A 57,553-nucleotide genomic window follows, 5' to 3' on the forward strand; every position below is an offset into this window, starting at 1 on the left:
GGGAACCAGTGCCGGAGCAATCAATACTATGCTTATTGCTGCGTGTAAAACCAAAGAGGAGGCTAAAAGTGAAGTGATTAAGGATATTCTCTTCAACTGGAATTTTTCAGATTTCATGGACGGAAAAGCCTACGTTAAAACAACCATCCATGCCATCCTGAACAATAAGGATTTTTTTAAGATTAATGCCATTATTGCAGCGGTCATTATGATTATTCTTGTGATTATTCCTTTTGCAGCACAGCCTGAAACCACACTAAATGCCAAACTTCTTTTCCTTATCCCGTTGATTCCGGTCATCATTGCTTTTTTCTGTATTAAAAAATTTTATAATGACTTCCGGAAGCAAAACAGCGGATTCAATCCGGGAAATACATTTTTAAATACAATGGAAAATGTTCTGGACGGTTTCGGAATTAAAACAGTGGCTAACCTTAATGAGAAATTTATTCAGAAAGAACAGGGCCTCAATCTTAATTACCGTTACGGAAATGGTCAGGAATATTATATGACCGCTCTGAAAAGTATAGAAGCTATCAAGGAAAAGAATCTTGAACATATTGACCGGACACGTTACAGGATATTCTATGAAAGTGCCGTCAACAATGATTATTATAAGAACAATCCCTTTTATCAGCTCCGCTCGGAATATGTTGTCATCGCTACTGATATTAATGCCAAAATAAAAGTAGAACTTCCCACAATGGCTAATCTATACTGGTCGGAAGAAGAGCTGAAGCATATAAGCCCAGCCGAATTTGTCCGGGCCTCTATGTCTGTTCCTTTCTTTTTTGAGCCTTTCCAGAAAAGAATCAATAAGGATGATGATTCTGTGAAATATGCCTGGAAATTCTGGATGAGTACAAAACCGGAAGACATCTACCCGGCCGGATTATTTATTGATGGGGGAAGTATTTCTAATTTTCCCATTGACATTTTCCACGCCAGCGATATATTCTATCCCAGAATGCCCCTTTTCGGGGTACAGCTTACAAGTGATTCCGCAATTCTTTCCGAGAAAGGAAAAACCAGTGAGGAAATTCTCAAAACCCCTTTTTCTTACGCTGGAAACATCATCAGTACTTTAAAAGGGTTTAATGATAAATCGTTTCTTACTAAACACAGCTTTTACCATCTTTACAGCATTCAATCCGTTAATTGCGGCACAAGCAGCTGGCTGAATTTCTTCATGAAAAGAGAGGAAAAAGAAGATCTTTTCAACAGGGGCTTCCAGGCTGCCCTGGATTTTCTCAATCAGTTTGACTGGGAAAAATATAAATATGAAAGAATGATGCTTTCGATGAAGGAGAAAAAGATTCTGAAGGAAGAGGATACGAAAACGGTGGGGTAAAGATTTTTGCGTACTTTAGTTACTTATTGAATTAAAATGATTAGGCTAAAACAACAAACCCCGTATCTTTCATTACAAAAGCTTGAAAATTATGAACTAGAAGACTTTACAATTATTACTGGATTAAATGGTTCTGGTAAGACTCATTTATTGAAGGCAATAAATGAAGGTGCAGTTACAACTGAAAGTATTGATCAATCAGGCATCATATATTATAATTACAATGATTTCAATCTCTTTCATGGTGATATAACAAAAAATATTGATTTACAAATTAAAAATGATCTTTATACTATAAAAAGTTCGTCTTTATCTCATAAGCTAGCCAACCAAAGGATCGCAGTTCTAAATGAATATGATGTAAACAAAGATATCACCTTATCAAACATAAAAAACTTAGAAAGCTTAGTATCCCTGCCAATAGATATCTTTAGATGGAGCGAGGAAGAAATAGACATTTTTGAAAAAAAACAAAAAGATAAAAATTTCATATTTAATATTGCTATTCCAGTATCTGATTTTAGTGAGAGGCAATGTACTGTACTATATCTCGTAGAAAACCTAAAAACAGTCAATATCAGAAAATGGTTATCAGATGTATCTACTTTTGTATTTAAAAAACAAATTTTAAACCTTATTAGAAATTACAATTATAGCATTGAAATATTAGATTGGGATAATTCTCAAGTAGAAAAATATAAACTAATTAAAATGGAAGACCCTAACTTCCAACTTGATCCATTATTTCATAATACTGGATTAAATCAAAATTTTGTAAATTTTGTAAATACTGTCCAATATCTATCCTCAAACTTTATAGACGAATTAAAGACGATAAAAGTTACTTTTTATGAAATTTATAATGATTTAATTAATTATTTTAGAAAAAATGCTTCCGATGATTATTTGCGACTGTCAATTTCGGTCAATGGCGAGGGAAATATTTTAAAACCACTCAATGTTGATTCGGGTTTTTTGAATTTACACGAAATTGCAGATGCTGAAAAAAATTATCAGGTAGCAAAAGAACAAAATCAATACAATGAATTTCAATCGGTTATACATAATAAAAATATAAATTTTTATTCCAACGAAGAATTTTTAAAAATATTTGGGGATTCACCAATAAAATTACTTAATGAAGTTTTAAATGAGTATGATTGTAATGGTTATGAATTTATACAAAGCCAAATTAACTTTCAAGTAGGCTCAGATATAAGTCATCAAGCACTCACAATTTCGCTTTTTAATAAAAAAGAAAACTACACTACGACTTTAGAAGCGTTGTCATCAGGAGAAAAAACTATCATTGCTTTATCATTTTATATCTATAAATTACAAAAGAAGAATGTTATTACAAATCTCCTATTATTAGATGAAATTGATTCAGCATTACATCCTTTAATGTCTAAAAGATTGTTAGATGTTTTATATAATATTTTTTACAAAAAAATGGGTATTAAAATTATAATATCTACACATTCCCCTTCAACAGTAGCACTTGCGCCCGATGAAAGTATTTTCGTCATGGATAAATATTCTACTCCTAAAATCATAAAGTCCTCCAAAGATAAAGCATTAAAAGAATTAACAATTGGTGTTCCATCTTTTAGTGTTAATTATGAAAACAGAAGACAGGTTTTTGTAGAAAGTGAGTATGATGCTAGTTATTATGAAAATTTGTATAATATTTATAATGATAAATTGAATCCTGAAATTTCTTTAAATTTCATATCATCCGGCAAAACTAAAATTAATGGTAACGGTATTGGTATGGCAAGTTGTGATCAGGTAGTTAGTATAGTTAATATTCTCAGAAAAGCTGGTAATAATTTTAGTTGGGGAATTATTGATTGGGATTTAAAAAACAAATCTTCGGACTATATAAAAGTTCTAGGTGATTCTCAAAGATATAGTATTGAAAATTATTTATTTGATCCTTTGCTATTGGCAATTTTACTTTGGAAAGAAAATATTTTAAAAGCTCAACATTTTGGATTTGAAAAAAATGAAATTTATTTTAATATCCTGAATTTTAATCAATCGCAACTCCAACAAATTGTTGATAAAATAATTTCCGACTTACAGGTAAATTTTAAAGATGACAGCCCATCTGAGGTGGCTACTTATACTTTATGCAATGGGATAATTTTACAAATACCAATTTGGTATTGTAAAACTCAAGGACATTCATTGGAGGATATTATAATTAAAACCTACTCTCAATTAGAAGCTATAAGAAAGAAAGATGAATCAGCTTTAAAAAAAGCTATCATTAATAAAGTCATCTTAAATTTCAAAGATTTATCCTCTATAGACTTATTAGATATTTTTAAAAGAATCCAAGAAGATTAAATAAAAACTAAAATGAAATACACCTGCGAATGCTGCGGAAAAGAAATGGAAGACTGGCCCGCAATAGCTTACAATTCTCCTTCCATTTACCATCAATTAACAGATGAAGAATTAGAAAATGCTGAACTTTCTTCAGATTCATGTATTATAAAATATCCTGATGAAACCAACTATTTTATCCGTGCTGTGCTGGTTCAGGAAGTTCCTGATAGCTGTCAGGATCTTGAATATGGAGTTTGGGTTTCATTGAGTGAAAAAAGCTTCAATGAATATGTAGAAAATTATGACAATAAGGAATTTGAATCTGAATTTTTCGGCTGGCTATCCAATTATCTTCCCGATTATGATTTTGAAGAAAGCATACCGACTACTGTTGTCGTAAACAATAGTATAGGACGACCTTTTATATTTCCTCACCAAAGTTACGAGCATCCTTTTATTCACGATTTTTATAATGGAATTTCGCAGGAACAGGCTGAAAGAAGGATGGATGTTATTTGGGGTAGGGATAAAAGCTAAATGATCACAAACCATCCAAAAACTCCAGATATATCGGCACACTCCTCTCAACCCATTCCTGCGAAGGATTATTTTCTATTCCGTAATAGACGAATGGCTCTTTGTATTCAGCTTTAACATAGTCAAAAGTCAGTTCATACGGTCGGAAAAGCTCGTTCATGGTGTATTTATATTTCCCGGATGCGCTGTAGTCTTCTTCGTCAATTCCAGCTGTAACCGCCACGGTCATCTTCTTCCCCCCTAATTTATACCCACTTTTACTTCCGTAGGCCCAGCCGTAAAGAAGAACCTCATCCAACCATTTTTTCAAAAGAGGCGGACTGCTGAACCAGTAAAATGGAAACTGGAAAACGATCCTGTCATAAGATTCTATTAGCTGCTGTTCTTTAGCAACATCAATCTTTTCATCCGGATAGGCTTCATACAATGAATGAACAGTATATTTTTCAGGATATTTTTTCAGTTCTCCAATCCATTTTTTATTGATCACTGATTTTTCTATATCAGGATGAATGACTATAATTAATGTTTTCATTTTTCGTCTAAATTTCTTCAGCAAAAATAATATACGTAACTTACATTTTCAACAGTAGTGCCCAATTGTATGGTACTATAAAAAATGTAAGTAATGACTAAAATAAAGGAAACATCCACCAATTTTGCCAATAAGAAAGCTCTTTCCGATGAATGCCCCGAGATCTATGCCTCCAATACAATTGGCGGGCAGTGGGCACTTGCCATCTGCTGTTACCTCATCAACGGAAAGCTGAGATTCGGAGAGCTCAGAAAAAAGCTTAACAATATCACAGAACGTATGCTTACTTTACAGCTTCGCAGGCTTGAAGAAGACAGAATAATAACCAGAACAGTCTATGCTGAAGTTCCTCCACGTGTGGAATATGAACTCACCGAAATCGGTTATAAATTAAAGCCTATTATTCTGGAATTCGAAAAATGGGGCAAGGAGCATAAGGAAATTATGCGTGATAAATGTTCTGAATCTGAAAACATATAAAATCGTTGAATTTAAATTTTGGCTAAAGACAATTGATTTGTTTATTCATTGAACGGGCTAAAGCCCGTTCCTATTCATGAAATAGCCATTTTTCTGTAATTAACCAATATAAAAATATCGTAATGATGGTTACATTAGATTTTTTAAAAGAGATTTTATCTGCTCATGCTTTGAGAAATAATCCCAGTGCCAATTATTTCTATGAATTTGATATCGTTGCATTTGATCATGCAATTGATGCTACGGATTTCATGAGGACTAAGTTTGCTTTAAAAGATAATAAAGAGCTGGCTGTAAATGAAATAACTGAATCCTAATTCAAAAAAGCAATACATAAATGGTTTTTTGAATGTGAAAGCTCAAAGAATCTCAATATAATTCATTCTGAAAGATCAGAAAACGTAGAAAACTTTTTTAGCTCTTTGAAATCAGTTATAAAGGGAGAAAAGATTTACCATTTTCAAAATGTCAATAAGGGGCTTTATGAATATCAGCTCGGAATCTACTTCGACTATTTTTACATGGAAGGTCAGGAAAATAATTTCCTCATTTATTTCAGCATGCAGGACTAATAATTCTTAACTTTAGCAGCCTTAAATCACCAACAAAATAAACTATGAAAAACTTAACTTTTTTAGTCAGCTTATCTGCTGTAATCCTTTTGGGAATTTCAGTGAAAGGACAAAAAATTTCCGATGGTCAAACCATAGAAGTCAATGGAATGAGTGTCACCTTTACTATTTTAAACAAAGAAAGCGTTGAAGCGGGCGGAAAGCCATATGACCGTTATAAGGTTTCAGCATCTGTAAAAAACACCTCAGATAAAGCGTACAATATCCGTTTGGCTTCCTATCCACAGATTGTTACCAACAATGGTCTTGTAGAACTGGACTGCATCAATGCAACCGGTGCCAAACTGACTTCTAAAAAGATCGGGCTTAAAATGAAAGCCCAAATGATCAACGTGACTTATTCAGCGTATGACAAATCCGGAAAGATGACCTCCAGTACTATCCCGGTTACAGGAAGCTATTATTTTGATCCGGGAGATACCATCAGTGATAATGCTATTTTTATTGTTCCGCAGGGCGAAAAGCCGGATGTCTCAGTAAGAAATTTGAGATAATCTCCATAAAACATTTAGATTCTCAACTCCAAAAGCTCTATTCTATCCAAAGCGGCTTATGTCCCAGCACATGCTGATAAACAGGACAGTTCTCGGCATGGGCACCCTTCAGATATCCGGTACTCATTAAAAACTCATTCACAATTTCTCCACCCGTAAACTTGAATGTTTTCTTGAACAGTTTCATCCATTCCTGAAGGGTTTTCGGATGATGATATGCCAGCCACTTTTCAAAAGATCCGAATTCTTTTTGTAATTCTACAATGGTTCTGGCATTTTCAATGGCAGCATTCACTTTCAGCCGGTTCCGGATAATTCCGGGATCGTCCAGCAGTCTTTCACGGTCTTCTTCCGTATAAGCGGCGATAGTTTGAATATCAAAATTGTTGTAGGCCTTCCTAAAGCTTTCCTCTTTCTTTAAAACGGTTTCCCAGCTCAGTCCTGCCTGGTTGATTTCCAGGATCAGTCTTCCGAAAAGTTCATTGTCATCATGAATCGGAAATCCGTAATAATTATCGTGGTAATTTTTATGCAGCTCTTTTCTGCTTTCAGGCTGCATTCCTTCTATGGCTAAACAATAACTCATTTAAATATTTTCTGTTGGGTTATGAACAATTCAGGCTGTAAAGATAAGACAGGTTTGTGACAACTGTTAGTCAGCAGCATTTTAAATTTTAAATATGTTTGATCTATATTTTTTTCTGAACTGAAGAGATTTCAGAGATGAAGACGATTGCGGGAAGAATCATTTCAAGATTATTACAACTGTTCGCATTACCTATTTGTGGGCCAGCAGCATGAATTTCTGTAATTCATAAGCTTACATCTAAAATAAAGTGTAGTTTTGTAAAAATGCCAATACCAGGAACCCATATGAAAAATCACAAAGCACTCATCATGATGCTTATACTGGTATTTTCATTATCACCGTGTTCCGTAAAAAGAGATTTTCTCGGTATTTTTGATATCCAGCATATCAGCGGTTTAAATAAAGTAAAGGTAACAGCCGGTGCTGTATCTGTATGTGACTTTTCTGCTGATACTTCATCTGCACGGACGATCCTTTCAAAGGCTGATGCAAAACCTAAAAGCAAAGGTTTTCTTTTCAGTTTAAATGCAGCTCACAGTTTCGGAGAAGGAAAAATAGCTTTCAACTCATATTCCGGGCATACTTCCGGAAACAGTCCTCCAAAATATATTCTATTTAAAAGACTGAAATTAGATCTGGCGTAGATTTTAACCGGATCAATTTTTAATAAACAGTTTTTTTAATACAATAAATTCAATGAAACATATTTCAGACAGCCGGTCTTACGACATGGCCGGACTCTACACATTATCACTCCGTCTTGTTATCGGATGGACCTATTTTTCAGCCTTCTGGCGCAGACTCGTTCTCGAAAACAAACTCATCCCGGATGAAGCCGGATATATCGGGGAAAAATTCAATCATTTCCTTCCTAACGCTTTAGGAATAAAGCCTCTTATAGAATATCTGGTTACCCATCCGGATATTTTACATACTTCCATGGTTACTTTTACCATCGTAGAAGCTGTTGTAGGACTTTTTATTATTTTGGGATTATTTACAAGATTCATGAGTATCGGTATTTTTGGTCTTGCGATGGGAATTTTGTTAGGCTCCGGCTGGATCGGCACCACCTGCCTGGATGAATGGCAGATCGGTGTTTTGGGAATTGCAGGCGGATTTGTTTTATTCCTTACCGGAAGCGGCTCTTTCTCCCTGGATCATTACTTCATCAAGAACAATAAGAACTTCACCCACAAAAAATGGTTTCTCTGGCTGGGATCCGGTGTTCTTCCTTTATCGAAACCTAAAACACTTGTGCTCGCTGGTTCAGCATTCATTTTTGGGCTTACACTGTATACCAACCAGTATTTTCACGGTGGAGTCTGGGGAACGCTGCACAATAAATCTGTAAAACCAAAGATTGAGATTTCAAATGTTTCTTTAGTCAATACAGATCTAACCTTTGAAGTGTACAGAACAGAAGGTGTGGATGTTTATGGCTCTTTTCTGATCGGCATTCATATTCTGGATAAAAACGGGAAGATTATGAAAGCTTTAAACCATACAGAACTGTCAAAATTTCCAAAAGAAAATATCAGGAATCATTATGTAGCTAAAGTAAAACCCGGAAAACACAGCCTGGTTATTCCGCTGGGCTCAAAGGCTGATCTTACATTGAATCTTAATGATATCTTAGTAGCAAAAGAAGAAGTCCATACGGTAAAGCTGATCGACATTAGTGGTATAGAGTGGACAGCAGAAATTAATAACTTTTAACCATTAAGAGCTTTTAAGTTTTTAAAAATATTAGGTGAAATACTTCTACTCTGCTCAGCATGACAATGTTAAAAAAGATCATTAAAAACAATTCGTATTAGAAATATCATGCATAGCGGAGTCGAAGCATCTTTAGCAAAAACATTTGCATTATTCCACAAAAAAACCTCCGGAAATTCCGGAGGTTTTATATTGAATTCGATTTAGTGCATGGCTTCACTTAAATCTATTTTTTCTTTGCTTTTCCTTTCTTTAATGAAGAGAATAAACGGTATACATACGAGGAATATGACTCCTAAATAAAGGAAAACATCCATATACGAAAGTACGGTAGCCTGTTTGGTAACCGACATATCCAGCATTTTATAAGCAGCGTTCATTGCTGCATCGGGAGTCATTCCTTTTGCCACAAAGCTGGCTTTTAATGCGTTCAGTCGCTGCTGTACATCAAAACTGTTTTCATCCAGATGGGAGATCAGATTGAGCCTGTACTTCTGGCCAGCATTGGCAATAAACGTGGTGATCGCTGCAATCCCGAATGAGCCTCCGAGTTGCCTCATCATCCCTGTAAATGCTGCACCCTGACCAATTTCCTGACCTTTCAGCGTACTCAATGACAGCGAAGTGATCGGGATAAACAGAAGTCCCAAACCGGCTCCCCTTACGATCAGCATCCAGAAAAAGGCATCTTTACTTGTATCCGGCGTAAGGATCTTATAACCCCAGAAGCTATAGACAAAGAAGATGAACAGTCCTAAAGACACCAAAATCTGCTGTTTTGCCCCTTTTGAAAGAAGTCTTCCGATAATTGGCATCATAAAGGCTGTTGTCAGGGCCGCCGGAATCATTAACGCTCCCGACTGTAAGGCCGTCCATCCCAAAATACTTTGTGTGTACAGCGGTACAATGAATGTGGAACCATACAATCCAAATCCTAAAACGAAAGACATGACCGTTCCGATCCTTAAGTTCCCGTTTTTCAGAACTCTGAGCTCCACAATGGGATATTTGAAGGTAAGTTCCCGCCATAGGAAAAGAATGAACCCCAGAATGGCCGATATGGTAAATGTTACAATCATTCCGCTTTCAAACCAATCTTCTTCATGTCCTCTCTCCAGAATAAACTGTAAAGATCCTACAGTAACAGCCAATAAGGCAATTCCGATCCAGTCTACATCTGAAACCTTACGTTTTTCAGCATATTTAGGGCTTTTCACAAACTGTAAGGTCATCAGCGTTGCTGCAATCCCAATCGGAATATTGATATAGAAAATATACGGCCAGCTGAAGTTATCTACGATATATCCTCCCAGTGGCGGACCTAAGGTTGGGCCAATAATTACTCCCAAACCATAAATAGCCTGTGCCATACTTCTTTTCTCAATAGGATACGATTCTGTAATGATCGTCTGTGAAGTCACCAGGAGTGCTCCCCCGCCGATTCCCTGCATCAGCCTGAAAAATACCAGTTCCCAGATATTGGTGGCATTTCCGCATAAAAACGAAAATATGGTGAATATAATGATGGAAGCAGCAAAGTAATTTCTACGTCCGAACTGCTGTGACAGCCAGCTCGTCATCGGTACCACAATTACGTTACCGATTGCATAAGCTGTAATCACCCAGCCTACTTCAGAAAGTGTGGCTCCAAGATTCCCCTTCATCTCATTCAGGGCAACATTCACAATCGTGGAGTCCACAATTTCAAGCAGAGCACAAAGGATTGCTGTGATCGTGATGATCACTCTCCGGGCTCCATATTCTACTAATGATTCTTGCATAGTTTTTACGGTGTAAAAAGGTGAATTGTCAATGGTTAATCAACTTCATTATCAATTTTCAGCTTCATATTATCTTCAATAATTGACTTGCTCCAGCAAAATTGACAATTCACTTATTTCACAGTTTTAATATTATTTAAGCGATACTTCTGCTTTCACGTTCATTCCTGTTCTCAGTTTTTTTGCAATATTCTTATCAAGATTTACAAAATCTATCTTTATAGGAAGCCTCTGAACCACTTTCACGAAGTTGCCGCTGGCATTATCCGGAGGAAGGATTGAAAAAGTAGCTCCTGTTGCAGGAGAGAATGAGCTTACAACTCCGTCAAATTCCTGGTCAGGGAAAGCATCAATCTCAATTTTAACTTTCTGCCCTTCTACCATTTTATCTACCTGTGTTTCTTTAAAGTTGGCCACCACCCATTTCTGGTCGTTTTTAACCAAAGCAAAAAGTTGGGATCCGGCTTGCAGATACTGGCCAGCCTGAGTGGAAACTTTACCGACATACCCATCTTCCGGAGCCAGGATGACGGTGTATGATAAGTTTAATTTAGCATTTTCTACATCCACTTCTCTTTGTTTCGCTATTGAACCGGCAACGCTGATCTGCTGAGAACTTGCTGCAGTCTGAGAAGACGCAATGGTAGTCTGCTGTGCAATCTGGTTTCTCTGATCAACCAAAACCTGAAGCTGTCTGTCAGCAGACTGCTTGGCTGCTAAAGCCTGTTCGTACTGCTGTTCTGTAATAGAATGGTCTTTTACAAGGTTGGCATATCTTTTCAGATCCTGTGATGTTTTCCAAACGTTTACTTTTGCAGCTTCTATCTGTGCATTGGCTGTTGTTACCGCTGCCTGGGAAGAGCTTATATTTTTTGAAGTAGCCGTAGTGGTAGCTTCTGCATTTGAAATATTGCTTCTGGCTGTTAACAGGGCAGCCTGAGCCTGCTCAAGAGCCATTTTCTGATCCCTGTTGTCAAGGATCACTAAAGTATCTCCTTTTTTTACAAATTCGTTATCTTTTACTTTTACCTCCGCTACATATCCGGAAATTTTAGAAATTACCGGCGCCATATTGGATGTGATCTGTGCATCATCAGTCTCTTCGTGATACTGTCCGTAAGTAAAAGCTCTGTATCCATAAATCCCTCCACCAATTACTACAGCGGCTAAGATGATAGGAAAAACGAAACTTTTTTTCTTTTTAGGTTCAAGTTCAACGGTTGGTTTATTATTATTTTCCATTTTGGTTTCAGTCTGATTATTTAATTGTTAAAGTTCCTGTTGTCTGTAATAGTTTTCTGTACGCTAAAGCGGCATCTGCTTTTGCATTGATCACGCCTACGTTAGCTGATATCTGGGCAGCATCTGCATCCAGCAGTTCTGTCATGGTTGCAAGACCGTTGTCGTATTTATTTTTGGTAATCCTGTAGTTTTCATTGGCCTGTTCAGCAGCTTTTTCATATACTGCGATTCTCTTTTTAGAGTAATCCGTATTCTGGTATTCTCTGTTGACGTCAAGCTTAATATTATCATTCAGCAATTCATCGTTTGCTGCCAGCTGCTTTTCTCTTGCCTGAGACTGTCTCAATGAAGAGTTTTCTTTCCAGATATTGGATAAATTGTAAGAAACTCCAACTCCAACGTTTACAGCATTGTAGATGGTAAGGAATTTTGGAATATCTGCCGCCACATAACCTCCGGTAAATGCTATGGAAGGAAGATTTTCAGCTTTTGCAGACTTTGTACCCAGTTCTGCCGCTTTTCTTTGCTGAGCCAAAGCCTGTAAGTCTTTACGGTTTTCTTTAGCTTCGTTTACATAGTAATCAACTGTTTTTACTTCCGAACCTTCATCGATATAATTCGGGTCCACTTCAATTTCTGTCGTTTCAGGAATCCCCAATAGCAGGTCCATATTGATATTGGCAATATTGTAGTTGTTTTTAGCTTCCAACAGCTGCAACTCGATATTTGAAGTCTGAAGGTTTGCTTTTAAACGGTCATTTCTAGCAATCACTCCATTGTTTTCAAGCTTAAGAAAGGTTTCATCCCTTTTTTGAGAAGCCGTAAGGTTTTCTTCTAAAACTTTGATGGATTGATTCGCCTTAAATAAATTATTGTAAGCCTGGGCAACATTATAAGCAATCGCTATTTTATCATTTTCTGTGCTTAACTTTGATGCTTCCACCAAATATTTGGCAGACTGGATACCATATTTGATTCTTCCGCCACTGTAAACCGGAACACTAAGGTTAACCGATCCATAAGCAACCTGATGTACTTCCGGACCCCCTGCTCCCGCTCCCGAAACACTGGAAAGCTTTAAATCAACAGTGGGTTTAGTAGGAAGGTACATATAGCTGCCCGAAACTTTAAGTTCCGGAAGCTGTCTGTTTTTGGCTTCTAAAAGATCTGCCGTAGCTTCTTCAATCTTGGCGGCATCGATCCTAAGATTTTTACTGTTCTGGATTCCCAGCTGTACAGCTTCATCGAGTGTGAGCTGTTTTTTCTCCTGGGCATTTATGGCTGCAACTCCCATAAAGAGGGATAATGCCAATACCGAGTTATTTATTCTCTTCATAACCTAAAAGGTCTTTTAGTAAATATTTTATATGTTTATTAAGTTCTGTGTAGTATTTTTCGTCAAAAACTTCATCGTCTTCAGTATCATTCAGGAATTCTTTGTACATCTCTTTGGCATTGGATGCATAAAATAAAGTCCCGCTTACGGTGGCATGAAGTAGATAGATAGGAGGATTTTTAGTAAAAATTCCTTTTTTCAGACCACTTTCAAGGACCTGCGAATACATAGAGATAAAGCCCATCTTGGTCTGCTTCAGAAATTCCACGATCTGCGGATTTTCGGTGTGAAGCTGCTCACGCTGCATAATTCTGTAAAAACATTTGTGATGTCTTACTCTTCCGGAAAACTGGTCTACGATTTTTTCTATTTTCTGCCATTCATTAATGTCGGTTCTTTCAAGGATATCTTTGGCAAAGAACTGACCTTCATTCATTCTGTATTCCACTAATTTCTCGTACAGTTTTTCCTTAGATCCGAAATAATAAGAGATCATAGAGATATTTACATTCGCCGCCTTGGAAATCTCCCTGGTGGAAGTCCCTTCGAAGCCTTTTTCAGCAAAAAGCTTCTCCGCAGCAAATAATATATTTTCTTCTTTTGAAACCATAGCAATTCTATTTTCAGGGCGCAAATTTACATAAGATTTCAAACAAATCAAACGATTGATTGATTTTTTAATGTATATTTAATTTTTGCCAATGTAAACAGCTGAAAATTAATTGTATTGAAAGAAAAAAATTTTGAAAAAAAATTAAGAGCCTCAAGAATTCCGTACAATATTAAAGTCCGGAACAGATCCGGACTTTATAGTATGATAAAAATTCAGCTGTAAATTTTGGCTGAACTATGAGTTTTTGTGAATGTAACGTGACAGTTTAATCCCAAGGTCTGTCCAGACAATTTTAGGATTTCCGTTTCGGGTCAGATGAAGATCTGCAGTACTGATTTCTTCCAGAATACTTTCAATATTGGCACCGCTGATGAATTTTGAAAAGCCGTCCCAGTTGAATCCATCTGCATTGATCTTTTTGTATACCAGATTCTCTGACTGGTAGTTCTGGAGCAGGGCAAGCCTGAAGATCTCAGAGCAGTAGTTCAGGAAATTCTTCTGTTTTTCCCTGTTCCAGCCGGCAATTTCTCTGGCCCAGAGGATAATACTTTTAAGGAACTGCGGTTTCTTCTTTACCATAAACGCATCACGCACCCATTGGATAAAAAGTTTTTCGAATTCGTCGCTTTTATGTCCGGAATTTAAAATTTTCAGGGCCTCATTGAGATCTCCCTGTGCTTCGTGAACAATCTCTCTTACTTTTTCTTCTGAAATCTGAAAGTTCTTCTTAAAATAGTTTTCAAGATCTTCGTCACTGATCCTTGGAACTTCTACAATCTGTGTTCTTGAAAGAATAGTCGGAAGAATATCATTGGCCGTTTCAGCAGTAAGAAGAATGAGTGTTTTTGCCGGTGGTTCTTCCAGAAATTTCAGGAATTTATTCGCAGCAGCAATATTCATTTTATCAGCTCTCCAGACAATCAGGATTTTGGTTCCGCCTTCAAAGCTTTTTAAAGCAAACTTCTGGTTCTGGTCATCAATTTCATCTGCAGAAATAAAAAGCTGCTTATTTTCAGACTCAAGAAAGGCTGTCCAGTCGTCATAGCTCGCATACGGAGAAGCCATGATCATTTCCCTGAAATCTTCAAATTTATTCTTGCTTAAAGAATTTTTGTTATCGGTAAAAACAGGGAAACTAAAATGCAGATCCAGATGGTTCAGGTGTTCAACTTTTGAAGCAGAATGTTCATTTTCCTGCCTGAAAATTTCTTTGGCATAGGCCAAAACCATAGGAAATGTACCATATCCTTCTTTTCCTAAAAAAAGCTGGGCGTGGCTTACTCTGTTTTCAGCAATGCTTTCACGAAGAAGTTTTTTCAGATTTTCCTGTCCGGCGATGTTCTCCCAATTCATGGCTCAAAGATAAAGAATTTTTAGAACGGATGATTTCTGAAATGTGAATTTTGCTTCGCAGGTAAATGGTGAATTTTAGTAAGATAATTTATAAATAGGTATAAAAATCACGAGCAAAGCGTATTCACAATGAACAATTCACTATAATTATGGCTATTCATCCCCCTTAACAAACTTTAACCACATATAATTTTTACAATTCATTAATATTTAAGATATTTGCGCATTGTTTTAAAAATAAAGAATGAAAAAAATCTTTGCCGTATCATTCATATCAGTTGGATACTTCCTAAATGCACAGAGTATAAGTAACTCTCCGTATGCAACTTATGGAATTGGAGATGTAAAATATGATAATACGATTGAAACTGCCTCTATGGGTGGTATATCTACTGCTTATATCAGTGATTTCACGAGCAGCTTCAATTTCGCAAACCCTGCGAATAACTCTAATTTCGAGCTTACAAGCATTAGGCTGGAGGCTACCAACGAAAACAATTACTTCAAAACAAATTATAACGATACGAAGTCTACCAAACATTCTACGTATCTTTCTAATATTGCATTGGCATTTCCATTGTCTCCAAAGGTAAAGATGGGACTATCTTATCAGCCTTACAGCTCGAAGAGCTATGAAATTTTAAATACTACTAAAATCTACGAAACTGTAGATAATGTTCAAACATTAAGCGGATATTACACCAACCGTTTTAAAGGAAGCGGAACTTTGAATACAGCGCAGGCTGCGATTTCATATAAAATCGACCAGAATTTCGCAGTAGGTTTGAGAGCCAATCTTTATTTCGGAAATCTTTATGATTTGAATGAGCTTAGGTCTTTTGATAAAGACGGAGTTTCTAATGCTGAATATATCAACGGTTATGAAACCAAAAACAGCATCAAAAACTTTAACTTCACTCTTGGTGGTAGCTACCAAACCATCAATACGCGTACTGACAAAAAGCTCACCATCGGGGCTACGGCTACATTTGGTAACACCAGCAATATGACTACTGAGTATATCAACAGTACTTATGTATATTCTGATGCAGCACAAACTGTTAAAGCTTTAGAAACCGTTATAGATAAGAAAAGCACAAGCTCTAAAAACCTTCTTCCATTACAGGCGTCTTTAGGAGTTGGATACGGAAGTGAGAACCACTGGTTCTTTTCGGGACAGCTTGACTATAAAAAGGGGGAAGATATTTCTTATTTCGGAAAAACTTTTGACTTCCAGGACAGTTACAGAGTTTCTGCCGGAGGATGGTATCTGCCGAATTATAATAACTTCAGAAACTATTTCTCAAGAGTAACCTACCGATATGGAGCTTTCTATGAAAGAGGAAACCTTAAGATAAATGGTACCAGCATCAATAAGTTTGGAATCTCTGCCGGAGTATTGCTTCCATTCAAAACAAGCAGCATTACAAGGATGAGCGGTCTTGAACTGGGTGTGGAACTTGGAAAGAGAGGAACTCTTGATAACAACCTGATCAACCAGAATTTCATTAACTTAAAAGTCGGCTTCAACTTTGCTGACAGATGGTTCAGAAAGACTCTGTACAACTAAAATGAATTTTTCAAAAAAAATATCATATAAAAATATAGCATGCCTTTTTAGTTGTGCTATATTTTTTATATTAACATCCTGTGAGGAAGATCTTACCAAAGCCAATGGAAACAAAAGTAAGAACTTTCCGTCAGAGATTATTAATAATGCCAATATTATACAAAGGGACTCGGGGTTTATATCTTTAAAAGCCAAGGCTCCGATTATTGAAAAATATCAACTGATCGACAGTCCATATATAGTGGCTAAAAGAGGAATCAACATTGAATTTTTCGATAAGAAAAAACCTAAAGTACCCGGTAAGATCACCGCTAAATATGCCCGCATTTTTGAATATAAAAGATTTTACGAAGCCAAAGGTGATGTAAGGATTACTACCAATGAAGGGCAGCGGTTTGCAATGCAGAGTATTTACTGGGATCAGAAGAAGAAAAGGATTTACACCAAAGATACGGTATATGTTACCATGGAAGACGGTTCTACGCTGGTTGGTGCCAATGGTATGACAGCCAAAGATGATTTCTCCGAATATACGTTCTTCAATAATTCAGGGGATTTCAGTACCAAAAGACTCGAAGAAAAACAAACACCTCAATAATATGAAGGTTCAGGCTATTGGGCTCATGTCCGGAACCAGTCTGGATGGTCTGGATATCTGTTTTGCCTCTTTTGAAAAAAAGAAGGACTGGAATTTTCAGATCTTAAAGGCCGAAACCCTTCCCTATTCTAAAAACTGGGAAGACAAACTCAGAAACTCTATTCATTTATCTTCGGAAGAATTACTGGAACTTCATTCGGAATATGGTTTTTATCTCGGCCAAAAGGTCAGAGAATTTATTGGCTGTAATCATCTTGAAAACATCGACCTGATCGCCTCTCACGGCCATACGGTTTTTCACCAGCCTAAAAAGAAATTTACTCTTCAGATCGGAGACGGCAGAGCCATCAAAATAAAAACAGGACTTCCGGTTATCTACGATTTCAGAAGCCAGGATGTATTGATGGGAGGAAACGGAGCACCCTTAGTTCCTATCGGCGACGAACTGCTTTTTTCCGACTATGATGCATGCCTGAACCTGGGCGGGTTTTCCAATATATCTTTAAAACAGAATGGCAAAAGAATAGCTTTTGATATTGCTCCTGTCAATATTGTCCTGAACAGGCTTGCCAATAAATTCAATAAAAATTTTGACGAAAATGGAGATTTAGCCCGGAAAGGCAACATTGACCAGGATCTTCTGAACAAGCTTAACGCCCTGGACTTTTATCACCAGTCACATCCTAAATCTTTAGGAATCGAATGGTGCAACGAAGCTATTTTCCCACTCCTTGAGAATATCGATGTAACGGATGCTATGGCTACCTTTACTGAACATGTCGCACAGCAGATCTCAAACGTGATTAGCTTAAACCGTTTAGAGAATGTTCTCTGTACCGGCGGGGGCAGCTATAATACGTGTCTTATCGATAAGATCAGAGAAAAAACAGAATTTGCCGTCATCATTCCGGAAAGGCAGATCATTGACCATAAAGAAGCGCTTATTTTTGCCTTTATGGGAGTTTTAAGGATGAAGAATGAGATCAATGTTCTTTCTTCTGCAACAGGCAGTACCGGAGATCACAGCTCAGGGGTATTGGCATAAAAAAACCTCCATTGCTGAAGGTTTTCATATTATTTGTAAACTTCGATCTTATCTGTCAGTGTGTTGATAAAATTCTGAAGCGGTTTTTCTACCATCATTTTGATAAAAGGATTAAATTTCCCTTCAAAAAGCATCTGAACTTCAGTTTGATTTTCGTTGATAGGGTTTAAAGCCGCCGTCAAGGTAAAATCCAAACTTGAGCTTGCAGACTTCAAAACTGCTTTCTGCTCGTTCACTTCATCTATTTTCAAAGCAATTTCAGGCATTCCCTGAAGACCGAATTTGAACCCGTTATCTCTGGTTTCAAATTTCTGAAGACCGTCCGGCATAAAATCTTTATAGTTTTCAGGCGATTTCAATATTTCAGACAAGTCTTTAGATGATTTATTGACAATAATCTTTCGTCCTTCTAAATTCATTTTTTATTTTTGTATTTAAATTCTTAATTCTTACAAATATATGTATAAAGTTTTTGTGAACGAAAAAAAATTATTAGTGTCTAAGCATCCCGAGCCTCTTGAAAAAGAACTTAGGTACGAAAGTTTCACAACTTTAGAGATTGCATTGGATCTTTTGGAAAATACATCTGTGAAAGAACTTAATGTTTTCGGTGAGAATATTGAAGAAATCTGGAGCGAATTCCAAAAGCTTTTCAGAATCATAGAAGCTGCGGGAGGCCTTGTCAGCAACCCTGATGGAAAGCTGCTTTTTATTAAAAGGTTAGGCAAATGGGATCTTCCCAAGGGCAAAATGGAAAAAGGCGAATCCCGTGAAGAATCGGCTGTAAGAGAGATTGAAGAGGAAACAGGGCTGAAAAATGTGGAGCTGGTAAAATTCATCAATACAACCTACCATATCTATATCGAAAGAAATGGTGAAAAAATCCTTAAATGCACCCATTGGTTTGAAATGAACTTCAATGGTGAAGACACTTCAAAACCGCAGATAGAAGAAGGAATTACAGAAGTTGCCTGGAAAAGCACCACCCAGATCGAAGATGAAGTTTTCCCAAGCACTTTTCAAAATATTAAATTAATCGTAAAAGAATTCTGGGATTCAAAGCTTAAATAAATTCAATAGACTTTTCAAGCGCAATTCCTCTTGAACCTTTTAACAGGATATTTTCTGCATGGATTTTATTCTGCTTAAGATATGCTATCAACTCTGCCGTATTTTCAAAAGACAGTGATGAAGAATTGGCGGCTTTAAAGTACTTTCCTACCGTAATGATTTGGTCAAAAGCCAATTCATGGGCAAGTTTTAAGATATCCTGGTGTTCTTTTACACTCTCCTCTCCCAATTCAAGCATATCACCAATAATGATGGCCTTACTGCCTTCAAAAGTTACAAAATTATGCAGTGAGGCAGTCATAGAGCTTGGATTGGCATTGTAAGTATCCAGGACTAATATTGTGTTTTCTTTTTTCACGACCTGCGAACGCATATTGGTCGGAGTATAGTTTTCAACCGCATGTTTTATTTCTTCAAAGCTGATCCCGAAATGAAGGCCGAGGCTGGCTGCTGCACATAAATTGGTGAAGTTGTATTCTCCGGTCAGCTTCGAAACTGCTTTTGAGTTTTTATATTCTACTCCTACAAAATGTTCTTCGGAAAACAATCCGAACTGGTAATCGGAAGTATCTTTTCCAAAGGTAATTTTAGGTGTATAGCTTCCCGCTTTTTCTGCCTGTATCGGGTCATTTTCATTGACAATAATAGTCTTATGGTGTGTTTTCAAATAATCATACAGCTCAGATTTTCCTTTGATCACACCATCAAATCCACCGAAGCCTTCCAGGTGAGCTTTCCCGAAGTTGGTGATATATCCGAAATCAGGCTGTGAAATAGTGCATAAAAGCTCAATCTCTTTCTGATGATTGGCTCCCATTTCTACCACTGCCATTTCATGCTCAGATTTAATGGAAAGAATGGTTAACGGAACTCCAATATGATTATTTAAATTTCCGGAAGTATACTGGACATTGAATTTTTCTGAAAGGACTGCATGAATAATCTCTTTGGTCGTTGTTTTCCCATTGCTCCCCGTAAGCCCGATAACAGGGATTTTAAGCTGATTTCTGTGGTAAACAGCAAGCTGCTGAAGAAATTCCAGTGTAGAAGGAACATAGAAGATATTTCTATCTTTATTTTCAAATTCCTGGTCCTCTACAATTACTGCCAGAGCTCCGTCATCAGCAGCCTTTTCTGCCAGGGTTGCAGCATTGAAATTTTCACCGGAAAAGGCAAAGAAGATATCATTTCTGCCAACTTTTCTGCTGTCGATCGTCACTTTATCTGACTGTAAAAATAAAGGATAAAACTGTTCTATATTCATACTTCAAAAATAAAAAAACCTTCCGGAAATCCGGAAGGTTTTTTATAAGTATTTTTTGATAAATATTATCTTCTAGTTCTGCCTTTTTCACTAGCTCTGGCATCCTGTGCAACACGGAATCCAATCCATCCGTAAGCTTTGCCTTCGTTTTTGTATCTTCTTTGTCCCGGATCCAGCCAATATGCTGTATCCTGCCAAGAACCACCTTTTACAACTCTTACGTCATTAGATACTGCAGACGTTCTGTCTCTGGTATCTTTCTGAAGTTTTACTCTTCCACCTGCATCTACAACAAATCTTCTCTGAGGAGCATTGTACATATCAAATGAAGAAGCTGAATCTGAAGCTCTGTAATATTCTAAAGAAGACTGTCTGTCACCATCTCTGTAGTTTCTGTGATCAGCAATAGTTTCTCTTTCAAACTGTCCAGGAAGACCTCTGTAGACTAATCTACCGTCTGCTAAGGTATCATACTTGATCGTACCTTCGTCAATCATTTTGTAAGTTCCGTCACCGTTTCTTACAATAGCCTGAGGCATGTTTCCTCTATAGTAGTTGAAATCATTGAAATCTTCATCAATAATTGGTCTGTAAACGTCAGCCGTCCATTCAGAAACGTTTCCGTACATACCGTAGATTCCAAGATCGTTAGAAGGATATTGTCTTACGTCTGCTGTTTGTGCAGCTCCGTCGTTTTTCCATCCTGCAATACCTGAATAGTCACCTCTTCCCATTTTGAAGTTTTCAAGGAACATTCCTTTATCTCTTCCTTTGGTACCTCTTAATCTTTCGATCTCAGGTTTTTTACCTAGGTATTGGTTGTATTCTCTGTTTTTAGCCATACCAAGAGCAGCATATTCCCATTCAACTTCGGTAGGAAGTCTGAACTTCTGAACCATTGAAGCATTGGGAGCTCTGTTTGCAGAAAGAAGTCTCTGGTTGGTTGTTTTCATACCAGATTTCTGCTGCATTCTTTTCTCGTTGATATATCCCTGCATTTCCGGATCATTCGCTTTGAATTTATCCATGTTGAATGCAGTTCCGCCCTGGTTATTGGATTCGTTGATGTACAAATCTTTAGCAATAACTCCGGCTTGCATTAAAGCTTTTTCATTCGCTCTGTCTGTAAGCCATTCACAGTATCTGTTCGCCTGAGTCCATGAAACGCCTACTACCGGGTAGTAATCGAATTCCGGAGAACGAAGATACGTTTCATTATAATCGTTTCTAGCTAGTTTGTTGTCCCATAAAAGAGTATCTGGCAAAGCGCCGTTATAGATCTCCTTGAAGCTAGGGTCACTTGGTGGAAATACATACTTCAACCATGTAAGGTATTCGCGGTATTCGTAGTTAGTAATTTCTGTTTCTCCGATGAAGAATGAACTTACCTGCATTCTGCGCGGTGTGTTATTCCAATCATGCATAACATCATCTTTCACTAATCCCATTGTAAAAGTTCCACCTTCTACATATACCATTCCTGGCCACCCCTTCTGTTTTTGTTGCTTTCCTGCAAAAAACCAACCTTGTTTTTCGTTTGGTTTCCAACCCGTCTTGCTGACAAATTTTTTAGTACCGCCTCCTTTGCTGGTTCCGGATCCGCCACAGCTGGTTAATGCAAGTGTAGAACTTAATGCTATTAATGAAAACAACTTTAGTTTTTTCATAGTCGATATAAATATTTTCAAAGTACAAAGAAAAAATAAATTATTCAATAAATCAAGTAAACATTTGATTTTTTTGAAAAACGTTAACAAATTAATTTTATTGTATCACAATTTAATTCTAAAATTTTCATTTTATTTGTAATTCAGAAATTTCAATAATAAACATGAAACAAAAAATCACCTTTTTATTACTATTCTCTTTTGTATCAACACTTTGGGCCCAGAGAAAAGCCATAGAATGGGAAGGCTCTAAAATCCAAGATTTTGGTGACACAAAATTAAATCTTCCAAATTTCAAAAATGAAGGTTTTTCGTTCAGCCAAAATAATGTTTTTATCATAACCAAACAAAAAATAGGAGAAAAGCAGCTGAAAGTTTCAGACCTGGCCTGGGAAAATATTTCCACTAAGGATTTGTATGATCTTGATAAGGGCAGACTGCCGGATTACGACATTGCAGATGTTAGTTATTATACTTTAGAAGGAGAAAGATATGCAAGCATAAGTGTGTCTCTGTTTAAGAATGTAAAGGGACGTATCCAGAGACTTTCTTCATTTAATATTTCTGAAACAGCTGCTCCCAACAATTTCAGATCCGGAAATGTAAGCAAAGTGGGAAGTACAGCGAACCCTCTTTCGAGCGGTGGCTTTTATAAGATTAAAGTAGACAAGTCCGGGATATTTAAAATTACAACACAGTTTTTAAAAGATAACGGCATTAATCCTGCTTCTGTAAATCCGAAAAACTTCAGAATTTATGGAAACGGCGGGGTTATGCTTCCCGAATACAATTTGGACACAAAATACACCGCACTTCAGGAAAATGCGATTCAGGTAGTGGGTGAAGAAGACGGTGTATGGAATGACGGGGATTATGCTTTATTCTATGCTCAGGGACCAAACGGATATAATCTCTATGATACATCCAACGGAGATGGTTTCAAGAGAGTGGATACAAGAATGGACAGGAGCAATAATCTCAAAAATATATATGAAGATTTTTCTTATTATTTTATTAATTTCGATAAAGGCGCAGGCAAAAGAGTTCAGCCGGTGGATGTCAATCTCCCGGCCGGTAATCTGATAACAAGATATGATAACTACCAGGTCATCAACAATGACCAGAAGAATCTCTTAAAAGTAGGACGGATCTGGGTAGAAGAAGCACCGTTTACAACAGACAAAGCCGTTACTTTTACCACCAATTCACCAATACAGGCTGGTGATGTTATCAGATACAGAACACAGGTGGTAGGTTATAGATCCCAGCAGAATACTGTTGAATTTAAAATCAACAACCAAAATCCAATAGTTCAGGCGGTTCCGGCTAATACCAATAATTATGTATTTGATTTTTATCAATTAAGATATGACGGAACGATATCCAATCTGAACGGAAACCAGATTACCCTTAATTATGCCCCCAATATTTCTGTAAATCCTAACGGAGCTTTCCATTTTGATTATGCAGAAGTACAGTATAAGGAAAACCTTACCTTCAACGGCTCCCAGATGAACTTCAGGGATTTCTCTCTTACCAGCGGAACCAATACACAATATGGCTTCGGTATTTCCAATGCTACCAATCTTGAGCAGGTATGGGATGTAACTGATATTTCCAATGCCAACAGAAGAGTAAATAAAGCGGGTGCAGGCAGTTTTAACTTCGGTTATTTTACTTCTGATCCCAATTTCAACAATGAATTTGTGGCTTTCCGCGCTGATGCAGCTTATAACCCACAGTTTGTAGAAAGAGTTGCCAATCAGAATCTTTCCGGACTGCAGAATGTAGATTACCTGATCATTACAGTTCCTGAAATGATGGGACAGGCACAGAGACTGGCCAGCTACCATCAGACTAAAAATAATTATACAGTAGAAATCGTGGATGCTGCCAAGATCTATAATGAATTCGGAAGCGGAAGCAGGGATCTTACTGCAATAAGGGATTTTGTAACAAAACTTAATAACAGCGGAAGACTTAAATTTGTATTCATTTTGGGAGATGCTTCATATGACTATAAAAACAGAATCTCCGGCAATTCCAATATCGTTTCTGCATATCATGGTGAAAATTCAGCTGACTTTGTCGGTTCTTTTGTAACCGATGACTATATTGTAATGACCCAGCCACAGACTGCATCTTCTATTGAAAACAACCTGCCTGATATTCCTGTAGGCAGAATTCCCGCAGCCAATGTAACTGAAGCAGGAAATATGGTCAGTAAAACCCTTGCCTATTACAACGCTCTTCCCGGCCAGTCTTCTCCTTTCGGAGAATGGCGTATGAAGCTTGATTTTGTAGTAGATGATGATAAAGACGGCGGAAGTCCGTTCCATGAAGTAATGAATAATACGTTGTCCAGTATTTTTGAAGTCCCTGGTCAGCAGGATCTGAAAGAATATAATGTAAGAAAACTATATCTGGATGCTTTCCCTGCCCAAAGTACTGCGGCCGGACAAAGATTTCCTCAGGTGACTCAGGCTATTTCAAATGATATCGGGAACAGTCTTTATCTGTTCTATTTCGGACATGGAGGTATCAACGGATGGGCACAGGAAAGGGTACTTACAAGTACGGAAATTCAGAACTCCAATAACTTTTCCAATGTTTACAGCAGATTTCCGTTTGTCTCTACCATTACCTGTGAATTTACATTATGGGATGAGCCGGCTACTTCTTCTGCAGGGGAACAGTTTATTAAACTTAAACAGGGAGGTGCTGCCGCCATGATCACATCAAGCCGTGCCATTGGAGTAGATTACGGACGTAACTTTACAGATCTTTATACCAAGAATATTTTCAAACTGATCGGCGACGATTTTGAAACTTTAGGATATGCCCATTTAAATGCTAAAAAACAAAAAGGAGCCAATATTGACCATCTGAAAGTAAATTTACTTGGAGATCCGGCGATGAAACTGAGCAGACCTCAAAGGCAGCTTGTTATAGACAATATAGAATCTCCGGTTCCGGGATTGATCAGAGGTCTGGATTTCATTAAAGTGAAAGGTCATATCAACAATCCTAACGGAACGGTAAACACCACTTTCAACGGAAGGGTTTCTATCAATATTTTTGATAAAAGACTGAACAAAAAAACTTTGAATAATGACGGAGTATTATCGCCTGTCATGGATTACACAGAAGAAGGAAGTGCTATTGTTAAGGCTTCAGGAACCGCAGTAAACGGAGTATTCACTGTAGAATTCTATGTTCCGAAGGATATCAACTATGCCGTAGGACAAGGAAGAATACTGGGCTATGCGGACAATAAAGCAATGGATGTATTCAATAACCAGGCAGTACAGGTGGGAGATATCAACCCGAACGGGATCAACGATAACGAGCCTCCAAAAGTAAAACTGTATATGAATAATACAAATTTTGCAGACGGTGGAATCACCAACCAGAATCCTATGCTTTTGGCTTGTGTTACAGATGACACGGGGATCAACTCCACAGGTTCTGGTGTAGGTCACGATATTACTGTTTATCTTGACGGGCAGATCATCAATACGGTTGTCCTGAATGATTTCTTTGCTTCAGGCGAAGGAAACGGATGTCTTAATCCAAGTCTTGCCGACTATCAGAAAGGAAATGTAACCTACCCTTTCAGGAATTTAGCAATTGGGCAACACCAGTTAACATTTAAAGTTTGGGACATAAACAATAATTCAACAACGTCTACGTTAAACTTTGAAGTTAAGGATGAAACCGATCAGCATCTGATCATTAACAGACCGCTGAACTGGCCGAATCCGTTTACCAATAAAACATACATCCAGTTTGAACATAACTGCGATGATATTTTAGATGTAAATGTTCAGATCTATACGATAACAGGAAAATTAGTGAGAACATTATCTCAGCCTGTCGTTGCAGAACCGTTCCTACAGGGCTTTAGAACCCCTCGCCAGGCAATAGAATGGGACGGAAGAGATGATTTTGGGTCAACTGTTGCAAAAGGTACGTATATTTTTAAGATATTTGCAAAAAGTCAAAATCAAGAAAAATGCAAAGGAAGTGCTACAGCTGTAGAAAAAATGGTACTTTTGAAATAAATTAAATAATACATAGATAATAATTGTTATAAAAAACTGATAATATATAAAAGACAACATATGAATTTAACTACTAAACTGCTTTTGGGATTTGGTTTAAGTGCTGGTTTTTTAGGCTATTCGCAAGATTTAAGTAAAATAAATCCAGTATTGACCGGAGCTCCCTTTCTGAGAATTGCACCAGATGCAAGAGCTGGAGGTATGGGAGATCAAGGGGTGGTAACTTCACCGGATGCATTTTCACAATTCTGGAATGCGGCAAAATATCCTTTTAGCAGAACAAGTTCTTCCGTAGGTCTTAACTATACACCTTATATGGGAAAACTTACCAATGATGTATTTTTACTATATGGTGCATTCCATAAATTTTTAGGACAGGAAGAAAGATCCACTATTTCTGCAAGTATCTATTATTTCAACATGGGTGAGGTAGATCTTACTCAGCTGGTAGGTTCAGAAGTCACTTCTATGGGGACATCAAAACCTAATGAGTTTTCCATTGACGTTGCTTACGGTCTGAAACTTTCTGATTCTTACTCAATGGCTGTTACCGGTAGATTCATCCGTTCAGATTTAGCCGGAGGTTTCAACACAGATACGACCCTTAAAGCTGCCAACTCTTTTGCAGTTGACGTTTCAGGATACTATACTTCGCCAAGATTTTCAAGTTTCGGAGGATATGACGGTAAAGTGAACGCAGGTTTCGCAGTTCAGAACTTAGGTCCGAAATTAGACTATACAGGAAATGAAGAATCCAGATCTTACCTGCCTACTATGGCAAGACTTGGACTTGGATATGATATGTATTTGGATGATATGAACAAGATCGGCATTAGTGTAGAAGGTTCAAAAATATTGGTTCCGGGCTCTGAATATGTAGGAATAGATCCAAACACAAGACAGCCAAGATATGAAATTCCTAACGTAGGCGTAATGGCAGGGATCGGAAAATCTTTCAAAAATAAAAACTCTATCATGATGAGTGGTGCTTTGGAATATTCTTATGACAATGCCTTTTCAGTAAGAACAGGTTACTTCCACGAAAGCGAAGAGCAGGGAGCAAGACAGTTCGCTACAGCAGGTATCGGATTGAAATACCGTTCTTTCGGGCTTGATCTTTCTTATCTGATCAATATGTCAAAAATCAATACGGCTTTAGATAACACCCTCCGTTTCGGTCTTACCTGGAATATTGGTGATGAAACATCTAATGTAGATTATTAAAATATTTAATACCTCAAATACAAAAGCCTCATTTTTTAATGGGGCTTTTTGTTTGCACTGAGTCAGCGACTGGACAATGGTGAATTTGCTTCGCAAGTGACTAGTGAATTTGTTGAGGAATAAAAAGAAAGTTCACTGCAAAGAAAATTGACAGCACAGCTTATTCACCATTCATAATTTTACGGCGAACAGTACAATCTTTCATACCAGATTCGCCATAAGCACAACGATCCAAATTGCCAATTGACAAATTATTAAAGAAATATAATATATAAGTTTGCAAAAGTCTCATTTTTATAAGGCGTTTCTTGTTTTCAATAATTAATTTTGTAGTATGAACTATTCAGCAGAACTCAAAAAATTTGTTACCAGCCAATATGTATATTCTGCGATCAGAATTACGCTGGCAACCGTTCTGCCCTGTTTAGTCCTTGCCCACTTCGGAATTTTAAAAGAATACTTTCTTTTTCCCCTCGGAACCAGCTTTGTAGCACTTTGTGATCAGCCCGGGCCTTTTATAAGAAGGAGAAATGCACTAACGTTTGCTATTTTTTGTTTTGTGTTCGTTGCATTTATCGCCAGCATGATTATGAATTTTAAAGTTCTGGTCATTCTGGAAATCATTGTGTTCGGAATGTTTTTCTCTCTTATCGGAGTCTATGGACAAAGGCTTGCCGCCGTGGGTTCGTTATCTCTTGTTGTAATGGCAATCTTTATTGACGGACATCTTACCGGGGGTAATATTTTTAAGAGCCTGCTGATCTTTGCGTCCGGCTGTATCTGGTTTTTGTTGATTTTCCTTATAGTCACCACTATCCAGCCTTATAAACTGGCGGGGCAGATGATCGGGGAAAATTACCTGCAGCTCGCAGAATTTTTAAAGATCAAAGCTAATTATTACCAGAAAAATCCTGATTTTGATAAGCTTACCACTCAGGTCATTGCCAAACAGATCGGGATCAAAAACCTTCAGGAAGAAACAAGGGAAACCGTTTTCAAAACGAGAACCATCGTTAATGAATCAACCACCACCAGCCGGTTACTGATGCTGATGTTTTTGAATTCCATGGACCTTCATGAAAAACTGATGACCTCTGAAAGCGATTATCAGAAACTGCAGCAGAGCTTTGAAGACAGTATGATCCTGGTCAATATCCACGACTACCTCAACCTGCTTGCCGAAGAAATTACCAATATAGGAATCTCGCTACAGATCGGAACAAGGGCAAGATCCATATTCGATCTGGAGCATGAGCTGAAAAACCTTAACGTTCATTATTTTGATTTACGTAATAAACAGATGACGCCTGATAATCTGGAAAATTTCATGATCCTCCGCCAGATTCTGATGCGCATCAACGAGATTACAAAAGAGATCAACGAGATCTATAAAGTATTTTCCCAGGATGTAAAACTGGCTAAAAGTCTTTCCACCGGTTTAGATTTAAAAAAATTCATGCCTAATGAAGAAAAGCTCAACTTCAAAGTTTTAAAGAATAATATTTCGCTTTCATCCTCTCATTTCAGACATGCGATAAGAATTACCACGGCCCTGCTTGTAGGTTATCTTTTCTCTATGTTCGATTTTCTGGGTCTGGGTCATACCTATTGGATCCTGATCACGATTACAGCGATATTGAAGCCCGCCTACTCCATTACAAAAAAGAGAAATCTTCTCCGTTTATACGGAACCATTGCAGGTGCAGTTATTGCCTATACGATTCTACATTTTATACACTTCAATGGTCTTTTATTTACTATTCTGCTTTTAAGCATGATCATGTGTTTCAGTTTTCTGAAAGGCCGTTATTTTTGGGCTGTCCTTTTTATGACCATTTATGTTTTTCTGAGCTTTAACTTTTTAAATCCAGGAAATGTAAATGTGATCTTTAAAGACAGGATTCTGGATACCATTATTGCAGGAGTCATTGCTTTTGCCGTATCATATATTGTTCTTCCTGTATGGGAACATACTCAGAACCTTGATCTGATGAAAAAATCTGCAGCAGATAACCTGATCTATTTTAAAAGTGTTATTTCCAAATTCTTGCAGGGAAATTTTGATATAGAAGATTATAAAGTAAAGCGGAAAAATGCTATTATTTCTCTGGCTAACCTTTCCGACAACTTCCAGAGAATGATCTCTGAACCGAAGAACCAGCAGAAAAAACTGGAAGTCGTCCACCAGTTTGTTGCAACATCACATTTGATCACAGCTTATACCGCTTCCCTTTCCCAATACTCTAAAAACAATGAAAAGTATCCTGAAATAGATGCCGAAAGCTGGAGCAGAAAGATTGAAGCCGAAATGCAGCAAACTTCCGTTTTATTACATGGAAACGAGATCAATGAAGTGTTAAAAATGGAAAGCCGTCTGGAACCGGAAGATTCTTCCATTGAAGATATGCTTTCGAAAAGAAAAACAGAAATCGAGGAAAATGATCTGGTTGACAGAAGGGATCCCGATAAAATATCACATTTAACGGAGCTTAAAAACATCCACGATATCCTGGAACTGATCTACGATGTAGCTAAAGAACAGAGAAAAGTGATTGAAAAATACAGAAGCGAAGCAGATGCTACTCCTCCACAATCGTAAAGCAGTAGTCATCAAAAAATTCCACCCTCGCCTTGAACTCATCTGAAAACTGTTCGTCATAAACCCTGCAGCTTATTTTATGAAGATGCTTGAGCTCAAACGGCTTTACTTCGTAATTCTTCTTGAGAGACCAGTATTTGGAATGATGAATCTTGTACATGCTTTCCTTTACACTCCATATAATAGTATAGAAAGCCGGGGCATTATTTTCAGGGATGAACCCTCTTTCATTTTCATAGGTGAATTTATCGATGACCCTTAGGATCTTTGGATTGAATTTTTCAATATCAATGCCTATTTTATTTTTGGAAACCGCTATAGCTGCAAAGGGAAATGAATGGGTGATGGAAACTTCCGCATCTTTAGGTGAAAGGAAAGGCTCTCTTTCTTTATATAGTATTTTGGAATGAGGTTTTAAACCTTTCAGAAGTTTACGGACCATGAGCACCTCCAGAAGTTTTTTCGGATGGTAATCTTTTACCTTTTCTGCATTTTCAGGTTCCAGAAGCTCATTGATGTCAAGTTCTTCGCTTTCATCATATTTCCATACAAGAATCGTGGCATTGTCATCTGAAAAGTCTCGGTAAAGGGGCATCGTTTTTTTATTCGATAAAAGTAGTAAAAAGATGTGGAAGTGGAAAGAGAATAGATGATGGGAGCCGGAAGATGGAAGTTACTTTACTCTTCATAGACGCCATTGACTTTAGGTTTTGATGACAATGAATCTTTTAAACAAAAAAATGTCCTTTATTTAACCATGATAAACTTCCATCTCCCCGCTCCCATCTTTCTAATATTTATTTCGACTGATGGTTCACATCATTTCTGTGCTCAAGAATCTCAAGATTCTCATCAACAAAATAAGCACTTCCAAATCCGTTTACATAAGAACCTTTTACAGGCTGCAGAGCAATAAGAATGAAATCTCCCATATCAGAAATAACATCAACCACTTTTCCGTGAGTTTCTTTAAGCTTAGAAACAACAGTGTTCCAGGTTTCAGAATCTCTTTCTACCTGCGATGCTGTGGCCTCGATGGTGAGACGTTCGCGGGCGTAGATCTGTTTGGTTGCAGATTCGTCTTCAATAAACATCACAGAAGTTTTTCTGCCGTCTGCAAGATTCTTGGTATGTTTTGCCATAAAAGATACCAGAATATATAATGTATTACCTATCTGTACAAAAGGTGCATAGCTGGAATTAGGAATTCCTTCAGCATCTACCGTAGCCAAAATCATACTTTTGGTACGTTCTATCAGTTCCTTTACTTTTGGAGTAACCGGCTTTGCCTTTCTATTGGCCTCTTCCTTGGCATTTGTATGATTCATAGTATAAAATTTATCTGAACAAAAGTAGTTATTTATATTAAGACTAAATAATATTAAACTATGTATAATCTCATAAAGTCTAACTCAGCCTGCCGTTTTTTTATCTTAATTATTAATTGTAATTTTGCATTTCGTTATCAACTGAATTTAAACTTATTCATTACATATGAGTACTACAACACAATACGTTCCTTACAAAGTGAAGGACATATCCCTAGCAGAATGGGGAAGAAAAGAAATTACCCTTGCCGAAGCAGAAATGCCAGGTTTGATGTCTATCCGTGAAGAATACGGACCATCCCAACCTTTAAAAGGAGCAAGAATTGCAGGATGTCTTCACATGACTATCCAAACAGCCGTGCTTATCGAGACATTGGTGGCTTTAGGAGCTGAGGTTACCTGGTCTTCTTGTAATATTTTCTCTACTCAGGATCACGCTGCTGCTGCTATTGCTGCTGCAGGAATTCCCGTTTATGCCTGGAAAGGTCTGAATGAAGAGGAATTTGACTGGTGTATTGAGCAGACTTTATTCTTCGGTGAAGACAGAAAACCATTGAACATGATTTTGGATGATGGTGGAGATTTAACGAACATGGTTTTCGATAAATACCCTGAATTCACAAAAGACATCAAAGGACTTTCTGAAGAAACCACTACAGGTGTACACAGACTGTACGAAAGAATGAAGAACGGAACTTTAGTAATGCCGGCTATCAACGTAAACGATTCGGTAACTAAATCTAAATTCGACAACAAATACGGATGTAAAGAATCTGCAGTAGATGCGGTAAGAAGAGCTACAGACGTTATGCTTGCCGGTAAAAGAGTGGTAGTTTGCGGATACGGAGACGTAGGTAAAGGTACTGCTGCCTCTTTCAGAGGAGCTGGTTCTATCGTTACGGTTACTGAAATTGACCCAATCTGTGCGCTTCAGGCTGCTATGGACGGTTATGAAGTAAAAAGACTGGATACGGTTGTAGACAACGCTGATATTATCATCACTACTACAGGTAACTTTAACATTGTAAGAGGAGAACATTTCCTTAAAATGAAAGATAAAGCGATCGTTTGTAACATCGGTCACTTCGATAATGAAATCGATATGGCTTGGTTAAACAAAAACTACGGTCAGACAAAATCTGAAGTGAAGCCTCAGGTAGACATCTACACATTAGAAGGTGGTAAAGAAGTGATCATCCTTGCTGAAGGTAGATTGGTAAACCTTGGTTGCGCTACAGGTCACCCAAGTTTTGTAATGTCCAATTCTTTCTCTAACCAGACATTAGCTCAGATCGAATTGTGGAACAATTCCGCAGCGTACAAAAATGAAGTGTATATGCTTCCAAAGCATTTAGATGAAAAAGTAGCTGCTTTACACCTTAAAAAATTAAGCGTTGAACTGGAAACTCTTTCTCCGGAACAGGCTGAATATATCGGTGTAGATGTAAAAGGGCCATTCAAGCCTGAATACTACAGATATTAAGATTTATTTCAATCTATATACAATCCCATTATTTAATATAGTGGGATTTTTTTTGCAGCTGTTTCCCGCTATCCGCTTCTACTCCTCGCTCCAAAGCTAAAGCCAGGACATACTGCGGGGTAACCGCTGCTATCGGGGCTAATGAAGTCCCAGTTACTCGCATACCCGTATTTTACCCATATTTTGATACCACGACTGTTAAGTTTAGAAAAAATGAATATATTTAGCCTCTTAAATAAAACAGTTAATTAATGAAAAAACAAAGAGTATCAAATGCGTTCGTAGCCGCATCTTGGGTAGCATTGGGAGCAGGAATGATAGGTTTCATCGTAGGTCTTGCCAGAGCAGAAATGCTGCTGAATGAAAAAGGATATTATTTCACCATCCTTCTTTATGGCCTGTTTGCCGTAGTTTCCCTGCAGAAAGCCGTTCGTGACAGATTGGAAAATATCCCGGTAACGGATATCTATTATGGGATCTGCTGGTTTGCAACGCTTTCTTCCATTGTCTTACTGGCGATAGGGCTTTGGAATGCCACTATACTTCCAAGTGAAAAAGGGTTTTATGCATTTGCATTTCTCCTCGCTCTTTTTGGCGCTATTTCAGTTCAGAAAAATACAAGGGACAATATGGCCCAGGAATAATAACAAACGCTCCGGATATCGGAGCGTTTTTGTTTTATAAATCTATAACTTAAAAGAAAGTCATTCACTTTACCTGATAAGAAAGACAACAAATCTAAAATTCACAATTGACTATTCACAGTTATATTACTTATCATATTGATTCGGATGCTGAGCTTTAATATCATCAACTGTTCCCAATACTTTATCTTTCAAAGAATCCTGATATTTCTGAAGGTTTTCTGCAATTGCATCGTCTGCACTTCCCAGGATCTTTACAGCTAAAATTCCGGCATTCAAAGCTCCGTTTAAAGCGACCGTCGCCACAGGAATTCCGCCCGGCATCTGAAGGATAGACAGGACAGAATCCCACCCATCAATAGAATTGCTGGATAAGATAGGAACCCCGATCACGGGTAATGTGGTACAGCTGGCTACCATTCCCGGAAGATGTGCTGCTCCTCCCGCTCCTGCAATGATCACTTTAAGACCTCTTTCTTTAGCGGTTTTCGCGTAGTCAAACATCCTTTCAGGTGTTCTGTGTGCCGAAACTACCGTCAGCTCATATGGAACATCAAGGCTTTTCAAAAAATTTGCAGCCTGTTCCATGATCGGCAGATCGCTCTGGCTGCCCATTATAATTCCTACCATCTTCAATTTTTATTAGATTGTCAAAGATAAAAAATTAAAACCTGCCGTTACAATATCTTATCTCAGAAAAAATGAACAACGTACTCATTTTGGCCCAAATTTTCCATCTGTATCACTATAAATCACAGCATCTGTATCCATAAAATAGAACTTATTTAGGATATATTTGCCTTTATACCTATCAATTTGAAAGACTATAAACTTACTTTTGCAGTACTGACCGTTGCTATTGTATGGGGAACTACCTTTTTATCCATCAGGGTAGCAGTGGAAACTATTCCTGCATGGTTTGTAGCCGGGATCCGTCAGTTTCTGGCTGCCATTATTATGCTCCTGATTCTCCTGTACAGGAAAGAGTTTAAATGGATTGGCTGGAAAAACCTGAAATACCAGCTTATTTTTTCGACATTAATGCTGATCATTGCGAACGGAATGACAACAGTAGCGGAAGAAGAGGTTACCAGCAGCCTGACTTCCCTAATTAGTGCCTGCTCACCTATTCTCGTTTTCGTGGGAAGCCTGGCATTAGGACTCCAGAAGTTTCATCCAAGAGCTTTTATCGGGGTCATCATGTCTTTCAGTGGAATTGTTTTCATATTTTGGGATGGGATTCATGATCTTAAAAATCCGGACTATGCCTTAGGTATTCTGTTTCTGTTTATTGCCATTGCAGGCTGGGCTTCAGGGACCATCTTTACGAAAAAAATGAATATCCAGAGTGGCAATATTTTTCTGAATCTGTTTTATCAGTTTCTGTTTGCCGGCGTGGTACAGATTATTCTTGCATTTCTGCTCTCAGAAAACTATAATTTTGGGAACTGGAGTATAAAAAGCATATCTGCAATGCTTTATCTGTCTGTTTTTGGCTCTGTAGCAGCATTTTTTGCCTTTCATTATGCATTAACCAAGGTTTCGCCGGTGCAGATATCGATACTTGCCTATATCAATACCCTCATCTCCATATTTTTAAGCTGGCTGATTCTTAATGAAGAAATCAGTGTTAAATTTATTATAGCTGCCGTATTGATTATCGTGGGGGTATTTATCATTAACTATAATCCGCAAATGTTCAAAAAACAGAAATTAGAATAATAAGAATGCAGATTATTCCAACTGTTGAAATCGAAGCTTCAGCATTACCGGAAATAAAAACCGACCCTTTTGTTTTTTTTAAAAATCACCTGTGTGGCCTTATATATGGGCTTTAAAATTTAAGGATTTAAACTGAATATTGACTTCAACAGTGTCATTTTCCCCTATCATTTAAGCTTATTTGAACAGGGAAATTTTATATTTTCCTTATTTTTTCCTATATTGTTTACCCCAATACTGACAATATGCTAAAAAACACAATTTTCCTCCTTCTTGCCGGCTCATTTCTCCTAATCAGCTGTGACTATAAGGAAAAAGAAAAAAATCTGACTGAAAGAGAAAAACAACTGCTCGAAAAAGAAAAAATATTCGCCAAAAAAGAATCTGAGTATCAGTCTCTTTTAAAAATGAGAGACAGTATTTTTGCAAAAAAAGATTCCGTGAAGATCGTTTTATGGCCGGAAGAAATTTCGGGCCCGTGGACCGGAAAAGTCATCTGTACCGAATCTAACTGCAGTGATTATGTAGTGGGTGATCAGCGTACGGATACCTGGGAATTCGACAGCGATTCTATTCATCTGTCGGCAAAAATCATCAACAACAATAACCTGGTAAGGGTTTATTCCGGTAAATTTGAAAATAATGAGGTTAAACTCAATTTCAGAACGGATTCCACTTCTCAAAAGAAAGTAGAGATGAATGTCCTGCTTAATGATATTTCCGATACCAAACTGAAAGGAACAAGAACGATTACTGCCGACAACGGCTGTACAGCCAAATTTTCCGTCGAATTAGTACGTTCCACAAAATAAAAAACACCTATGATTTTACTGAGTATACACAATCTGAGTTTTCCTATAGAAGATCCGGTTCTAAAATTCCTGTTGGTACTGGTCATCATCCTTGCCGCTCCCCTGCTTCTGAATAAAATTAAAGTTCCGCATCTGTTGGGCCTCATCATTGCAGGAGCTGTAATAGGGCCAAACGGCTTTAATGTGCTGGCAAGGGACAGCAGTATTGTTGTAACGGGAACTACGGGTCTCCTTTATATCATGTTTCTTGCAGGATTAGAGATTGATATGGGCGATTTTAAAAAGAATAAATGGAAAAGCCTTACTTTCGGAATCTACACATTTTCCGTTCCTTTCGTCCTGGGTTATCTGGGCGGTTATTATCTGCTGCATTTCTCTATACTGACTTCCATTCTTTTTGCCAGTCTTTTTTCCTCGCACACACTGATCGCCTATCCGTTGGTCAGTAAGCTGGGAATTGCCAAAAACAAAGCGGTGAATATCACAGTTGGCGGAACCATGATTACCGATATTCTGGCGCTTTTGGTGCTTGCCGTGATCGTAGGAATGTCGCAGGGTGATGTGGGTACAGAGTTTTGGCTTAAACTATCTGTTTCCTTTATAGTTTTTGCCCTGATTGTCCTGATTGTATTTCCGATTATAGGACGCTGGTTCTTCAAAAAGGTAGATGACAAGATTTCGCAGTATATTTTTGTCCTTGTCATGATTTATCTGGCAGCGATGCTTGCTGAGCTTGCCGGAGTAGAAGCCATTATTGGGGCGTTCTTTGCCGGACTTGCCTTAAACAGGCTGATTCCGCACACCTCATCTTTAATGAACAGAGTAGAATTTGTAGGAAATGCCATCTTTATTCCGTTCTTCCTGATCAGTGTAGGAATGCTGATCGACTTTAAAGTTTTCTTTAAAAGCTGGGAAACACTGGAAGTAGCAGGAATCATGCTTGTTGCATCCATCGGAGGGAAATATGTGTCAGCCGTAATGACTCAAAAAACGTTCAGACTGTCCAAGGAGGAGGGAAAGCTTATCTTCGGATTGAGCTCTGCTTCTGCAGCGGCAACATTAGCCTCCGTAATGGTAGGATACAATATTATTCTTTCTGAAACGGAGACCGGCGAACCGATAAGATTGCTGAATGAGCACGTACTGAACGGAAGTATTCTTCTGATCCTTATTTCCTGTACCATCTCTTCATTTATTTCAATGGCCAGCGCCCAAAAAATTGCAGAAAGCGACAATGAAGATACGGTTTCCGGCAAAAGCCATGAAGAGGAAAATATCCTTCTGGCTATTAACCATGAGGAAACTGTGGAAAGGATGGTAAATCTTGGTATTTTGATCAAAGCCCATTCTAATACCGAAAACCTGTTTGCTTTAAATGTCATCAATGAGGATAAAAACGAATCTTCTGTAAAAAATGCTGAGAAGCTCCTCCATCAGGCAGCCGATGCTGCTGCCGCAGCTGACGTTAAAATGCAGACGCTTAAAAGGTATGACAACGATGTGATCAACGGGGTTAAAAATGTCATTAAGGAACAGAATATTACAGACCTTATCATTGGGCTGGAAGATGAGAAAGGCTTCTCCCCTTCTTTTGTCTACAATCTCTACAGCGGATATCTTCAGAATGATGACGTGAATGTACTGGTGTACCATGCAGCACAGCCACTCTCCACTATAAAAAAATATGCCGTGATGATTCCTGAAAATGCCCATAAGGAAGCAGGATTCTTCCATGCGATTCTGAGGGTATGGAATATTGCAAGAAATTCCGGTGCCAGCGTCGTTTTTTACGCTCCGGAAAACATTCTGGATATCCTTCAGAAGATCGTTAAGAAAGCCAATATAGAAGCTGAATTTATCATTATGAGTACGTGGCAGGATGGTGAAAAAACAGCGGCAAAGCTAAAAGAAGATGAAGCACTGATTGTCCTGATGGCCAAACGCGGGATGAAGTCCTACATTCCACGTATGAGACTGATCCCGGAATTGCTGAACAGATATTTAAGTGACAATAATTATCTGCTGATCTTCCCGTTCTCAGAATTTGACGAAAACAGCCCGGAAATACGTTCGGTAGGCAACCATGGAGATTTTGTGGAAATAGGAAATGTAATTCAGAAGATTTTTAAATAACAAAAGTGAAATGAAATAGCCGGAAGAAAATCTTCCGGCTATAATTATCAAAGAAATATCTTTTATTACATTACATACCAACGCCCACAAGCATTATGACACCCAAAATTATTTTCCGGATCAAAGCTTGGAGATTGAAGGCATGCTGTCTGACTTGTATAATACGGCTGTCCTGAGCCCCACCATTGTGCACACTCCGGAGTAATTCCTCCTTTTACAGATTTTAAAGATTCTCTTGAGATTTTTTTTAAGTTTTTCATAGTAAGTAGTATTTGATGTTTTATCCGGGTTTTTATACTTCCGGATTTTCCATTATGAAAATACATGTTTTATTTTAATTTCAATGTATTTTTATTACTAAATCACAAAAATAAGTGAAACAAATTTCATAAAGAGGCACAATTCACAATCTAATGTAATATCCGGGAGATATAACAGAGTATTTCTTTATGAAATATTTCCATCATAATTTAGAAAAAATAAGAAGGCTTTAATTAAGAATCTGCTTATTCAATCTTCTATTTTTTTCACGAAAAGTTTTTACATCTAAATTGAAATAAACCAAAGGTAGAATCAGCTTGTTGATTCGATGAAGCAGACGGATTACAGTTATATAAAAAGAGCTGTAATGATCTTACAGCTCTTTTATCTTTTATTTTAAGTTTTATTCGGCAATAACCCTCACCATACTTTTCACTTTCACCAGCTTTTCCATGAGCTCTTCTCTGGAATCAGCCAGCACATTGATGTGCCCCATTTTTCTTCCGGGTTTGGTTTCGGTTTTTCCGTAGAGATGAATATAGGTTTTCGGTAATTGGAGAACATCATCCATTCCTTCGTAGATCACTTTTCCGGCGTGTCCTTCTGCTCCCACAAGATTCAGCATTCCACTGTAGGTAAAAGCATCTGTGTCTGCCAGTGGCAGGTTTTTAACAACGCGGTACATCTGCTCAAACTGGGAATTGGTATTTCCTTCCTGGCTTTGATGGCCTGAATTATGCAGTCTTGGAGCAGTTTCGTTCACCCATATTTTTCCATTTTTATCAAGAAAAAGTTCGATGGCAAAAAGGCCGGGTGAGTTGACAGCAGCAAGAAATTTCTCAGTAACGGAATCAATCTGCTTTTGGATATCATCGCTTAAAAATACAGGACAGATATTGAAATCCAACAGGTTCAACTTTGGATCAGCTACCATTTCTGTTACCGGAAAAGTTTTGGTTTCACCATTTTCATTTCTGGCAACGATGACGGAAAGCTCCTTGTCGATATCAACCAGACTTTCGATCACGGAAGCCTCTTTCCATAAATGCTGATAATCATCTTCTGTTTTGATCACCTGAACGCCTTTTCCGTCATAACCGCCGGTGTTCATTTTCTGCACAAACGGCAAAGGCATCATGATTTTTTCTTCACTATTCCAAACAATCTGAAATTCAGGACTTGGAATACCGTATGTTTTATAGAATTCTTTCTGAAGGATCTTCTGCTGGATGGTTTTAATAATAGTAGCATTAGGAACTACTTTTACACCCTGCTTTTCAAGCGCTGCCAAAGCATCGGCATTAACGTGCTCTATTTCGATGGTAACTACGTCTTTATCTTTACCGAAATTCAGTACCGTATCATAATCGTTGAAATTTCCCTGTGTAAAATGGGAGATGCTGCTGCACGGTGCATCGGAAGCAGGATCCAGTGTATAAAATTGGTCATCGTATTTCAGTGCGCTCTGTATCAGCATTCTTCCGAGCTGTCCGCCTCCTAAAATTCCTATTTTCATTCTTACTTTTATTTTTTTCTATTAGATTTAAATGGAAAGTTTTTATTGAATTTTATCAATCTTCAAATATCCAAGTCCTATTGGATTTTCCTGATTCTCTGCCTCAGATTTTATCAGGATAATGGAATATTTTTCTTTCATTTTTTGTGGCAGTATGTCATTAACATTGAATATATCATCAATATCAACGCCGTGTTTATCATCAATATGGCTTACGGCTCCTTCAAAGCCCATTGTTGCATAAAATTCTGTTGTCTTTGCCCTTTTGATAATTTCACCCATTGATTTTCCTACCATCAGGTGCTGTTCGTGAAACTCTTCAAAAAAACCTTTCTTGTATCCTCCTAAATTAAGGAAATACAGCTGATCTTCAGACGGCTGATCTGTTTTTTCAACGATCTTCACCTCATATCCGTCTGCAAATCTCACTTCCTGATGACAGTCTACATGAATTTTACCTTCCGCTTCTTTCCAGAAATCTTTCATATCGGGAACAAGATCTTTAAGGTTTTCTGCGATCCCGAAAAAAACGTCATGCTGCTCGATATTCCTGCCCTTGGGCGTTGCACCGAGAATGATATAAAATAATTTCATTTCAGTTTTCATAGCTGCAAAAATACGTCAAATTTATCTTTTTTAAACGTTTGGCAGAGTACTACAATAGTTTTATATTTGTAGCATGTCAGAAATCATCATTCTGTTTCTCGGCGCAGTTTCCGCCGGTCTTTTGGGTTCACTTACAGGTTTGGGAGGAGGAGTTATCATTATTCCTTTATTGACGCTGGGTTTCGGCGTTCCGATGCATTATGCCATTGGGGCTTCTTTAATTTCAGTGATCGGTACTTCCTCAGGTGCTGCCGTAGCTTTTGTGAAAGAAGGTTTCACCAATATGAGGATAGGCATGTTCCTGGAAATCGGTACTACTGCGGGAGCTATTATCGGAGCATTGGTTTCCGGAATGCTTAATCCCAATACCATCGGAATTATTTTTGCAAGTATCCTTTTATTAACAGTTATTATCAACCTTAAGGGAAAACCTGATCACCAGGAACCTTTGATAAAAGGAAGTCTTGAAGAAAAACTGAAACTGTACGGAACTTTTCCTGACAAAGGGGTTTTAAAAAGCTATTCTGCAAGAAATACGGTTCCGGGATTCCTGATGATGCTGTTTGCCGGTGCCATGTCCGGGCTTCTAGGAATCGGTTCCGGTGCATTGAAGGTTCTGGCAATGGACAATATGATGAAGCTGCCATTTAAGGTTTCTACGACTACAAGTAACTTTATGATCGGTGTAACAGCTGTGGCCAGTGCCCTGATTTACTTCCAGAGAGGTGAGATTATTCCTGTAATTGTGGCTCCTGTACTGATTGGTGTGGTGGTAGGAAGTTTCATTGGTTCAAAAACCCTGATGGTATCCAAGACGAAGAAATTAAAGGTATTCTTTGCGATCGTGATTACCATTCTATCTATATATATGATGTATAACGGTATCAATAAAAGTTTCAGATAATGAGAAAGAATTTTACAGATGTGGATCTGAACCGTTCGGTAGGAAATCTTCTGAGACTGGGCGTTATTTTGTCTGTGGCAACGTCATTGATCGGCTTTATCAAACTTTTTATGGAAGGCTTTAAAATGCCTAAAAAATACACTTCTCTGGACATGGGTTCCTCTTCTGAAAAGGTATGGAGCATGTTTTGGAATTCTTTATGCAAGGGAGAAGGGATGGCCATTATTCAGCTGGGAATACTGCTTCTGATCTTTACTCCTCTGGTTAGGATTATTTTTGCACTGATAGGCTATTTAAAAGAAAAAGACTACGTGTATGTAGTCATTTCTTCAATCGTGCTGGCCATTATGGCAGTCAGTTTCTTTACGGGTTACGCCCACTAATTTTACATTTCATAAAACTCCAGCGGAAGCTGATCCGGATCCTGGGTAAAGAAAAATTCTTTTCCTGTATATTCATCTATGCGGATATCTTCACAGATGAGACCTTTTTCTATGAGCTCTTTTCTTTTGTTTTCTACATTCTCTACTGAAAAGGCCAGATGCCTTAAGCCACATGATTCAGGACGGGAAGGTCTTGGCGGAGGATCAGGAAATGAGAACAGCTCAATAACATAATGGTCCCCAATAGCGAGATCAAGTTTATATGACTGTCTTTCTTCACGGTAAACTTCGCGGATAATACTAAGACCTAAAACTTCAGTATAGAATTTCTTTGAAACTTTATAATCTGAGCATATAATGGCAATGTGATGGATCTTCATTTTACATCTTTTAATTCTTCCTTCAGCTTCTATAGATTTAGAAGTGAAATCAGATTTTAATTCTTAATTATTTTAATTCTCTGCAGTTTTCTTTTCTTCGGGTATCGATAATATACTGAATTTTCCAGTCATTCTGCTGCTTGACCAATTGAAAGCTGTTTGCCCCGCAGTGTGAAAATTTGCCTTTAAAGAAGAAGGAATAAGGCGTAAATACACTGGCAAGCCCGCCATCCGTATGTATAGCATCAATGACAATTCTTTCATCAAGGTCATCTTTTGAAAATTTGGAAACGGAAGCGATAAATTCCTGTATATTTTCATTTTTCACTGTTCCGTCTTTAGCAATGCTCTGAAGAACAGCTCCTTCTGCAAAGGCAGATTTCATCAGTTCAGGATCTGCATTCTGCATTCCTAAAAACAGATTACGGATCGGTTTTTCTATTTCCTGATTCTGCTGTCCGAAACAGAAGGTACCGAATAGCAGGGCAGCTGCAATAAGTTTATTCATATGGGCTTAATTAATCTGACAGAATAAAAATAGGGAAAATTATGCTAAACTATTAAATTAACAAAGCTTAAAAGCGAATTGATTTGAATTCTATAAAAAATAAACTATTTTTATCCGTTGATTAGATTATATGTGGGGTATTTATTTGTCGTTAATCGGATTGCTGGTGCTTTTGACACTCTTGCCTAAAATTCAGAATTCCCATTGGATATTCAGGGTTCCGGAATTTGGTAAGATTCAGATTACGTATGCTGTTTTGATTACTTTTGTTTTGGGGCTTTTACTTGATCAGCCTCAGCATATCTGGTATTCACAGAGTCTTCTGCTGTTACTGTTTATTCATCACGGGGTTACCCTTGTGAAATATACTCCGCTTTATCCGGTCAAAAGACATAAGCAGCAGCATAAATCTTCTCAAAAACTGCATTTTATTTCTGCCAATGTTTACCAGTTTAATAAGGAATACGACAGATTTATTCAGCTTATTAATAAATACAGCCCCGAAGTTTTTCTGACCATGGAAAGTAATGGAGATTGGGAACAGGCCATGAAAGTTCTTGAAACAGATTATCCTTTCCAGCATAAAGTAAACCTTGAAAATACCTATGGAATGCACTTCTACTCTAAACTTGAGATCAAGAGTGCACAGACTCATTATTTTGTAGCTGATGATATTCCGAGCATTGAGGTACATCTAAAGACTGAAGATGGCTTTTCGTTTGTATTTTTCGGGGTGCATCCGCCCCCGCCAAGTCCTACTGAAGAGGAAACCTCAAAAGAGAGAGACGGTGATCTTTTAAGTGCGGCCAAACGGGTAAAAGATATCCATGAGCCGGTTATTGTTGTAGGAGATTTTAATAATGTGGCATGGTCGAAATCATCCATATTATTTAGAAAAACAAGCCATTTGATTGATCCCAGAATAGGACGTTCCTTTGTGTCTACCTTTCATGCCAAATACCGTCTGTTGAGATTCCCTATCGATCTGATGTTCCACAGTGAAGATATTTTCATCAAAGAGCTTAAAACCCTGGAAAATTTTGGATCAGACCATCTTCCGGTATATTGTGAGTTTTTCATAGACCATCATAATGAAGAGCAGGAAGAGCAGGTGCAGGAAGCTACCCATGAAGAGAAAGCGGAAGCAGAAGAGATGATACAGGAGGGAAAAGAAGAAGATGGCAACCGCGATGAAGTGGTAACGGAAGGATAAATAGTCCTGATAAAAAAACGATAATTTATCTATAAAAAAAGAGACCGTCATGTGACAGTCTCTTTCTTGTTTATATTGTATTCTAAATATTAGAATAATTCTTTTCTGATAATATTCTGACTTCTTTCAGGGCCTACAGAAACCAAATATACGTTGATTCCCAGGTATTCCTCAATGAATTCAATGTATTTCTGAGCATTATCCGGAAGTTCGTCATAGCTTCTTACTTTGGTAAGATCTTCATTCCATCCCGGTAAATCATGATAGATTGGCTCGTAGTTATATAATTTCTCTGTTGAAGAAGTGAAATAATCGATGATCTTATCGTCTTCTGTTTTATAATGGGTAACGATTTTCAGGTTTTCAATTCCTGTAAGTACGTCCAGTTTTGTAATAACAAGATTATTGATTCCGTTGATCATACAAGCATGCTTTAAAGAAACAAGGTCTAACCAGCCTGTTCTTCTCGGTCTGCCTGTTGTGGCTCCAAATTCACCACCAATCTGTCTGATGCTTTCTCCTAATTCATTATCCAGTTCGGAAGGGAAAGGTCCGTTTCCTACTCTTGTACAATAGGCTTTGGCAACACCGATAAGGTTCTGAAGTGAAGTTGGCGGCACCCCGGCACCTGAACAAACTCCTCCTGTAGAAGGTGAAGATGAAGTTACGTACGGATATGTTCCAAAGTCGATATCCAGCATCAAAGCCTGAGCTCCTTCAAATAAAACATTTTTACCGTCTCTGATGGCTTCATTCAATTCAACTTCTGTATCTACAATTCTGTCCTGAAGCTGTTTTCCGATCGCTAAAAACTCGTTGTAAATTTCTTCTACGTCCAATGTAGGTTTTCCGTAGTATTTTTCAAAAAGAGAATTTTTAACTTTTAAGTTTTTCTCAATTTTATCTCTTAAGATTTCAGGATTTAAAAGGTCTACCATTCTGATCCCGATTCTTGCGATCTTATCTTCATAGCAAGGCCCGATTCCTTTCTTCGTAGTCCCGATCTGAGTTCCTCCATGTTCCTCTTCACGGTAGGTATCCAAAAGAATGTGGTAAGGCATGATCACATGCGCTCTTCTGCTGATAAAAATGTGGTCAGTTCTCATGCCTTTGCTTTCGATCTGGCCAACCTCTTTAATGAAAGATTTTGGGTTTACCACTACTCCATTAGCAATGATACACTTCCCTTTGCACTGCAGTACACCAGAAGGAAGAAGGTGAAGTACAAATTTTTCTTCGCCTACATAAACCGTGTGACCAGCGTTGTCTCCACCCTGGAAACGAACAACATAATCCGATTTAGCCGATAAAACATCCGTGATTTTTCCTTTACCTTCATCTCCATACTGAAGACCTACAACTACGTAAGTTGACATATTTTACTTTTATTTTAGATTCATGCAAAATTACTTTTTAAAAATAGGGTGGGCAAATTATGAGAGAAATTTATTTTTGGGGTTGAGGTGGAAATCATTACGGTTTACCTTTTTTTGATTGATTAATTATATCTATATTTGATTTAATTCAAAAACTAATGAAAAAGGTAAAATTAAATAATATTGCAATTTTAGTATTATTTATCACTTCATATATCCCATTATTCAGTTTATTAATCATAAGACAAATAAAACAGAATATTGATTATTTAGAACTTGGAGAATTAAAAAAAGCAAATATTCTTTTGGCCTTTGAAAAGTTTGGATTAAGTTATTTCTTTTTTTTTATTTCAATTTTAGGCTATATAGGTTTGCGGTTTTTACTAACTAATCTTAATATAAGTAAATCTAACGGAGAACTTGTAAAGATTGTTGATGTCGAAAATAAAAATAGTGAAAGCATTGGATATATATCAACATATATTGTTCCCTTTATTTTTCAAGATACAAATAACTTATTTGATATTTCTTCAATCATTTTAGTTTTATTAATGATATTTTTTATTTATACAAAATCAAATATGATAGCTATAAACCCCATATTAAGTATCACTCACACTTTATATCAAATTGAATACAATAAAAAAAATAAAATAAAAAAAGCTCTTCTAATAACTAAAGAAGAAAATTTAGAAAATAATGAGGAGATTAAAATAAATCTAATTACCAAGAATATATACTATGGATAAATCTTTATTAATTGATGTCATAAATAAAGCAAGTGTTGAAAATTTAAACATGTATTTCGTTACGAGAATTCTAAAGGAAGGAGTGAGAGCAAACTCTAGAGTCTTAGAAAAGTTTGATTTCAAAGTATATCAAATAGAAATTACTGAAGAAGTTAGAAAATATCTTTATGATCTTTCATTAAAGCAATTCAAAAGAATTGAAGAAAATGATGATTTACATTTTTTCGATTATGATATAGTTGCTGATGAAACCCAACATCTTTTTACTTATCAAATGGAAAACAAAATAGGTTCTTTTTCTGATGTTGTTTACAATCAACTTAATGGAAGTCCACAAAAAATAACTGATCTCAACGAAATCCTTCAAGACGAAACACTTTGGGCGTATTGTACCGAATTTGAATTAAATAGTAACAAATCATTTTATACTTTTAGAAAAATTTCTCCTGGAAAAGTAGGTGTTGAAAAGCAAAAAGACCAAGAAAAGAAATCTTTTGGCTCTCAAATCAGGACCTATTTTGATACTAATACAAACACCCTATCTTTACTAAAAAGTGAAACCGTTTATTTAGATAAACAAATAGATTGCATCTTTTATGAAGAAACATTTTATGTACTTAAAAAGTTTTTCTTTGAACAGCTTGTAGGATTGCAAGAAGAATACAAAAGGGTTGCAGAAGAAGTTGCAAATTCTTTAGCAAGACATGAGTGTTTTGGTGATATTAAGTTATTATCTGAAAAGATTGAAAAAAATTCATCAATGCATAAAAAGTTAATTAAATTACAAAAAATAGGAAATTTAAATGCCTTATCTTCTAGGACTATAAACAAACTAGAAAAATTAGGCAGAAAGAAAAATGCTCCAATTAACATAAAAGATGGAAAAATTCAATTTGAAAGCGAAGAAGATATTGATAATGTTATTAAATTACTATGTGATTATTTTAAAACTGGGGACTACTCTGGCAAATCGTATGGAACCTATGCTGGAAAAGTTCAAATTGAAGAATAATAAATTGACCTTCCATATTTAATTAGAAAGTCAATTTATTGTTCACCAAAACTTCACCATTCACCTCAAACTCATCATGCGAAATCACCACCAAAGTCCCATGATAGTCCTTAATAGAATTCGTGAGAATTTCTACATTTTGTAGTTCTAAATTATATTCTGATTAGATATAAAAAATTACTTTTTTCATTAATTCTATATCTTTCATTATGGCATCACAAAAATCATCCTACTTCTCCCCAACACCTACCAGCGAGGCAAAACTCTTCCATACCCTGTTCACTCCTGACACAGTTCCCGTAAAAGCTACGCTGCTCATCATCCACGGCATGCAGGAACACAGCGGAAGATATGCTGAAATTGCCGGTTATTTTACAGACCGGGGATTAGCTGTACTCACCTATGATCATCTGGGACATGGGAAATCTGTGAAAGACAAAAAAGACATCGGGTTTTTCCAGCTGGACCAACCCGATGAAAAGCTTATTTCAGATGCTGAAGCAATGAGTAAATATCTCCACCAACAATATCCGGATGTACCCCACTTCGTTCTTGGACATTCTATGGGGTCATTTGTTACGCGCTGTCTTCTTCAGAGAGCTGGCAGCCAGTTTACAGGAGCTATTATTACAGGAACAGGAGGCCCCCTGGCCGGTATCAGTCTGATAAAAGGATACCTTTCATTAGCCAACAAAATAGCACCGCATTATCCGACTTACCTCAATACTCTTTTCAATATTGTTAATAACAAGCATTTCAAGAAAGATCCGGACTTCAATGACACAAGCTGGCTCAGCCTGAATCCGGCCAACAGAAAAGCTTTTACCAAGGATGAGCTGTGCGGACTTCCTTTTACCAATAATGCTTTTTATACGCTGTTCAGTATTTACAAAAAAGCTGCGGCAAGAAACTGGGCTAACACTATTCCGAAGTCTTTCCCTTTTCTTTTTATCAGTGGACAGAATGATCCGATAGGAGATTTCAGCAAAGGCGTGCTGCAAACTGTTGATCATTTAAAACAGGATGGATTTAAAGATGTAAGTACAAAAATCTATCCCGAAATGCGCCACGAAATATTAAATGAGGAAATCCGGGAAGAGGTCTTCAATCATATATACCAGTGGATTTTAACCGTCATTGCGAACCGTAGGTGAAGCACTCTAATTCTGTTCCATTAAAATTAGAAGAGATTGCTTCGTCGCTGTGCTCCTCGCAATGACAAATTACATCTGCTCAATCAGCAAAATCTACGAGAGCATAAAACATCAGGTCATAATGCTTCTATTTAAGCCAAAACAATCTCCCTTTCCACTCCGGTCTCTTCCTGAAACAGCTCATCATGAGAGATCATCACCAAAGTTCCATGATAATCCTTAATAGAATTCGTAAGAATTTCCACATTCTGCAGATCTAAATTATTCGTAGGTTCATCAAGAATAATCATATCAGGAGCTTTACTGCTTATGGAAAGTGCACAGAGAAGCAGCCTCAAGCGTTCTCCTCCACTCAATACTCCGCATTTCTTATCCCAGGTTTCTTTTCCAAACAGAAATCGGGACAACAGGGTTTTCACTTCAGATTCCTGCATTGCACCATCATTAAACTGCTGCACAAATTCATAAACACTTATTTCCTGCCCGATCAGGGAATATTCCTGATCCACATAAATTGTATTAAATTCGGATCTCTTTATTTTTCCTTCGGACGGATTCAGGCTTCCCAACAACAGTTTTATCAGAGTTGTTTTCCCCGATCCGTTTGAACCTTTGATAGAAATTCTGTCACCACTCCTGATCTCAAGACTGATATTGTCTTTCCAGAGGTTTTCATTTCCGTATGTGAAATTAATATCTTCCGCACTGATCAGAATTTTGCCGGAGTGCAGATTGGAATCGTTGAAATTCACTTTCATCTGATCAGAATTTTTCAAGGAAGAACGAAGATCCCGAAGATCACCGGAAATACCACTGATCTTTTCAGCATGAACATCTTTTAATTTGGAAGTATTTTTTTCAGCGTTATTCCGCAGGGTATTCATCATAATTCTTGCTACACCGGATTTCTCCTGTTTCTGTTTTCCTCTTGCATCCAGCTTCTGTTTGCGCTCTATAGTTTCCCGCTCCTTTTCTTTTGCCTTTTTCAAAGCCCTTTCTTTAGCATGAATGTCATTCTGGAGCGCTTCCTGCTCTATTTTTTTCTGTTCAGTATAAAAATCATAATTCCCGCCATAGGTAGAAATTCCCTGGTTGCTTAATTCAAAAATGGTATCAACTAAATTCAGCAAAATACGGTCATGACTCACAATCACAACAGTCGAATTTGTTTTTTCAATGAAATCATACAACAGATTTCGTCCTTCCAGATCGAGATGATTTGTAGGTTCATCCAGGATAATAATATCGGGCTGATTAATTTGAATCCCAGCCAGAAAAACTTTTGTTTTCTGTCCTCCGCTTAAGCTTTCCAGCTTTTGACTTAATTCCAGGTCTTCAAGTTTCCAGTAACTCAGTGCATTCCGGCAGCGTTCCTCAATATCCCAGTCGTCATTTAAAATTTCGAAATATTCTTCATCCACCTCGCCACTGATGATCTTTTGAAGAGCATTCAGTTTTTTGTCAATTTTAAGACATTCTGCAACGGACAGATGATCAAAATTGCCAAACATCTGTGGAACACAGTATACATCGCCCTTCACCGTTACACTTCCTTCTAAAGGCTGAATTTCCCGGGCAATGATCTTCAGAAGTGTAGACTTCCCAATACCGTTGCTTCCTGCTAATGCAGATATGGTGTGAGACTGTATGGTTAAATTGATTGTATTAAAAAGGAGATTCCCTCCGGGAAACCCGTAAGATATATTTTGCAGTAAAATCATTATTTCTTTCTTAGTAATAGTTAAACATCAGCAGCACTTGCGCTACTGTTTGATAAAATCGGAAAGAAACTGAATCCTACATGCTCTATAATTGGGTTTAGAAATACAAAGATAGCAAATTATTAATTATTCATTTTTTACAGGTAAAAAAAATAAAATCTTCATATAAAAAATAAAGGTAAAGGCTAAAAGAGTCTATTACTTTCGCCACCATTAAATTCAACAGATCAAAAATTTTCTTTAAGCCAAGAAGCCGGATAATGGAGATTTTATCAGAATTATTGGGTATAAATACATACTTTTAAGCTGTATTATTTCAATATAATCTTTTTAAGTTACATGTTTATTAAATCCATAATAAAAGTAGAAAAGATTTTAATCAAAAATCCGTAACTTTGCCGACTACTAAAAATTTTTATGGAAAGCATTAAAGTTCACGACAAAACTTTCGTTCCTTATCTGAAGGACGCCGAAATTCAGGAAATTGTAAAAGAAACAGCGTTAAGGATTTATGAAGATTACAAAGACGAGGTTCCTGTTTTCATCGGGGTTCTGAACGGGGTGATCATGTTCTTCTCAGATCTTTTAAAATACTATCCGGGCGAATGCGAAATTGCTTTCATCCAGATGAGTTCGTATGCAGGAACAGAATCTACGGGGATTGTTTACCAGAAAATGGAGCTTACTAAAGACGTGAAAGACCGTCACATTATTCTTGTAGAAGATATTGTAGATACAGGAAACACGGTTGAGAGTCTTTTCAAATATTTTACGGAAACACAGCGTCCGAAATCTGTAAAGCTGGCTTCATTTTTATTAAAGCCTGATGTGTACAAAAAAGATTTCAAGCTGGATTATATCGGAAAAGAGATTCCAAATAAATTTGTCCTTGGTTATGGTCTTGATTATGATGAGTTAGGAAGAAACCTTTCGAATCTGTATCAACTGGAAGAGGGACAGATCAACCATTAATTACTGCTACTAGCTTTTGGCTATTAGCCATTAGCTTTAAATATTAAAATCGAAATAAAGTAAATATTAACTAAAAAAGCTAAAGGCTGAAAGCTTAGTGCCGGAAGCTGCAAGCGAATCAACATTATGATAAACATTGTTCTGTTCGGCCCTCCAGGAAGTGGAAAAGGAACACAAGCTCAAAACCTGATCGAAAAATTCAATTTAAAACAGATTTCAACAGGCGACCTTTTCAGATATAACATGAAAAATGATACTGAGCTTGGAAAACTGGCTAAGTCTTATATTGATAAGGGAGAACTGGTTCCGGATCAGGTAACAACGGATATGCTGATCGATGAGCTCAGAAAGCCTACCGATACCAACGGATTTATCTTTGACGGCTACCCAAGAACGACTGCCCAGACGGAAGCTTTGGAAAGAATTGTAGCAGAGGAACTGAACGACAAGATTGATATCTGTCTTTCATTAGTGGTAGAAGACAAAACGTTGGTGGAAAGACTTCTGAAGAGAGGGGAAACCAGCGGAAGATCTGACGACAGCAATGTGGAGATCATTGAAAACAGAATTAAAGAATATTATACTAAAACAGCGGAAGTTGCCGAACTTTACAAACAACAGGGAAAATATGTTGAAGTAAACGGCGTAGGAGAAATTGACGAAATTTCCCAAAAACTTTTCGCTGAAGTCGAAAAAATTAAATAATCGGGACAGGAATTACAGAATTTGGAAAATTCGGATTCTGTAATTCAAAACCCGCAACACAAACTATATGTCTAACTTTGTAGATTACGTAAAGATCCATTGTAAAAGCGGACACGGAGGTGCTGGTTCTGCCCACCTTCGCCGTGAAAAATATATTCCTAAAGGTGGTCCGGATGGAGGCGACGGAGGTCGTGGCGGACACGTCATCATGAGAGGAAATACTCAGGAATGGACTTTACTTCCACTTCGATACACCCGTCACATAAAAGCTGACCGTGGTGAAAACGGAGCGAAAAACCAGCTCACCGGTGCTGATGGTGATGATATTTATATCGATGTTCCGATCGGGACTATCGCTAAAAATGAAGAAGGCGAAATTATCGGCGAAATCCTTGAAGACAAGCAGGAAATTATCTTGATGCAGGGAGGAAAAGGAGGAAAAGGAAACGAACATTTCAAATCTTCCACCAACCAGACTCCAAGATATGCACAGCCCGGAATGGACGGCGAGGAAGGTTTTGTTGTTTTCGAGCTTAAAATTTTGGCTGATGTAGGTTTAGTTGGTTTTCCAAATGCCGGAAAATCTACCCTTCTTGCATCCGTATCTGCTGCAAAGCCTAAGATCGCAAATTATGCATTTACAACCCTGACACCCAATCTGGGTATTGTGGATTACAGAAATTACAAATCATTTGTAATGGCTGATATTCCGGGGATCATTGAAGGCGCTGCTGAAGGAAAAGGTCTGGGACACAGATTCTTAAGACATATTGAAAGAAATTCCATCTTATTATTCTTAATTCCGGCTGACTCTGAAAGTCATTTCCAGGAGTTTAAAATTCTGGAAAATGAATTAACGGAATACAATCCTGAACTTTTGGATAAAGATTTTATCATTTCTATTTCAAAATCCGATCTTCTGGATGATGAGCTGAAAAAAGAGATTTCTGCTGAATTTCCTGAAAACAGAAAGCCGTTATTTTTCTCCGGTGTTACGGGAGAAGGCCTTGTAGAACTGAAAGACGCTGTCTGGAAAAAACTTCACGGATAAAAGATGATACACTCATTGAAGAAAATAACAGCACCCGCTGTTATTTTTGTTTCATTTCTGCTGCCTGCCCTGGCTTATGCTCAGGACAGCTTTTCATTCATGGAAACATCCAAACAGGATGATCCGGCTCCTTTCAGTCATAAGGCGTTCTTCAAGTATGAATTCAATAAAAGGTTAAAGTATAAATTTACTTACGACAATAAAACGGCAGATCATGGTACAAATAATGAGGTGAGTGATATCATTGAATACTATATAAATGAAACGGATCTTTCTGTCCTGTATTTTAACAACAGCAGAAATGGGGTTATTTATAATTTAAGCAAAAAAACTAATCCTGTACTTCCTGTTTCGATCAGGGATGAGAGTAAAGAGATCAAACCCGGAAATTTTGATTATTTCACTGGCGACATTGCCTTGGAGTCGGAAATTGCTGAAATCAGGAAAAGGAAAAAGGTAAAAGCCGATCAGATTTTAGAACTGGTTGAAAAGAAAGCTGAAAATAACCTGATCCACTATAAATATAATCTTATCCGTAATAATAAGGGAAAAACAAATCTGGGAATCATTGAGTTGGATATAACCAACAGTGACCAGGATTTCAACAACAATATCCTCTATGCTATGGAACCTTTGTTCTTCAAAAATAAAATAATGTTTGACAAAGGCGAAATAAAAAACTATTCCCATTACAGCTCTGCAAAAAAGAGGACAAAGCATTATGAATCAATGAATAATGACTCTGTACTTTTAAGATTATCATTCACCAAAGGCTGCTGTGTTTCATCTCTGGAATAGCTTCTACACGGAGACTCTTCTGTATTTGGAATAATTATTGAAATAAAACCAGAAAAAATCATCCGCGATGAAATATATACTAAGTTTCTGTGCATTTATATTTTTATTATCCTGCACAACCCGGAAAACAGATTCCAAATATGCTAAAATTGAATATCAAGCGGGAGCATGTTTCGGATCCTGCCCTATTTTCACGATGACCATCAATCCGGACAGGACTGCCATCCTGGAAGCGGAGCATTTTAATTTCTCGAAAGATTTTTCGAAAGGTGAATTTTCAAAACCGCGCGAAGGAACTTTTAAAGGGGTGATTAAAGAAGCAGATTATAATAAATTGGTTAGCTTACTGAATGGTCTTGATATAAAAAACCTGAAAGATCAGTACGGAACAAAAAATATTACGGATCTGTCGACATCTTATTTGCGAATTAATTTTACGGACGGAACTTCCAAAAACGTAGAAGACTACGGCAAAAGAGGAACTGAAAAACTGAGAGAAGTGTATATGTTCATCGAAGAACTGAGACACAATCAACAATGGATAAAAGTAAAATAATCCGTTTAAAAATATTTAGACTACCTTTGCATCGTATAATTCCTTCACATTGAGGGAATTTTATTTTAAATTTAAAAAACAGTTCATTTGAATTTTACAGACCTAAACTTAATAGAACCTATTGCAAAAGCAATTGAGGAACAGGGATATACTAATCCCACGCCCATTCAGGAAAGATCTATCCCTGAAATCTTAAAAGGCAGCGACTTTTTAGGATGTGCACAGACAGGAACAGGAAAGACAGCGGCGTTTGCCATTCCTATTCTTCAGAATTTATCAAAAAACAAGACCAAAAATAATCATATAAAAGCCCTGATCTTAACGCCGACAAGAGAACTTGCCATACAGATCGAGGAAAATATTAATGCATACGGAAAATACCTTCCGCTAAAACAGCTCGTAATTTTCGGAGGTGTAAAGCAGGGAAATCAGGAGGCCGCTTTAAGAAAAGGGATCGACATCCTGGTAGCCACTCCCGGCAGACTTCTGGATTTTATCGCTCAGGGTATTATCAGCTTAAAGAACATTGAGATTTTTGTTCTTGATGAAGCAGACAGAATGCTTGATATGGGTTTTGTACATGATGTAAAAAGAGTGATCAAACTTCTTCCGCAAAGAAGACAGACTTTATTCTTTTCAGCAACAATGCCTTCTGAAATCCAGAAACTGGCAGATTCTATCCTGAATAATCCGGTGAAAGTAGAAGTAACTCCGGTTTCTTCCACTGCAGAAACAATCAAGCAGTCGGTTTATTTTGTTGAAAAAGACAACAAGCTAAATCTTCTTTCCCATATTTTAGAGAACGATATTGCAGATTCTGTATTGGTATTTTCGAGAACGAAACACGGTGCCGATAAAATAGCAAGGAAACTGCAGAAAGATAATATCTCAGCAGAGGCTATTCACGGGAATAAATCACAAAATGCAAGGCAGAACGCCCTGAATAATTTTAAGTCCGGAAAAACAAGGATTCTGGTCGCCACAGACATTGCTGCAAGAGGTATTGATATTGATGAACTTAAATATGTAATCAACTTCGAACTTTCCGATGTTTCTGAAACGTATGTTCACAGGATCGGAAGAACGGGAAGAGCGGGAGCTGAAGGGTCATCGATTTCTTTTGTAGACAGTCTTGACCTTTTAAATTTAAGAAATACGGAGAAACTGATCGGAAAGAAAATTCCTGTAGTAAAAGATCATCCTTTCCATACTGATACCCTGGTAGCGCAGAAAAGGGATTCTAATAACAAGCCTATGGCAGCCGGTGGTGATAGAAGACCTCCGAGGTCACCAAAGCCGCAGAATAATAACAATAAGCCTGCAGGCAGCACTCCAACAAGCTTCAAGAAGCCTAAGAATAAAAATTTCACCAGAAAAAAATAATATCAAAGCCCTTTTCAACGAAAGGGCTTTTTTTATAGAGTGGCTTGTTCTGAAAAAAAAGGCCGGGAATTGATACCCTTTTCAAGGTTTAAAACCCTTGACAAGGGTAACCGCAAAATAGCAGAATGAATCCATCACAACCAATCAACTCTATTCTTTTACCCCAAATAGTTGTTGTGCATTTTCCGTAGTTATCCTATCAATTTCAGAGAAATCCTTCCCATAGATATTTACCAGCTTTCCGGCTACGAGCTCCAGGTAAGAGCTTTCATTTCTTTTTCCTCTGTGCGGAACCGGAGCCAGATAAGGGGAATCTGTTTCCAGGACGATCTTATCCAGGGGAATTTCATTCAGAAACTGGTCTATTTTCCCGTTTTTGAATGTAACCACTCCCCCTATTCCTAGCATAAAATTCAGATCTATCGCACGTTTGGCCTGATCCAGGTCTCCCGAAAAGCAGTGAAAAATTCCACGAAGCTTAGGGTGTTTTTTTCTTTCCAGGACTTCGAACGTTTCATCGAAGCTTTCTCTTGTATGGATCACGATAGGAAGATCCTTTTCTATAGCCCAGTCGATTTGCTGTTCAAAAGCTTTAATCTGGATATCCAGCGTTGTTTTATCCCAGTAAAGGTCGATCCCGATCTCTCCTATCGCCGGAAAATCTTTCTCTTCCAGATAATTTTTAACGATATCCAGTTCTTTTTCCCAGGACTCAGGCTTTACATAGCATGGATGAAGTCCCATCATGGAAATAATCTGTCCTGGATATTCGGATTCCAGCTGCAGCATCTTTTCATGGGATTCCGAATCAATGGCAGGAAGATAAAATTTTGTGATTCCTTTGTCTACAGCTCTCTGGATAGCTTCTTTTCGGTCTTCGTCAAATTCTTCAGCGTATAAATGGGTATGTGTATCAATCATTTCTTTAAAATTTTAACAGATCTTGATAAGGATTTTCTAAGCCCATCAGTAAACCGAAAGCCGGCTCAGTTTTGATTCCCTGTTTCTTAAGTTCTATTATTTTATATTTAAAATCTTCTCCTTTTTCTTTTAATATTTTGTATTTGGCAAGCATATGCAGGTAAGCATTCTGTTCAAGTGAAGGTTTATTCTGTCCGAAAATTTCTATTGGAAATTCTTCAAGCATAAAGTTCAGAACGATACTTTTTTCTCCGTCAATAATGATATTTTCAACTTTTACATCAGTATTTCCCGGTATTAATCTGCTTATGGTGATATCATCTAAAAAATCTTCTTCAAATTTAAGATCTACTTCACAAATGATATCCAGATCACTGTTTTCAATATCAATTTCAATCGGTATTGTTCCGGCAAGAACTGGAGAATAGGGTTTCAATTTCTCAAAGACCTGATATTTCTCAAGAACTTCATAGGCTCTTTTCTGCCTTTCATTTCCGGATTTCAAATAACTGAGATTCGTGAAATCAATCATTTATAAAAATTTTATGCCTTACTTTTTCCCTCTGGGCTTCAATTCTGCGATTCAACTTTTCTCTAAACTCAATATATTTCGGATCCTTTTCATCATCAGTTCTGTGTTCCAGTGCTTTATTGATCTTAAAATTCTCTTTGATAAAACTTTTTGTCTCATCTGAAAAATAGGCTTCCCCGAATTTATCGAAGATGTAATTAACAGCCTGTGATGTCGGATGGATCATATCTTCCTTATAAAAACGGTAATCACGCAGATCATCCATGAGTATTTCATAAACGGGCAGATAATAGCAGTTTTCCAGTTGTAAAAGTGCTTCATGAACCGCCGTGATCAGTTTGGATTTACTGAGCTGATTCTCCATCATTCCATCCTTGGTATGGCGTACAGGTGATACCGTAAAAAGAATCTGCACATCATCCCTGCAGATATCTTTCAGGTTTAAAACCGTATTATAAATGGAGTCTGTAAGTTCCTGATGGGAAAGCAGCCGTTTTTCAAAAAACTTCTGAGGAATCTTGTGACAGTTGGCAGCCAGCTTTTTCTTCGGGATAAATTCATAGATAAATGAAGTTCCATACGTAATGATCACCCAATCTGTTTCCTGCAGAAACCTGTTGCCTACTTCT

56 protein-coding genes (2 of these 56 cut by a window edge) are annotated in these 57,553 nt (G+C 37.4%); 32 read left to right on the top strand and 24 right to left on the bottom strand.

Going from position 1 to position 57,553, the window contains the following annotated elements; all coding sequences use genetic code 11:
* The 3 genes in view from J4Q03_RS06115 to J4Q03_RS06125 are tightly spaced (at most 36 nt apart) and all read left to right on the top strand, a layout consistent with a single transcriptional unit that may run on beyond the window.
* Positions 1–1,351, top strand: partial view of a patatin-like phospholipase family protein gene (locus J4Q03_RS06115; RefSeq protein WP_426047323.1) — the 3' portion only. Its footprint begins 236 nt before the window's first position; only the last 1,351 of its 1,587 coding nucleotides appear in the window; its start codon lies beyond the left edge, outside the window; its stop codon occupies positions 1,349–1,351.
* Positions 1,352–1,387: 36 nt separating this feature from the next.
* Positions 1,388–3,706 (top strand): AAA family ATPase, encoded by a 2,319-nt coding sequence (locus tag J4Q03_RS06120; RefSeq protein WP_426047324.1) that lies wholly within the window; start codon positions 1,388–1,390, stop codon positions 3,704–3,706.
* Positions 3,707–3,718: 12 nt separating this feature from the next.
* Complete coding sequence (locus J4Q03_RS06125) at positions 3,719–4,225, top strand: DUF2199 domain-containing protein (RefSeq protein ID WP_426047325.1); 507 nt, start codon at positions 3,719–3,721, stop codon at positions 4,223–4,225.
* 4 nt (positions 4,226–4,229) lie between these two features.
* Here the strand turns inward: J4Q03_RS06125 and J4Q03_RS06130 are convergent, their stop codons facing one another.
* Entirely contained in the window at positions 4,230–4,760 is a 531-nt protein-coding gene (locus J4Q03_RS06130; RefSeq protein ID WP_426047326.1) for an NAD(P)H-dependent oxidoreductase, read from the bottom strand.
* Positions 4,761–4,853: 93 nt separating this feature from the next.
* On the opposite strand from J4Q03_RS06130, the gene J4Q03_RS06135 reads away from it, so the two are divergent.
* The 3 genes from J4Q03_RS06135 to J4Q03_RS06145 all read left to right on the top strand — a co-directional run bounded on the left by J4Q03_RS06135 (position 4,854) and on the right by J4Q03_RS06145 (position 6,366).
* On the top strand, positions 4,854–5,240 hold the full coding sequence (locus tag J4Q03_RS06135) for a winged helix-turn-helix transcriptional regulator (RefSeq protein WP_426047327.1): 387 nt from the start codon (positions 4,854–4,856) through the stop codon (positions 5,238–5,240).
* A 122-nt stretch (positions 5,241–5,362) separates the two neighbouring features.
* Positions 5,363–5,557, top strand: a complete 195-nt coding sequence (locus tag J4Q03_RS06140) for a hypothetical protein (protein WP_426047328.1) — start codon at positions 5,363–5,365, stop codon at positions 5,555–5,557.
* A gap of 299 nt (positions 5,558–5,856) precedes the next feature.
* Positions 5,857–6,366 (top strand): hypothetical protein, encoded by a 510-nt coding sequence (locus J4Q03_RS06145; RefSeq protein ID WP_426047329.1) that lies wholly within the window; start codon positions 5,857–5,859, stop codon positions 6,364–6,366.
* A 37-nt stretch (positions 6,367–6,403) separates the two neighbouring features.
* Here the strand turns inward: J4Q03_RS06145 and J4Q03_RS06150 are convergent, their stop codons facing one another.
* On the bottom strand, positions 6,404–6,952 hold the full coding sequence (locus J4Q03_RS06150; protein ID WP_426047330.1) for a DNA-3-methyladenine glycosylase I: 549 nt from the start codon (positions 6,950–6,952) through the stop codon (positions 6,404–6,406).
* Positions 6,953–7,239: 287 nt separating this feature from the next.
* On the opposite strand from J4Q03_RS06150, the gene J4Q03_RS06155 reads away from it, so the two are divergent.
* Entirely contained in the window at positions 7,240–7,599 is a 360-nt protein-coding gene (locus tag J4Q03_RS06155; protein ID WP_426047331.1) for a hypothetical protein, read from the top strand.
* A 52-nt stretch (positions 7,600–7,651) separates the two neighbouring features.
* Positions 7,652–8,674, top strand: a complete 1,023-nt coding sequence (locus tag J4Q03_RS06160) for a TQO small subunit DoxD (RefSeq protein ID WP_426047332.1) — start codon at positions 7,652–7,654, stop codon at positions 8,672–8,674.
* Between the two features lie 203 nt (positions 8,675–8,877).
* Here J4Q03_RS06160 and J4Q03_RS06165 read toward each other — a convergent pair whose 3' ends face one another.
* The 5 genes from J4Q03_RS06165 to J4Q03_RS06185 form a co-directional block, all read right to left on the bottom strand.
* Positions 8,878–10,455, bottom strand: coding sequence for a DHA2 family efflux MFS transporter permease subunit (locus tag J4Q03_RS06165; RefSeq protein ID WP_426047333.1), 1,578 nt, complete (start codon positions 10,453–10,455; stop codon positions 8,878–8,880).
* A 132-nt stretch (positions 10,456–10,587) separates the two neighbouring features.
* Positions 10,588–11,697, bottom strand: a complete 1,110-nt coding sequence (locus tag J4Q03_RS06170; protein ID WP_426047334.1) for an HlyD family secretion protein — start codon at positions 11,695–11,697, stop codon at positions 10,588–10,590.
* 16 nt (positions 11,698–11,713) lie between these two features.
* The gene (locus tag J4Q03_RS06175; RefSeq protein ID WP_426047335.1) at positions 11,714–13,033 is read right to left on the bottom strand and encodes a TolC family protein; all 1,320 of its coding nucleotides are present in this window, start codon (positions 13,031–13,033) and stop codon (positions 11,714–11,716) included.
* The gene (locus J4Q03_RS06180; protein ID WP_426047336.1) at positions 13,017–13,643 is read right to left on the bottom strand and encodes a TetR/AcrR family transcriptional regulator; all 627 of its coding nucleotides are present in this window, start codon (positions 13,641–13,643) and stop codon (positions 13,017–13,019) included. The genes J4Q03_RS06175 and J4Q03_RS06180 overlap by 17 nt, the downstream gene beginning before the upstream one ends.
* Before the next feature lie 237 nt (positions 13,644–13,880).
* Positions 13,881–14,999 (bottom strand): ATP-binding protein, encoded by a 1,119-nt coding sequence (locus tag J4Q03_RS06185; protein WP_426047337.1) that lies wholly within the window; start codon positions 14,997–14,999, stop codon positions 13,881–13,883.
* Positions 15,000–15,243: 244 nt separating this feature from the next.
* Between J4Q03_RS06185 and J4Q03_RS06190 the strand changes: the two genes are divergently transcribed.
* Genes J4Q03_RS06190 through J4Q03_RS06200 form a run of 3 tightly spaced genes read left to right on the top strand, consistent with a single transcriptional unit; the run spans position 15,244 to position 18,212 of the window.
* On the top strand, positions 15,244–16,569 hold the full coding sequence (locus tag J4Q03_RS06190; RefSeq protein WP_426047338.1) for a hypothetical protein: 1,326 nt from the start codon (positions 15,244–15,246) through the stop codon (positions 16,567–16,569).
* 1 nt (position 16,570) lies between these two features.
* On the top strand, positions 16,571–17,167 hold the full coding sequence (gene lptC / locus J4Q03_RS06195) for an LPS export ABC transporter periplasmic protein LptC (RefSeq protein WP_426047339.1): 597 nt from the start codon (positions 16,571–16,573) through the stop codon (positions 17,165–17,167).
* Between the two features lies 1 nt (position 17,168).
* Positions 17,169–18,212 carry an anhydro-N-acetylmuramic acid kinase gene (locus J4Q03_RS06200; RefSeq protein WP_426047340.1) on the top strand — a complete coding sequence of 348 codons (1,044 nt, stop codon included), beginning with the start codon at positions 17,169–17,171 and terminating at the stop codon, positions 18,210–18,212.
* A 29-nt stretch (positions 18,213–18,241) separates the two neighbouring features.
* Here J4Q03_RS06200 and J4Q03_RS06205 read toward each other — a convergent pair whose 3' ends face one another.
* On the bottom strand, positions 18,242–18,631 hold the full coding sequence (locus J4Q03_RS06205) for an SRPBCC family protein (RefSeq protein ID WP_426047341.1): 390 nt from the start codon (positions 18,629–18,631) through the stop codon (positions 18,242–18,244).
* Between the two features lie 40 nt (positions 18,632–18,671).
* Between J4Q03_RS06205 and J4Q03_RS06210 the strand changes: the two genes are divergently transcribed.
* Positions 18,672–19,283: an NUDIX hydrolase gene (locus J4Q03_RS06210; RefSeq protein ID WP_426047342.1), complete on the top strand. Its 612-nt coding sequence runs from the start codon at positions 18,672–18,674 to the stop codon at positions 19,281–19,283.
* Here J4Q03_RS06210 and J4Q03_RS06215 read toward each other — a convergent pair.
* Complete coding sequence (locus J4Q03_RS06215; RefSeq protein WP_426047343.1) at positions 19,276–20,547, bottom strand: UDP-N-acetylmuramoyl-tripeptide--D-alanyl-D-alanine ligase; 1,272 nt, start codon at positions 20,545–20,547, stop codon at positions 19,276–19,278. The genes J4Q03_RS06210 and J4Q03_RS06215 overlap by 8 nt on opposite strands.
* A 65-nt stretch (positions 20,548–20,612) precedes the next feature.
* On the bottom strand, positions 20,613–22,214 hold the full coding sequence (gldJ, locus tag J4Q03_RS06220) for a gliding motility lipoprotein GldJ (protein WP_426047344.1): 1,602 nt from the start codon (positions 22,212–22,214) through the stop codon (positions 20,613–20,615).
* A gap of 164 nt (positions 22,215–22,378) precedes the next feature.
* Here gldJ and porU point away from each other — a divergent pair, with 164 nt between their 5' ends.
* The 3 genes from porU (at position 22,379) to J4Q03_RS06235 (ending at position 30,101) form a co-directional block, all read left to right on the top strand.
* Entirely contained in the window at positions 22,379–26,278 is a 3,900-nt protein-coding gene (porU, locus tag J4Q03_RS06225) for a type IX secretion system sortase PorU (RefSeq protein ID WP_426047345.1), read from the top strand.
* 60 nt (positions 26,279–26,338) lie between these two features.
* Positions 26,339–27,502, top strand: a complete 1,164-nt coding sequence (gene porV / locus J4Q03_RS06230) for a type IX secretion system outer membrane channel protein PorV (RefSeq protein WP_426047346.1) — start codon at positions 26,339–26,341, stop codon at positions 27,500–27,502.
* 334 nt (positions 27,503–27,836) lie between these two features.
* Positions 27,837–30,101: an FUSC family membrane protein gene (locus tag J4Q03_RS06235; protein ID WP_426047347.1), complete on the top strand. Its 2,265-nt coding sequence runs from the start codon at positions 27,837–27,839 to the stop codon at positions 30,099–30,101.
* Here J4Q03_RS06235 and J4Q03_RS06240 read toward each other — a convergent pair.
* Together J4Q03_RS06240 and J4Q03_RS06245 are read right to left on the bottom strand one after the other, a co-directional pair.
* Positions 30,082–30,696: a 4'-phosphopantetheinyl transferase superfamily protein gene (locus tag J4Q03_RS06240; RefSeq protein WP_426047348.1), complete on the bottom strand. Its 615-nt coding sequence runs from the start codon at positions 30,694–30,696 to the stop codon at positions 30,082–30,084. The genes J4Q03_RS06235 and J4Q03_RS06240 overlap by 20 nt on opposite strands.
* 202 nt (positions 30,697–30,898) lie before the next feature.
* Positions 30,899–31,429 carry a HugZ family protein gene (locus J4Q03_RS06245; protein WP_426047349.1) on the bottom strand — a complete coding sequence of 177 codons (531 nt, stop codon included), beginning with the start codon at positions 31,427–31,429 and terminating at the stop codon, positions 30,899–30,901.
* 166 nt (positions 31,430–31,595) lie between these two features.
* On the opposite strand from J4Q03_RS06245, the gene ahcY reads away from it, so the two are divergent.
* Positions 31,596–32,912, top strand: a complete 1,317-nt coding sequence (gene ahcY / locus J4Q03_RS06250) for an adenosylhomocysteinase (RefSeq protein ID WP_116013564.1) — start codon at positions 31,596–31,598, stop codon at positions 32,910–32,912.
* Positions 32,913–32,940: 28 nt separating this feature from the next.
* On the opposite strand, the gene J4Q03_RS06255 is transcribed toward ahcY, so the two are convergent.
* Complete coding sequence (locus J4Q03_RS06255; RefSeq protein ID WP_426047350.1) at positions 32,941–33,075, bottom strand: hypothetical protein; 135 nt, start codon at positions 33,073–33,075, stop codon at positions 32,941–32,943.
* An 88-nt stretch (positions 33,076–33,163) separates the two neighbouring features.
* Here J4Q03_RS06255 and yiaA point away from each other — a divergent pair, with 88 nt between their 5' ends.
* Positions 33,164–33,556, top strand: coding sequence for an inner membrane protein YiaA (gene yiaA, locus J4Q03_RS06260; RefSeq protein WP_034728978.1), 393 nt, complete (start codon positions 33,164–33,166; stop codon positions 33,554–33,556).
* 126 nt (positions 33,557–33,682) lie between these two features.
* Here yiaA and purE read toward each other — a convergent pair whose 3' ends face one another.
* On the bottom strand, positions 33,683–34,186 hold the full coding sequence (purE, locus tag J4Q03_RS06265; protein WP_426047351.1) for a 5-(carboxyamino)imidazole ribonucleotide mutase: 504 nt from the start codon (positions 34,184–34,186) through the stop codon (positions 33,683–33,685).
* Between the two features lie 186 nt (positions 34,187–34,372).
* Between purE and J4Q03_RS06270 the strand changes: the two genes are divergently transcribed.
* The 3 genes from J4Q03_RS06270 to J4Q03_RS06280 all read left to right on the top strand — a co-directional run bounded on the left by J4Q03_RS06270 (position 34,373) and on the right by J4Q03_RS06280 (position 38,223).
* Positions 34,373–35,278, top strand: a complete 906-nt coding sequence (locus tag J4Q03_RS06270; protein WP_426047352.1) for a DMT family transporter — start codon at positions 34,373–34,375, stop codon at positions 35,276–35,278.
* A gap of 245 nt (positions 35,279–35,523) precedes the next feature.
* Positions 35,524–36,090: a hypothetical protein gene (locus tag J4Q03_RS06275; RefSeq protein WP_426047353.1), complete on the top strand. Its 567-nt coding sequence runs from the start codon at positions 35,524–35,526 to the stop codon at positions 36,088–36,090.
* A gap of 9 nt (positions 36,091–36,099) precedes the next feature.
* Positions 36,100–38,223 (top strand): cation:proton antiporter, encoded by a 2,124-nt coding sequence (locus J4Q03_RS06280; protein WP_426047354.1) that lies wholly within the window; start codon positions 36,100–36,102, stop codon positions 38,221–38,223.
* Positions 38,224–38,288: 65 nt separating this feature from the next.
* Here the strand turns inward: J4Q03_RS06280 and J4Q03_RS06285 are convergent, their stop codons facing one another.
* The 3 genes from J4Q03_RS06285 to J4Q03_RS06295 form a co-directional block, all read right to left on the bottom strand.
* On the bottom strand, positions 38,289–38,483 hold the full coding sequence (locus tag J4Q03_RS06285; protein WP_426047355.1) for a bacteriocin-like protein: 195 nt from the start codon (positions 38,481–38,483) through the stop codon (positions 38,289–38,291).
* 404 nt (positions 38,484–38,887) lie between these two features.
* Positions 38,888–40,000, bottom strand: coding sequence for a 5-(carboxyamino)imidazole ribonucleotide synthase (locus J4Q03_RS06290; protein WP_426047356.1), 1,113 nt, complete (start codon positions 39,998–40,000; stop codon positions 38,888–38,890).
* 42 nt (positions 40,001–40,042) lie between these two features.
* A complete protein-coding gene (locus J4Q03_RS06295; RefSeq protein WP_426047357.1) occupies positions 40,043–40,594 on the bottom strand; it encodes a DUF1543 domain-containing protein in 552 nt (183 codons plus the stop codon).
* Positions 40,595–40,679: 85 nt separating this feature from the next.
* Between J4Q03_RS06295 and J4Q03_RS06300 the strand changes: the two genes are divergently transcribed.
* Both J4Q03_RS06300 and J4Q03_RS06305 read left to right on the top strand, forming a co-directional pair.
* Complete coding sequence (locus J4Q03_RS06300; RefSeq protein WP_426047358.1) at positions 40,680–41,510, top strand: sulfite exporter TauE/SafE family protein; 831 nt, start codon at positions 40,680–40,682, stop codon at positions 41,508–41,510.
* Positions 41,510–41,893, top strand: coding sequence for a DUF1634 domain-containing protein (locus tag J4Q03_RS06305; protein WP_426047359.1), 384 nt, complete (start codon positions 41,510–41,512; stop codon positions 41,891–41,893). Before J4Q03_RS06300 ends, J4Q03_RS06305 begins: the two co-directional genes overlap by 1 nt.
* Positions 41,894–41,895: 2 nt before the next feature.
* Here the strand turns inward: J4Q03_RS06305 and J4Q03_RS06310 are convergent, their stop codons facing one another.
* Positions 41,896–42,273 carry a VOC family protein gene (locus J4Q03_RS06310; RefSeq protein WP_426047360.1) on the bottom strand — a complete coding sequence of 126 codons (378 nt, stop codon included), beginning with the start codon at positions 42,271–42,273 and terminating at the stop codon, positions 41,896–41,898.
* Positions 42,274–42,340: 67 nt separating this feature from the next.
* Positions 42,341–42,781, bottom strand: a complete 441-nt coding sequence (locus J4Q03_RS06315; protein ID WP_426047361.1) for a nuclear transport factor 2 family protein — start codon at positions 42,779–42,781, stop codon at positions 42,341–42,343.
* A 130-nt stretch (positions 42,782–42,911) separates the two neighbouring features.
* Between J4Q03_RS06315 and J4Q03_RS06320 the strand changes: the two genes are divergently transcribed.
* Positions 42,912–43,994: an endonuclease/exonuclease/phosphatase family protein gene (locus J4Q03_RS06320; protein WP_426047362.1), complete on the top strand. Its 1,083-nt coding sequence runs from the start codon at positions 42,912–42,914 to the stop codon at positions 43,992–43,994.
* 89 nt (positions 43,995–44,083) lie between these two features.
* Here the strand turns inward: J4Q03_RS06320 and J4Q03_RS06325 are convergent, their stop codons facing one another.
* Positions 44,084–45,370 carry an adenylosuccinate synthase gene (locus J4Q03_RS06325; protein WP_426047363.1) on the bottom strand — a complete coding sequence of 429 codons (1,287 nt, stop codon included), beginning with the start codon at positions 45,368–45,370 and terminating at the stop codon, positions 44,084–44,086.
* A 158-nt stretch (positions 45,371–45,528) separates the two neighbouring features.
* Between J4Q03_RS06325 and J4Q03_RS06330 the strand changes: the two genes are divergently transcribed.
* The 3 genes from J4Q03_RS06330 to J4Q03_RS06340 all read left to right on the top strand — a co-directional run bounded on the left by J4Q03_RS06330 (position 45,529) and on the right by J4Q03_RS06340 (position 48,285).
* Positions 45,529–46,119, top strand: coding sequence for a hypothetical protein (locus J4Q03_RS06330; RefSeq protein ID WP_426047364.1), 591 nt, complete (start codon positions 45,529–45,531; stop codon positions 46,117–46,119).
* Positions 46,112–47,131, top strand: coding sequence for a Kiwa anti-phage protein KwaB-like domain-containing protein (locus J4Q03_RS06335; protein ID WP_426047365.1), 1,020 nt, complete (start codon positions 46,112–46,114; stop codon positions 47,129–47,131). The genes J4Q03_RS06330 and J4Q03_RS06335 overlap by 8 nt, the downstream gene beginning before the upstream one ends.
* 209 nt (positions 47,132–47,340) lie before the next feature.
* The gene (locus tag J4Q03_RS06340) at positions 47,341–48,285 is read left to right on the top strand and encodes an alpha/beta fold hydrolase (protein ID WP_426047366.1); all 945 of its coding nucleotides are present in this window, start codon (positions 47,341–47,343) and stop codon (positions 48,283–48,285) included.
* Between the two features lie 131 nt (positions 48,286–48,416).
* Here the strand turns inward: J4Q03_RS06340 and J4Q03_RS06345 are convergent, their stop codons facing one another.
* Positions 48,417–50,006 (bottom strand): ABC-F family ATP-binding cassette domain-containing protein, encoded by a 1,590-nt coding sequence (locus J4Q03_RS06345; RefSeq protein ID WP_426047367.1) that lies wholly within the window; start codon positions 50,004–50,006, stop codon positions 48,417–48,419.
* A 417-nt stretch (positions 50,007–50,423) separates the two neighbouring features.
* Here J4Q03_RS06345 and J4Q03_RS06350 point away from each other — a divergent pair, with 417 nt between their 5' ends.
* The 6 genes from J4Q03_RS06350 (at position 50,424) to J4Q03_RS06375 (ending at position 55,471) form a co-directional block, all read left to right on the top strand.
* Complete coding sequence (locus J4Q03_RS06350; protein ID WP_223558909.1) at positions 50,424–50,978, top strand: phosphoribosyltransferase; 555 nt, start codon at positions 50,424–50,426, stop codon at positions 50,976–50,978.
* 126 nt (positions 50,979–51,104) lie between these two features.
* Entirely contained in the window at positions 51,105–51,683 is a 579-nt protein-coding gene (locus tag J4Q03_RS06355; RefSeq protein ID WP_426047368.1) for an adenylate kinase, read from the top strand.
* A gap of 67 nt (positions 51,684–51,750) precedes the next feature.
* Positions 51,751–52,734: a GTPase ObgE gene (obgE, locus tag J4Q03_RS06360; RefSeq protein WP_426047369.1), complete on the top strand. Its 984-nt coding sequence runs from the start codon at positions 51,751–51,753 to the stop codon at positions 52,732–52,734.
* A gap of 3 nt (positions 52,735–52,737) precedes the next feature.
* The gene (locus J4Q03_RS06365) at positions 52,738–53,532 is read left to right on the top strand and encodes a hypothetical protein (RefSeq protein ID WP_426047370.1); all 795 of its coding nucleotides are present in this window, start codon (positions 52,738–52,740) and stop codon (positions 53,530–53,532) included.
* Between the two features lie 67 nt (positions 53,533–53,599).
* Positions 53,600–54,088 (top strand): DUF6438 domain-containing protein, encoded by a 489-nt coding sequence (locus J4Q03_RS06370; protein WP_426047371.1) that lies wholly within the window; start codon positions 53,600–53,602, stop codon positions 54,086–54,088.
* 87 nt (positions 54,089–54,175) lie between these two features.
* Entirely contained in the window at positions 54,176–55,471 is a 1,296-nt protein-coding gene (locus J4Q03_RS06375) for a DEAD/DEAH box helicase (RefSeq protein WP_426047372.1), read from the top strand.
* A 150-nt stretch (positions 55,472–55,621) separates the two neighbouring features.
* Here the strand turns inward: J4Q03_RS06375 and J4Q03_RS06380 are convergent, their stop codons facing one another.
* The 3 genes in view from J4Q03_RS06380 to J4Q03_RS06390 are tightly spaced (at most 4 nt apart) and all read right to left on the bottom strand, a layout consistent with a single transcriptional unit that may run on beyond the window.
* Positions 55,622–56,392: a TatD family hydrolase gene (locus J4Q03_RS06380; RefSeq protein ID WP_426047373.1), complete on the bottom strand. Its 771-nt coding sequence runs from the start codon at positions 56,390–56,392 to the stop codon at positions 55,622–55,624.
* Between the two features lie 4 nt (positions 56,393–56,396).
* On the bottom strand, positions 56,397–56,924 hold the full coding sequence (locus J4Q03_RS06385; protein WP_426047374.1) for a DUF4269 domain-containing protein: 528 nt from the start codon (positions 56,922–56,924) through the stop codon (positions 56,397–56,399).
* Positions 56,917–57,553, bottom strand: partial view of a GSCFA domain-containing protein gene (locus J4Q03_RS06390; protein WP_426047375.1) — the 3' portion only. Its footprint extends 323 nt past the window's final position; 637 of the gene's 960 nt are visible here — the last part of the coding sequence; the start codon falls outside the window, past its right edge; its stop codon occupies positions 56,917–56,919. Before J4Q03_RS06390 ends, J4Q03_RS06385 begins: the two co-directional genes overlap by 8 nt.

Source organism: Chryseobacterium sp. NFX27 (assembly GCF_049887855.1).
GTDB lineage: Bacteria > Bacteroidota > Bacteroidia > Flavobacteriales > Weeksellaceae > Chryseobacterium.

Excerpts from the sequence above, each read along its gene's own strand:
- J4Q03_RS06185 (WP_426047337.1), bottom strand. The coding sequence starts at position 14,999 with ATGAATTGGGAGAACATCGCCGGACAGGAAAATCTGAAAAAACTTCTT.
- J4Q03_RS06215 (WP_426047343.1), bottom strand. The coding sequence starts at position 20,547 with ATGAATATAGAACAGTTTTATCCTTTATTTTTACAGTCAGATAAAGTG.
- ahcY (WP_116013564.1), top strand. The coding sequence starts at position 31,596 with ATGAGTACTACAACACAATACGTTCCTTACAAAGTGAAGGACATATCC.
- J4Q03_RS06330 (WP_426047364.1), top strand. The coding sequence starts at position 45,529 with ATGAAAAAGGTAAAATTAAATAATATTGCAATTTTAGTATTATTTATC.
- J4Q03_RS06370 (WP_426047371.1), top strand. The coding sequence starts at position 53,600 with ATGAAATATATACTAAGTTTCTGTGCATTTATATTTTTATTATCCTGC.
- porU (WP_426047345.1), top strand. The coding sequence starts at position 22,379 with ATGAAACAAAAAATCACCTTTTTATTACTATTCTCTTTTGTATCAACA.
- J4Q03_RS06275 (WP_426047353.1), top strand. The coding sequence starts at position 35,524 with ATGCTAAAAAACACAATTTTCCTCCTTCTTGCCGGCTCATTTCTCCTA.
- J4Q03_RS06300 (WP_426047358.1), top strand. The coding sequence starts at position 40,680 with ATGTCAGAAATCATCATTCTGTTTCTCGGCGCAGTTTCCGCCGGTCTT.
- J4Q03_RS06120 (WP_426047324.1), top strand. The coding sequence starts at position 1,388 with ATGATTAGGCTAAAACAACAAACCCCGTATCTTTCATTACAAAAGCTT.
- J4Q03_RS06145 (WP_426047329.1), top strand. The coding sequence starts at position 5,857 with ATGAAAAACTTAACTTTTTTAGTCAGCTTATCTGCTGTAATCCTTTTG.
- J4Q03_RS06290 (WP_426047356.1), bottom strand. The coding sequence starts at position 40,000 with ATGAAAATAGGAATTTTAGGAGGCGGACAGCTCGGAAGAATGCTGATA.
- J4Q03_RS06335 (WP_426047365.1), top strand. The coding sequence starts at position 46,112 with ATGGATAAATCTTTATTAATTGATGTCATAAATAAAGCAAGTGTTGAA.
- J4Q03_RS06365 (WP_426047370.1), top strand. The coding sequence starts at position 52,738 with ATGATACACTCATTGAAGAAAATAACAGCACCCGCTGTTATTTTTGTT.
- J4Q03_RS06315 (WP_426047361.1), bottom strand. The coding sequence starts at position 42,781 with ATGAATAAACTTATTGCAGCTGCCCTGCTATTCGGTACCTTCTGTTTC.
- J4Q03_RS06210 (WP_426047342.1), top strand. The coding sequence starts at position 18,672 with ATGTATAAAGTTTTTGTGAACGAAAAAAAATTATTAGTGTCTAAGCAT.
- purE (WP_426047351.1), bottom strand. The coding sequence starts at position 34,186 with ATGGTAGGAATTATAATGGGCAGCCAGAGCGATCTGCCGATCATGGAA.
- J4Q03_RS06125 (WP_426047325.1), top strand. The coding sequence starts at position 3,719 with ATGAAATACACCTGCGAATGCTGCGGAAAAGAAATGGAAGACTGGCCC.
- J4Q03_RS06380 (WP_426047373.1), bottom strand. The coding sequence starts at position 56,392 with ATGATTGATACACATACCCATTTATACGCTGAAGAATTTGACGAAGAC.
- J4Q03_RS06155 (WP_426047331.1), top strand. The coding sequence starts at position 7,240 with ATGAAAAATCACAAAGCACTCATCATGATGCTTATACTGGTATTTTCA.
- J4Q03_RS06280 (WP_426047354.1), top strand. The coding sequence starts at position 36,100 with ATGATTTTACTGAGTATACACAATCTGAGTTTTCCTATAGAAGATCCG.
- J4Q03_RS06160 (WP_426047332.1), top strand. The coding sequence starts at position 7,652 with ATGAAACATATTTCAGACAGCCGGTCTTACGACATGGCCGGACTCTAC.
- obgE (WP_426047369.1), top strand. The coding sequence starts at position 51,751 with ATGTCTAACTTTGTAGATTACGTAAAGATCCATTGTAAAAGCGGACAC.
- J4Q03_RS06385 (WP_426047374.1), bottom strand. The coding sequence starts at position 56,924 with ATGATTGATTTCACGAATCTCAGTTATTTGAAATCCGGAAATGAAAGG.
- lptC (WP_426047339.1), top strand. The coding sequence starts at position 16,571 with ATGAATTTTTCAAAAAAAATATCATATAAAAATATAGCATGCCTTTTT.
- J4Q03_RS06245 (WP_426047349.1), bottom strand. The coding sequence starts at position 31,429 with ATGAATCATACAAATGCCAAGGAAGAGGCCAATAGAAAGGCAAAGCCG.
- J4Q03_RS06175 (WP_426047335.1), bottom strand. The coding sequence starts at position 13,033 with ATGAAGAGAATAAATAACTCGGTATTGGCATTATCCCTCTTTATGGGA.
- J4Q03_RS06150 (WP_426047330.1), bottom strand. The coding sequence starts at position 6,952 with ATGAGTTATTGTTTAGCCATAGAAGGAATGCAGCCTGAAAGCAGAAAA.
- J4Q03_RS06310 (WP_426047360.1), bottom strand. The coding sequence starts at position 42,273 with ATGAAGATCCATCACATTGCCATTATATGCTCAGATTATAAAGTTTCA.
- J4Q03_RS06285 (WP_426047355.1), bottom strand. The coding sequence starts at position 38,483 with ATGAAAAACTTAAAAAAAATCTCAAGAGAATCTTTAAAATCTGTAAAA.
- J4Q03_RS06240 (WP_426047348.1), bottom strand. The coding sequence starts at position 30,696 with ATGCCCCTTTACCGAGACTTTTCAGATGACAATGCCACGATTCTTGTA.
- J4Q03_RS06255 (WP_426047350.1), bottom strand. The coding sequence starts at position 33,075 with ATGCGAGTAACTGGGACTTCATTAGCCCCGATAGCAGCGGTTACCCCG.
- J4Q03_RS06165 (WP_426047333.1), bottom strand. The coding sequence starts at position 10,455 with ATGCAAGAATCATTAGTAGAATATGGAGCCCGGAGAGTGATCATCACG.
- J4Q03_RS06170 (WP_426047334.1), bottom strand. The coding sequence starts at position 11,697 with ATGGAAAATAATAATAAACCAACCGTTGAACTTGAACCTAAAAAGAAA.
- gldJ (WP_426047344.1), bottom strand. The coding sequence starts at position 22,214 with ATGAAAAAACTAAAGTTGTTTTCATTAATAGCATTAAGTTCTACACTT.
- porV (WP_426047346.1), top strand. The coding sequence starts at position 26,339 with ATGAATTTAACTACTAAACTGCTTTTGGGATTTGGTTTAAGTGCTGGT.
- J4Q03_RS06235 (WP_426047347.1), top strand. The coding sequence starts at position 27,837 with ATGAACTATTCAGCAGAACTCAAAAAATTTGTTACCAGCCAATATGTA.
- J4Q03_RS06350 (WP_223558909.1), top strand. The coding sequence starts at position 50,424 with ATGGAAAGCATTAAAGTTCACGACAAAACTTTCGTTCCTTATCTGAAG.
- J4Q03_RS06340 (WP_426047366.1), top strand. The coding sequence starts at position 47,341 with ATGGCATCACAAAAATCATCCTACTTCTCCCCAACACCTACCAGCGAG.
- J4Q03_RS06140 (WP_426047328.1), top strand. The coding sequence starts at position 5,363 with ATGATGGTTACATTAGATTTTTTAAAAGAGATTTTATCTGCTCATGCT.
- J4Q03_RS06355 (WP_426047368.1), top strand. The coding sequence starts at position 51,105 with ATGATAAACATTGTTCTGTTCGGCCCTCCAGGAAGTGGAAAAGGAACA.
- J4Q03_RS06200 (WP_426047340.1), top strand. The coding sequence starts at position 17,169 with ATGAAGGTTCAGGCTATTGGGCTCATGTCCGGAACCAGTCTGGATGGT.
- J4Q03_RS06205 (WP_426047341.1), bottom strand. The coding sequence starts at position 18,631 with ATGAATTTAGAAGGACGAAAGATTATTGTCAATAAATCATCTAAAGAC.
- J4Q03_RS06190 (WP_426047338.1), top strand. The coding sequence starts at position 15,244 with ATGAAAAAAATCTTTGCCGTATCATTCATATCAGTTGGATACTTCCTA.
- J4Q03_RS06130 (WP_426047326.1), bottom strand. The coding sequence starts at position 4,760 with ATGAAAACATTAATTATAGTCATTCATCCTGATATAGAAAAATCAGTG.
- J4Q03_RS06345 (WP_426047367.1), bottom strand. The coding sequence starts at position 50,006 with ATGATTTTACTGCAAAATATATCTTACGGGTTTCCCGGAGGGAATCTC.
- J4Q03_RS06320 (WP_426047362.1), top strand. The coding sequence starts at position 42,912 with ATGTGGGGTATTTATTTGTCGTTAATCGGATTGCTGGTGCTTTTGACA.
- J4Q03_RS06325 (WP_426047363.1), bottom strand. The coding sequence starts at position 45,370 with ATGTCAACTTACGTAGTTGTAGGTCTTCAGTATGGAGATGAAGGTAAA.
- J4Q03_RS06135 (WP_426047327.1), top strand. The coding sequence starts at position 4,854 with ATGACTAAAATAAAGGAAACATCCACCAATTTTGCCAATAAGAAAGCT.
- J4Q03_RS06305 (WP_426047359.1), top strand. The coding sequence starts at position 41,510 with ATGAGAAAGAATTTTACAGATGTGGATCTGAACCGTTCGGTAGGAAAT.
- yiaA (WP_034728978.1), top strand. The coding sequence starts at position 33,164 with ATGAAAAAACAAAGAGTATCAAATGCGTTCGTAGCCGCATCTTGGGTA.
- J4Q03_RS06295 (WP_426047357.1), bottom strand. The coding sequence starts at position 40,594 with ATGAAATTATTTTATATCATTCTCGGTGCAACGCCCAAGGGCAGGAAT.
- J4Q03_RS06180 (WP_426047336.1), bottom strand. The coding sequence starts at position 13,643 with ATGGTTTCAAAAGAAGAAAATATATTATTTGCTGCGGAGAAGCTTTTT.